Annotated in this window: 49 protein-coding genes, 1 pseudogene and 1 riboswitch (2 of these 51 cut by a window edge); of the genes and pseudogenes, 27 read left to right on the top strand and 23 right to left on the bottom strand. The window is 72.6% G+C overall.

Annotated features, from left to right (window positions below):
* The 3 genes from AMYTH_RS0137020 to AMYTH_RS0137010 form a co-directional block, all read right to left on the bottom strand.
* Positions 1-1,064 carry the 5' portion of a phage holin family protein gene (locus AMYTH_RS0137020; RefSeq protein ID WP_027934449.1) on the bottom strand. Its footprint begins 943 nt before the window's first position, so only the first 1,064 of its 2,007 coding nucleotides appear in the window; it begins with the start codon at positions 1,062-1,064; its stop codon lies off the left edge, out of view.
* Positions 1,061-1,645 carry a DedA family protein gene (locus AMYTH_RS0137015; protein WP_020421754.1) on the bottom strand — a complete coding sequence of 195 codons (585 nt, stop codon included), beginning with the start codon at positions 1,643-1,645 and terminating at the stop codon, positions 1,061-1,063. Before AMYTH_RS0137015 ends, AMYTH_RS0137020 begins: the two co-directional genes overlap by 4 nt.
* A 151-nt stretch (positions 1,646-1,796) precedes the next feature.
* Positions 1,797-2,582 (bottom strand): MBL fold metallo-hydrolase, encoded by a 786-nt coding sequence (locus AMYTH_RS0137010; RefSeq protein ID WP_027934448.1) that lies wholly within the window; start codon positions 2,580-2,582, stop codon positions 1,797-1,799.
* A 488-nt stretch (positions 2,583-3,070) separates the two neighbouring features.
* Between AMYTH_RS0137010 and gltB the strand changes: the two genes are divergently transcribed.
* The gene (gltB, locus tag AMYTH_RS0137005; RefSeq protein WP_027934447.1) at positions 3,071-7,600 is read left to right on the top strand and encodes a glutamate synthase large subunit; all 4,530 of its coding nucleotides are present in this window, start codon (positions 3,071-3,073) and stop codon (positions 7,598-7,600) included.
* A complete protein-coding gene (locus AMYTH_RS0137000) occupies positions 7,593-9,044 on the top strand; it encodes a glutamate synthase subunit beta (RefSeq protein ID WP_027934446.1) in 1,452 nt (483 codons plus the stop codon). The genes gltB and AMYTH_RS0137000 overlap by 8 nt, the downstream gene beginning before the upstream one ends.
* A 560-nt stretch (positions 9,045-9,604) precedes the next feature.
* Here the strand turns inward: AMYTH_RS0137000 and AMYTH_RS46385 are convergent.
* On the bottom strand, positions 9,605-9,952 hold the full coding sequence (locus AMYTH_RS46385) for a hypothetical protein (RefSeq protein ID WP_051362930.1): 348 nt from the start codon (positions 9,950-9,952) through the stop codon (positions 9,605-9,607).
* A gap of 56 nt (positions 9,953-10,008) precedes the next feature.
* On the opposite strand from AMYTH_RS46385, the gene AMYTH_RS47315 reads away from it, so the two are divergent.
* The 3 genes from AMYTH_RS47315 (at position 10,009) to AMYTH_RS0136980 (ending at position 13,163) form a co-directional block, all read left to right on the top strand.
* Positions 10,009-10,770, top strand: a complete 762-nt coding sequence (locus tag AMYTH_RS47315) for a TetR family transcriptional regulator (protein ID WP_051362929.1) — start codon at positions 10,009-10,011, stop codon at positions 10,768-10,770.
* Positions 10,771-10,892: 122 nt separating this feature from the next.
* Entirely contained in the window at positions 10,893-12,287 is a 1,395-nt protein-coding gene (locus AMYTH_RS0136985; RefSeq protein ID WP_027934445.1) for a Dyp-type peroxidase, read from the top strand.
* A gap of 90 nt (positions 12,288-12,377) precedes the next feature.
* Positions 12,378-13,163, top strand: a complete 786-nt coding sequence (locus AMYTH_RS0136980) for a DeoR/GlpR family DNA-binding transcription regulator (RefSeq protein ID WP_027934444.1) — start codon at positions 12,378-12,380, stop codon at positions 13,161-13,163.
* Between the two features lie 269 nt (positions 13,164-13,432).
* On the opposite strand, the gene AMYTH_RS0136975 is transcribed toward AMYTH_RS0136980, so the two are convergent.
* The gene (locus AMYTH_RS0136975) at positions 13,433-14,905 is read right to left on the bottom strand and encodes a cobyric acid synthase (protein ID WP_027934443.1); all 1,473 of its coding nucleotides are present in this window, start codon (positions 14,903-14,905) and stop codon (positions 13,433-13,435) included.
* Positions 14,902-15,831 carry a cobalamin biosynthesis protein gene (locus AMYTH_RS0136970; RefSeq protein WP_051362928.1) on the bottom strand — a complete coding sequence of 310 codons (930 nt, stop codon included), beginning with the start codon at positions 15,829-15,831 and terminating at the stop codon, positions 14,902-14,904. The genes AMYTH_RS0136975 and AMYTH_RS0136970 overlap by 4 nt, the downstream gene beginning before the upstream one ends.
* 36 nt (positions 15,832-15,867) lie before the next feature.
* On the opposite strand from AMYTH_RS0136970, the gene cobU reads away from it, so the two are divergent.
* From cobU to AMYTH_RS0136955, 3 genes are all read left to right on the top strand, one after another.
* On the top strand, positions 15,868-16,488 hold the full coding sequence (gene cobU / locus AMYTH_RS0136965) for a bifunctional adenosylcobinamide kinase/adenosylcobinamide-phosphate guanylyltransferase (RefSeq protein WP_027934441.1): 621 nt from the start codon (positions 15,868-15,870) through the stop codon (positions 16,486-16,488).
* Positions 16,485-17,510: a nicotinate-nucleotide--dimethylbenzimidazole phosphoribosyltransferase gene (gene cobT / locus AMYTH_RS0136960; protein WP_027934440.1), complete on the top strand. Its 1,026-nt coding sequence runs from the start codon at positions 16,485-16,487 to the stop codon at positions 17,508-17,510. The genes cobU and cobT overlap by 4 nt, the downstream gene beginning before the upstream one ends.
* 75 nt (positions 17,511-17,585) lie before the next feature.
* Positions 17,586-18,338 (top strand): adenosylcobinamide-GDP ribazoletransferase, encoded by a 753-nt coding sequence (locus AMYTH_RS0136955; RefSeq protein ID WP_027934439.1) that lies wholly within the window; start codon positions 17,586-17,588, stop codon positions 18,336-18,338.
* Here AMYTH_RS0136955 and AMYTH_RS0136950 read toward each other — a convergent pair.
* Positions 18,321-19,457 (bottom strand): MFS transporter, encoded by a 1,137-nt coding sequence (locus AMYTH_RS0136950; protein WP_228685119.1) that lies wholly within the window; start codon positions 19,455-19,457, stop codon positions 18,321-18,323. The genes AMYTH_RS0136955 and AMYTH_RS0136950 overlap by 18 nt on opposite strands.
* A gap of 112 nt (positions 19,458-19,569) precedes the next feature.
* Between AMYTH_RS0136950 and AMYTH_RS0136945 the strand changes: the two genes are divergently transcribed.
* Positions 19,570-20,457, top strand: a complete 888-nt coding sequence (locus AMYTH_RS0136945) for a LysR family transcriptional regulator (RefSeq protein WP_027934437.1) — start codon at positions 19,570-19,572, stop codon at positions 20,455-20,457.
* On the opposite strand, the gene cobC is transcribed toward AMYTH_RS0136945, so the two are convergent.
* The 4 genes from cobC to AMYTH_RS0136925 are packed head-to-tail and all read right to left on the bottom strand — an operon-like array spanning position 20,440 to position 25,331.
* Positions 20,440-21,453 carry an Rv2231c family pyridoxal phosphate-dependent protein CobC gene (cobC, locus tag AMYTH_RS0136940; RefSeq protein WP_027934436.1) on the bottom strand — a complete coding sequence of 338 codons (1,014 nt, stop codon included), beginning with the start codon at positions 21,451-21,453 and terminating at the stop codon, positions 20,440-20,442. The two genes, AMYTH_RS0136945 and cobC, sit on opposite strands and share 18 nt — an antisense overlap.
* A complete protein-coding gene (locus tag AMYTH_RS0136935) occupies positions 21,446-22,780 on the bottom strand; it encodes a cobyrinate a,c-diamide synthase (RefSeq protein WP_027934435.1) in 1,335 nt (444 codons plus the stop codon). Before AMYTH_RS0136935 ends, cobC begins: the two co-directional genes overlap by 8 nt.
* A complete protein-coding gene (cobO, locus tag AMYTH_RS0136930; protein WP_027934434.1) occupies positions 22,774-23,388 on the bottom strand; it encodes a cob(I)yrinic acid a,c-diamide adenosyltransferase in 615 nt (204 codons plus the stop codon). The genes AMYTH_RS0136935 and cobO overlap by 7 nt, the downstream gene beginning before the upstream one ends.
* Positions 23,388-25,331: a putative cobaltochelatase gene (locus AMYTH_RS0136925; RefSeq protein ID WP_027934433.1), complete on the bottom strand. Its 1,944-nt coding sequence runs from the start codon at positions 25,329-25,331 to the stop codon at positions 23,388-23,390. Before AMYTH_RS0136925 ends, cobO begins: the two co-directional genes overlap by 1 nt.
* A gap of 59 nt (positions 25,332-25,390) precedes the next feature.
* Positions 25,391-25,528, bottom strand: a riboswitch (cobalamin riboswitch).
* Here AMYTH_RS0136925 and AMYTH_RS0136920 point away from each other — a divergent pair.
* The gene (locus AMYTH_RS0136920; RefSeq protein WP_027934432.1) at positions 25,529-26,689 is read left to right on the top strand and encodes a bifunctional cobalt-precorrin-7 (C(5))-methyltransferase/cobalt-precorrin-6B (C(15))-methyltransferase; all 1,161 of its coding nucleotides are present in this window, start codon (positions 25,529-25,531) and stop codon (positions 26,687-26,689) included. It begins immediately after the preceding riboswitch.
* Positions 26,686-27,447, top strand: a complete 762-nt coding sequence (gene cobM / locus AMYTH_RS0136915; RefSeq protein ID WP_027934431.1) for a precorrin-4 C(11)-methyltransferase — start codon at positions 26,686-26,688, stop codon at positions 27,445-27,447. Before AMYTH_RS0136920 ends, cobM begins: the two co-directional genes overlap by 4 nt.
* On the opposite strand, the gene AMYTH_RS0136910 is transcribed toward cobM, so the two are convergent.
* Complete coding sequence (locus tag AMYTH_RS0136910; protein ID WP_027934430.1) at positions 27,434-28,483, bottom strand: cobalt-precorrin-5B (C(1))-methyltransferase; 1,050 nt, start codon at positions 28,481-28,483, stop codon at positions 27,434-27,436. The genes cobM and AMYTH_RS0136910 overlap by 14 nt on opposite strands.
* Positions 28,484-28,494: 11 nt before the next feature.
* On the opposite strand from AMYTH_RS0136910, the gene AMYTH_RS0136905 reads away from it, so the two are divergent.
* From AMYTH_RS0136905 to AMYTH_RS0136895, 3 genes are read left to right on the top strand one after another with little or no spacing between them, the layout of a single operon-like run.
* Positions 28,495-29,244, top strand: coding sequence for a cobalt-precorrin-6A reductase (locus AMYTH_RS0136905; RefSeq protein ID WP_027934429.1), 750 nt, complete (start codon positions 28,495-28,497; stop codon positions 29,242-29,244).
* Positions 29,241-29,903, top strand: coding sequence for a 5,6-dimethylbenzimidazole synthase (gene bluB / locus AMYTH_RS0136900; RefSeq protein WP_027934428.1), 663 nt, complete (start codon positions 29,241-29,243; stop codon positions 29,901-29,903). Before AMYTH_RS0136905 ends, bluB begins: the two co-directional genes overlap by 4 nt.
* A gap of 52 nt (positions 29,904-29,955) precedes the next feature.
* Entirely contained in the window at positions 29,956-33,126 is a 3,171-nt protein-coding gene (locus AMYTH_RS0136895) for an arabinosyltransferase domain-containing protein (RefSeq protein WP_037322962.1), read from the top strand.
* 279 nt (positions 33,127-33,405) lie between these two features.
* Here AMYTH_RS0136895 and AMYTH_RS0136890 read toward each other — a convergent pair whose 3' ends face one another.
* Genes AMYTH_RS0136890 through AMYTH_RS0136880 form a run of 3 tightly spaced genes read right to left on the bottom strand, consistent with a single transcriptional unit; the run spans position 33,406 to position 36,559 of the window.
* Positions 33,406-34,896, bottom strand: a complete 1,491-nt coding sequence (locus AMYTH_RS0136890) for a precorrin-2 C(20)-methyltransferase (RefSeq protein WP_027934426.1) — start codon at positions 34,894-34,896, stop codon at positions 33,406-33,408.
* Positions 34,893-35,516, bottom strand: a complete 624-nt coding sequence (locus AMYTH_RS0136885; protein ID WP_020421898.1) for a precorrin-8X methylmutase — start codon at positions 35,514-35,516, stop codon at positions 34,893-34,895. The genes AMYTH_RS0136890 and AMYTH_RS0136885 overlap by 4 nt, the downstream gene beginning before the upstream one ends.
* Positions 35,513-36,559: a nitrite/sulfite reductase gene (locus tag AMYTH_RS0136880; RefSeq protein WP_027934425.1), complete on the bottom strand. Its 1,047-nt coding sequence runs from the start codon at positions 36,557-36,559 to the stop codon at positions 35,513-35,515. The genes AMYTH_RS0136885 and AMYTH_RS0136880 overlap by 4 nt, the downstream gene beginning before the upstream one ends.
* Positions 36,560-36,671: 112 nt before the next feature.
* Here AMYTH_RS0136880 and AMYTH_RS0136875 point away from each other — a divergent pair, with 112 nt between their 5' ends.
* Genes AMYTH_RS0136875 through AMYTH_RS0136855 form a run of 5 tightly spaced genes read left to right on the top strand, consistent with a single transcriptional unit; the run spans position 36,672 to position 43,042 of the window.
* Complete coding sequence (locus AMYTH_RS0136875; RefSeq protein WP_027934424.1) at positions 36,672-37,577, top strand: ABC transporter ATP-binding protein; 906 nt, start codon at positions 36,672-36,674, stop codon at positions 37,575-37,577.
* Positions 37,574-38,419, top strand: coding sequence for an ABC transporter permease (locus AMYTH_RS0136870; RefSeq protein WP_027934423.1), 846 nt, complete (start codon positions 37,574-37,576; stop codon positions 38,417-38,419). Before AMYTH_RS0136875 ends, AMYTH_RS0136870 begins: the two co-directional genes overlap by 4 nt.
* Complete coding sequence (locus AMYTH_RS0136865; protein WP_027934422.1) at positions 38,416-38,655, top strand: helix-turn-helix transcriptional regulator; 240 nt, start codon at positions 38,416-38,418, stop codon at positions 38,653-38,655. The genes AMYTH_RS0136870 and AMYTH_RS0136865 overlap by 4 nt, the downstream gene beginning before the upstream one ends.
* A 50-nt stretch (positions 38,656-38,705) precedes the next feature.
* Positions 38,706-42,287 carry a cobaltochelatase subunit CobN gene (gene cobN, locus AMYTH_RS0136860; protein ID WP_027934421.1) on the top strand — a complete coding sequence of 1,194 codons (3,582 nt, stop codon included), beginning with the start codon at positions 38,706-38,708 and terminating at the stop codon, positions 42,285-42,287.
* Positions 42,284-43,042 (top strand): LamB/YcsF family protein, encoded by a 759-nt coding sequence (locus AMYTH_RS0136855; RefSeq protein ID WP_027934420.1) that lies wholly within the window; start codon positions 42,284-42,286, stop codon positions 43,040-43,042. The genes cobN and AMYTH_RS0136855 overlap by 4 nt, the downstream gene beginning before the upstream one ends.
* 221 nt (positions 43,043-43,263) lie before the next feature.
* On the opposite strand, the gene AMYTH_RS0136850 is transcribed toward AMYTH_RS0136855, so the two are convergent.
* Together AMYTH_RS0136850 and AMYTH_RS0136845 are read right to left on the bottom strand one after the other, a co-directional pair.
* Positions 43,264-44,499, bottom strand: a complete 1,236-nt coding sequence (locus AMYTH_RS0136850; RefSeq protein WP_027934419.1) for a cytochrome P450 — start codon at positions 44,497-44,499, stop codon at positions 43,264-43,266.
* Positions 44,499-45,245 (bottom strand): alpha/beta fold hydrolase, encoded by a 747-nt coding sequence (locus AMYTH_RS0136845; RefSeq protein ID WP_027934418.1) that lies wholly within the window; start codon positions 45,243-45,245, stop codon positions 44,499-44,501. The genes AMYTH_RS0136850 and AMYTH_RS0136845 overlap by 1 nt, the downstream gene beginning before the upstream one ends.
* An 86-nt stretch (positions 45,246-45,331) precedes the next feature.
* Here AMYTH_RS0136845 and AMYTH_RS0136840 point away from each other — a divergent pair, with 86 nt between their 5' ends.
* Positions 45,332-45,757: a hypothetical protein gene (locus AMYTH_RS0136840; RefSeq protein ID WP_027934417.1), complete on the top strand. Its 426-nt coding sequence runs from the start codon at positions 45,332-45,334 to the stop codon at positions 45,755-45,757.
* Positions 45,758-45,850: 93 nt separating this feature from the next.
* Positions 45,851-45,949, top strand: a pseudogene (locus AMYTH_RS50635) (IS5/IS1182 family transposase); the annotation flags it as partial.
* A gap of 91 nt (positions 45,950-46,040) precedes the next feature.
* Here the strand turns inward: AMYTH_RS50635 and AMYTH_RS0136835 are convergent.
* The 4 genes from AMYTH_RS0136835 to AMYTH_RS0136820 are packed head-to-tail and all read right to left on the bottom strand — an operon-like array spanning position 46,041 to position 48,498.
* Positions 46,041-46,265, bottom strand: a complete 225-nt coding sequence (locus tag AMYTH_RS0136835) for a hypothetical protein (protein ID WP_017984429.1) — start codon at positions 46,263-46,265, stop codon at positions 46,041-46,043.
* Entirely contained in the window at positions 46,265-46,489 is a 225-nt protein-coding gene (locus tag AMYTH_RS0136830) for a non-oxidative hydroxyarylic acid decarboxylases subunit D (protein WP_026153429.1), read from the bottom strand. The genes AMYTH_RS0136835 and AMYTH_RS0136830 overlap by 1 nt, the downstream gene beginning before the upstream one ends.
* 10 nt (positions 46,490-46,499) lie before the next feature.
* A complete protein-coding gene (locus AMYTH_RS0136825; protein ID WP_027934416.1) occupies positions 46,500-47,921 on the bottom strand; it encodes a non-oxidative hydroxyarylic acid decarboxylases subunit C in 1,422 nt (473 codons plus the stop codon).
* A gap of 10 nt (positions 47,922-47,931) precedes the next feature.
* Positions 47,932-48,498, bottom strand: coding sequence for a non-oxidative hydroxyarylic acid decarboxylases subunit B (locus tag AMYTH_RS0136820; protein WP_027934415.1), 567 nt, complete (start codon positions 48,496-48,498; stop codon positions 47,932-47,934).
* 57 nt (positions 48,499-48,555) lie between these two features.
* Here AMYTH_RS0136820 and AMYTH_RS0136815 point away from each other — a divergent pair, with 57 nt between their 5' ends.
* Positions 48,556-48,969: a MarR family winged helix-turn-helix transcriptional regulator gene (locus AMYTH_RS0136815; RefSeq protein WP_027934414.1), complete on the top strand. Its 414-nt coding sequence runs from the start codon at positions 48,556-48,558 to the stop codon at positions 48,967-48,969.
* A 15-nt stretch (positions 48,970-48,984) separates the two neighbouring features.
* Positions 48,985-49,971, top strand: coding sequence for a hypothetical protein (locus AMYTH_RS0136810; RefSeq protein ID WP_027934413.1), 987 nt, complete (start codon positions 48,985-48,987; stop codon positions 49,969-49,971).
* Positions 49,972-49,999: 28 nt separating this feature from the next.
* Here AMYTH_RS0136810 and AMYTH_RS0136805 read toward each other — a convergent pair whose 3' ends face one another.
* A complete protein-coding gene (locus AMYTH_RS0136805; RefSeq protein WP_027934412.1) occupies positions 50,000-50,251 on the bottom strand; it encodes a hypothetical protein in 252 nt (83 codons plus the stop codon).
* A 157-nt stretch (positions 50,252-50,408) separates the two neighbouring features.
* On the opposite strand from AMYTH_RS0136805, the gene AMYTH_RS0136800 reads away from it, so the two are divergent.
* The 4 genes from AMYTH_RS0136800 to AMYTH_RS46375 all read left to right on the top strand — a co-directional run bounded on the left by AMYTH_RS0136800 (position 50,409) and on the right by AMYTH_RS46375 (position 56,763).
* On the top strand, positions 50,409-52,760 hold the full coding sequence (locus AMYTH_RS0136800; protein WP_027934411.1) for a Tex family protein: 2,352 nt from the start codon (positions 50,409-50,411) through the stop codon (positions 52,758-52,760).
* Between the two features lie 28 nt (positions 52,761-52,788).
* Positions 52,789-53,232: a DUF6401 family natural product biosynthesis protein gene (locus AMYTH_RS0136795; RefSeq protein ID WP_027934410.1), complete on the top strand. Its 444-nt coding sequence runs from the start codon at positions 52,789-52,791 to the stop codon at positions 53,230-53,232.
* 85 nt (positions 53,233-53,317) lie between these two features.
* Positions 53,318-56,152: an AfsR/SARP family transcriptional regulator gene (locus AMYTH_RS0136790; RefSeq protein WP_027934409.1), complete on the top strand. Its 2,835-nt coding sequence runs from the start codon at positions 53,318-53,320 to the stop codon at positions 56,150-56,152.
* Positions 56,149-56,763 (top strand): SDR family oxidoreductase, encoded by a 615-nt coding sequence (locus AMYTH_RS46375; protein WP_051362927.1) that lies wholly within the window; start codon positions 56,149-56,151, stop codon positions 56,761-56,763. The genes AMYTH_RS0136790 and AMYTH_RS46375 overlap by 4 nt, the downstream gene beginning before the upstream one ends.
* Here the strand turns inward: AMYTH_RS46375 and AMYTH_RS0136780 are convergent.
* Positions 56,757-57,060 carry the 3' portion of an Lrp/AsnC family transcriptional regulator gene (locus AMYTH_RS0136780; RefSeq protein WP_027934408.1) on the bottom strand. 158 nt of this gene lie beyond the right edge of the window, so only the last 304 of its 462 coding nucleotides appear in the window; its start codon lies beyond the right edge, outside the window; its stop codon occupies positions 56,757-56,759. The genes AMYTH_RS46375 and AMYTH_RS0136780 overlap by 7 nt on opposite strands.

Raw genomic sequence — 57,060 nt, 5'->3', positions numbered from 1 at the left:
ATGACCGTGGTGCCGGTCCGGGCGACCGGGTAGATCCCGCCGCGCGGCACCCGCGGCACCACGCCCGCCCGCCGCTGCCGCGCCGACGCCGAGACCTCGCGGACGATGTCGACCAGCGCCGAACCCAACGTGCGCAACGCGTTCACCGGGTTGGCGAAGTAGGCGTAGTAGCCCGCGCCGACGCGGTCCGCACGGCGTCGGCGCAGGCCTCTGGGCAGCAGCACGGACACGGCGCTCATGGTGAGGCTGACGTGGGGCGCGTCGCCGGTGAAGAGGTTGCCGTGGCTGGCGCCGTCGACGGCGAGCAGGCCGCGGCCGTTCGAGTGCCGCCGCTCGATCTCGGCCGCGTCGCGCGGGTGGGCGCACGCCATCACGTGGTCGCGGTCCTTTTCGTACCAGCGGAAGCCGAGGATGTCGTGGTTGGAGCCGTGCAGGATGCCGCACACGCTCGCGCCGGTCTGCGAGCTCCAGTCGGTCTGCCAGCGCACCAGCGCGTGGCTGTCCTCGGCGAGCCAGCGCGCCAGGGTCGGCATGTCGCCGTCCCGCACCGCGCGGCGCACGACGTCGTACCCGAGGCCGTCGACCTGCAGGAAGATCAGCCCGGGCGGCAGGTCCGGTCCGGGGTCCGGGCAGCGGCGCGACCGACGGCGGGCGCGACGGAAGAACACCTCGTCCTCGTCGATGGCCAGCACGCTCGACACCACGCCGCTGACCGCGGACACCCCGACCACGACGAGGAACCCGGTGCGCAGCCCGTTGACCTCGACCCCCGGCACAACCGCGAACGCCGCCACCGCGCCCGCGCCGAGCACCAGGAAGCTGCCGATACCGAGCGTGAACAACGCCAGCGGCAACGCGACCCGCAGGACTTGCGGCCACACCACGGCGGTCAGCAGGCTCAGCAGCAGGCCGCACACCAGTGGCTGCCACCAGTCCGGCATCGCGAAGCCGTCGAGCAGGTCGTCCATGCCGACGAGCGCCAGCGACGTGGTCAGCCACACCAGGGCGAACCGCGCGAGCGACCGTCCACGCCGGAACAGCCGGCCCCTCTCCGCCGTTGTCATCCCCGGTTCCCCACCCTTTCCCTGCGGCGCTTCGCCACCAGGTTGATCACCCCGGTGACCAGCAAGACCAGCACGGCGGCCAGCAACGTCGCGACGAGCGGCGAGTCGAACAGGCCGCCGCTGAGCACGCCGAGCAACGCGTACGCGACCGCCCACAGCACGCACGCCACGGCCGTCGCGGGCAACAGCCGTCGCCACGGGTAGGCGATCGCGCCCGCGGCCAGCAGCACGGGGATGCGCCCGGCCGGCAGCAACCGCCCGACGACCACGAGCTGCCACCCCTGCCGCGCGAACCGCCGCCGGGCCGCGACGAGACGTTCCGGCTTCTGCCCGCGGGCCAGCCAGCGGACCGCCGCGTCACTGCCCAGCCGCGCGACGGCGAAGGTCACGACGTCACCCACCATCGCGCCCGCAGCGGCCAGCAGCAGCACCAAGGGCAACGACAGGTGCCCGGTCGTCATGGCGATCGCGGCCGCCGCACCGACGACGGCGCCGGTCGGGACGATCGGCACGATCGAGCCGACGAGGACGCCCAGGAAGAGGGTCGGGTAGCCGACGCTGGAGAGGTCGGTCCAGTTCACCCAGCCACCCCATCACGCACCCGCCCCGGCCCGGTGACCGCCGCGCCGACGATCGCCGATCTCACACCGACGAGCGCGGAACTCGCGCACCACCCCGCGAGTCCCACGCTCAGGCGGGCGAAGTCCGCGGTTGCGGGCTCTGCGGGTGGCCTCATCGGGGGGACCTGTGCAGCTGCACCGGCTCGCCGGGCTCCGTGAGGGCCACCGTGGTCGGCAGGCCGCGGTCCGCCACCTCCGCCGCGAACGTTCGTGGCGGTGCGACCAGCAACCGCCGCATGCGGGGGGTTCGCGCCAGGCCGGGGACGGCCAGCGTCCCCCAGTGCACGGGCACCGCCACGCGCGGCTGCACCAGTGCGACCGCCTCCGCGGCCCGCGTCGGGTCCAGGTGCCCGGGGCCGAGGTTCGGCCCCCATCCCCACACCGGCAGCAACGCCACGTCCACCGGGCCGAGCTCGGCCATCCCCGGGTACAGGTCCGTGTCCCCGGCGACGTACACCCGCACCCCCGGCGCCTCCACGACATGACCGTTCGCGCGGGCCTGCGGGCCGTGCGTGAAACGCGGCCCCCAGCGGTGCCCCGAGTGGTCCGCCGGCACCGCGGTCACCCGCAGGTCGCCGAACGGCAACTGCTCCCCGATGTCCAGTTCCGCCACTGCCGAAAACCCCCGCCGTCGCATCCACGCGCCGGCCCCGCGCGGCACCACGATCGGCACGTCCCGCCCCAGCAGCCGCAGCGACGGCGCGTGCAGGTGGTCGCCGTGCAGGTGGGAGATCAGCACCAGATCGACGTCGGCGTAGGCGGCGGGGTCCAGCGGCGGCGCGACTCGCACCAGCCCACCCACCGTGCGCGTCAGCACGGGGTCGGTCAGCACGACCCGGCCGGCGATCTCCAGTCGGACCGTCGAGTGGCCGAGGAAACGCATCGCCAGGCCGTCCATGACCCCGAGTATCCCGGCCGGAAGGCGCTCCGCGTCCGTAACACCTTGATTACTTAATCGGACACTCACTCGAACCGGTGAATCGATCACGGCACCCCACCGGCACATCTTTGCGCAGGTCAACGCTGGTGCAACGGTACTTCCACACCGGAGGCTGTCGCGTCAACGTCCGTATGGCATATGCCACGAGGTCCGCTCGACGTATGTCGATAACGGCGAGTTCACACTACTGTCATAAGACCCGGCGAACCCGGGGGTAACTGGCGCGCCGCGGGAACCCGCCCACCACAACCCGGGGAACTCGCTGATGCGCGCCAGCGGCCCGAAGACGTGCCGACCGGCGGCCACCCAACGACGTGTGGCCGGTGTGCCGAGTCCTGCCCTCGTTCAGGCGACTCGGACTTCTGCTCTCGACTGACCATCGCGCAGGAGGGCTGTTGCGTTAACAACAGCCCGTGCCGCGCCCACGTGTGAGGAGACGGCCAGCCGTGACCCGCCACAGTGTTCGCAAGCCGGAAGGCTTGTACGACGCGCAATACGAGCACGATGCCTGCGGTGTCGCGTTCGTCGCCGATATGTCCGGCCGACGCAGTCACGACATCGTCACCAAGGCCCTGACGGCCCTGCGCAACCTCGAACACCGTGGCGCCAGAGGAGCGGAACCGGAGACCGGCGACGGCGCGGGCATCCTGATCCAGGTCCCGGACGCGTTCTTCCGCGAGGTCGTCGACTTCGAGCTGCCCGAAGCGGGCCATTACGCCGTGGGCACCGCGTTCCTGCCGGTCGACGAGACCGCTCGTGGCCGCGCGATGAGCGCGATCGAGGGCCTCGTCGCGGAGGAGGGCCTGCGTGTCCTGGGCTGGCGCGAGGTCCCGGTGGACACCGAGCACGTCGGGCCGACGGCGGCCTCGACCATGCCGCACTTCGCGCAGCTGTTCCTGGCCTCGCGCGAAGGCCTGCGCACCGGGCTGGACCTGGAGCGCGCCGCGTTCTGCGTGCGCAAGCGCGCCGAGCACCTGCTGGCCGACGAGGACGTGTACTTCCCGAGCCTGTCCGCCCGGACGATCGTCTACAAGGGAATGCTCACCGAGCCGCAGGTACCGCGGTTCTTCCCGGACCTGACCGACGAGCGCGTGACGAGCGCGATCGGGCTGGTGCACTCCCGCTTCTCCACCAACACGTTCCCGTCGTGGCCGCTGGCCCACCCGTACCGGTACGTGGCGCACAACGGCGAGATCAACACGCTGCGCGGTAACCGGAACTGGATGGACGCGCGCGAGTCGATGCTGTCCACCGACCTGATCCCGGGTGACCTCAAGCGGATCTACCCGATCATCACCCGCGGCGCGAGCGACTCGGCGAGCTTCGACGAGGTCCTCGAACTGCTGCACCTGGGCGGCCGCAGCCTGCCGCACGCGGTGCTGATGATGATCCCCGAAGCCTGGGAGAACCACGAGGAGATGGACGAGGCGCGCCGCGCCTTCTACGAGTTCCACTCCACGCTGATGGAGCCGTGGGACGGCCCGGCGCTGGTGTCGTTCACCGACGGCACCCAGATCGGCGCGGTGCTGGACCGCAACGGCCTGCGCCCGGCGCGGTACTGGGTCACCGAGGACGGCCTGGTCGTGCTCGCCAGCGAGGTCGGCGTGCTGGAGCTGGACCAGTCGACGATCGTGAAGAAGGGCCGGCTGGAGCCGGGCCGCATGTTCCTCGTCGACACGGCCGAGGGCCGCATCATCGACGACGAGGAGATCAAGGGGCAGCTGGCCGCCGAGCACCCGTACGGCGACTGGGTCGACCAGGGCCTGGTGCGCCTGGAAGAGCTGCCCGAGCGCGAGCGCGAGGTGCCCACGCATGCGTCGCTGGTGCGCCGCCAGCAGGCCTTCGGCTACACCGAGGAAGAGCTGGACACGCTGCTGTCGCCGATGGCGAAATCCGGCGCCGAGCCGATCGGCTCGATGGGCAACGACTCGCCGCTCGCGCCGCTGTCGTCCGGCCCGCGGCCGATCTTCGACTACTTCATCCAGCTGTTCGCCCAGGTCACCAACCCCCCGCTGGACGCGATCCGTGAGGAGCTGGTGACGTCGCTGGGCACCCAGCTCGGCGCGCAGCCGAACCTGCTGGAGGCCACCGGCGAGTCGTGCCGCCGCGTCGTCCTGCCGTTCCCGGTGCTGGACAACGACGAGCTGGCCAAGCTGGTGCACATCAACGACGACGGCGACCTGCCGGAGTTCACCGCCGTCACCATCCACGGTCTCTACGACGTGCACGGCGGCGGGGACGCGCTGCTGGCGCGCCTGGAGGAGATCCGCACCGAGGTGTCCAACGCGATCTCCGAGGGCGCGCGGCTGATCGTGCTGTCCGACCGCGGGGTCGACGCCGACCACGCGGCCATCCCGTCGCTGCTGCTCACCGGCGCGGTGCACCACCACCTGGTGCGGCAGAAGACCCGCACGCAGGTCGGCATCATCGCCGAGACCGCCGACGCCCGCGAGGTGCACCACATCGCGCTGCTGCTGGGTTACGGCGCCGCCGCGGTCAACCCGTACCTGGCGATGGCCACGGTCGAGGAGCTGGCCCGCGACGGCAAGATCCCGGGCGTCACCGCGCAGCAGGCGACCCGCAACCTGATCAAGGCGCTGGGCAAGGGCGTCCGCAAGACCATGTCGAAGATGGGAGTGTCCACTGTGGCCTCCTACACCGGCGCGCAGATCTTCGAGGCGCTCGGCCTGTCGCAGGAGGTCATCGACACCTGCTTCACCGGCACTACCTCGCGGCTGGGCGGCGTCGGCTTCGACGTGCTGCACGAGGAGGTCCGGCAGCGGCACGCCCGCGCGTTCCCGCGCGACGGGTTCCGGCCGAACCACCGCGAGCTGGAGATCGGCTCGGACTACCAGTGGCGGCGCGAGGGCGAGCCGCACCTGTTCAACCCGCACACGGTCTTCAAGCTGCAGCACTCCACGCGCACCGGCCGCTACGAGGTGTTCAAGGAGTACACGAACGCCGTCGACGAGCAGTCGAAGAAGCTGTTCACGCTGCGCGGCCTGTTCGAGCTGAAGGAGGGCGTGCGCCCGCCGGTGCCGATCGAGGAGGTCGAGCCGGTCTCCGAGATCGTCAAGCGGTTCGCCACCGGCGCCATCTCCTACGGCTCGATCTCGCAGGAGATGCACGAGACGCTGGCGATCGCGATGAACCGGCTGGGCGGCAAGTCCAACACCGGTGAGGGCGGCGAGGACCCGGAGCGGCTGTACGACCCGGAGCGGCGCAGCGCCGTGAAGCAGGTCGCCAGCGGCCGGTTCGGCGTCACCAGCGAGTATCTGGTCAACGCCGACGACATCCAGATCAAGATGGCGCAGGGCGCGAAGCCCGGCGAGGGCGGCCAGCTGCCCGGCGCGAAGGTGTACCCGTGGATCGCCAAGACGCGGCACTCCACGCCGGGTGTGGGCCTGATTTCCCCGCCGCCGCACCACGACATCTACTCGATCGAGGACCTGGCGCAGCTGATCCACGACCTGAAGAACGCCAACCCGGCGGCCCGCATCCACGTGAAGCTGGTGTCCGAGGTCGGCGTCGGCACGGTCGCGGCGGGTGTGTCGAAGGCGCACGCGGACGTCGTGCTGATCTCCGGTCACGACGGCGGCACCGGCGCCTCGCCGCTGTCCTCGATCAAGCACGCGGGCGGCCCGTGGGAGCTGGGCCTGGCCGAGACGCAGCAGACGCTGCTGGCCAACCGGCTGCGCGACCGGATCGTGGTGCAGACCGACGGCCAGCTCAAGACCGGCCGCGATGTGGTGATCGCCGCGCTGCTCGGCGCCGAGGAGTTCGGTTTCGCGACCGCGCCGCTGGTGGTGTCCGGCTGCATCATGATGCGCGTCTGCCACCTGGACACCTGCCCGGTCGGCGTCGCGACGCAGAACCCGAAGCTGCGCGAGAAGTTCAGCGGCAAGGCCGAGTACGTGGTGAACTTCTTCGAGTTCATCGCGCAGGAGGTGCGCGAGTACCTGGCGCGGCTGGGCTTCCGGTCGATCGAGGAGGCCGTCGGGCACGCCGAGGTGCTCGACACCCGTCCCGCGGTCGACCACTGGAAGGCGCGCGGGCTGGACCTGTCGCCGATCTTCCACGTGCCCGAGCTGGAGCCGCGCGCCGCGCGGCACCAGGTGGTCAAGCAGGACCACGGCCTGGAGAAGGCGCTGGACAATACGCTGATCCAGCTCGCCGAGGGCGCGCTGAACTCCGGCGACAAGGTGCGGCTGGAACTGCCGGTGCGCAACGTGAACCGGACCGTCGGCACCATGCTCGGGTCGGAGCTGACCAAGCGCTGGGGCGGCGAGGGCCTGCCGGACGACACGATCGACGTGACCTTCACCGGCACCGCCGGCCAGTCGTTCGGCGCGTTCATCCCGAAGGGCATCACGCTGCGGCTGTTCGGCGACGGCAACGACTACGTGGGCAAGGGCCTCTCCGGTGGCCGCATCATCGTGCGGCCGCCCAAGGAGGCGAAGTTCGACACGTCGGCGAACATCATCGCGGGCAACGTGATCGGCTACGGCGCGACCGGCGGGCAGATCTTCCTGCGCGGCAAGGTCGGCGAGCGGTTCTGCGTGCGCAACTCGGGCGCGCTGGCCGTCGTGGAGGGCGTCGGCGACCACGGCTGCGAGTACATGACCGGCGGTCGCGTGGTCGTGCTCGGGCCGACCGGCCGCAACTTCGCCGCGGGCATGTCCGGCGGGATCGCCTACGTGCTCGACCTGTCGCCGTTGCGGGTGAACCCGGAGATGGTCGACGTGGACCCGCTGGACGACGAGGACGTCGAGTTCCTGCGGGACGCGGTCGAGGCGCACTTCGTGGAGACCGAGTCGCCGGTGGCGCGGGAGCTGCTGGCCGACTGGGAGACCACGATCGCCCGGTTCGCCAAGGTCATGCCCAAGGACTACAAGCGGGTCCTGGCCGCGCAGGCGGAAGCCGAGCGCGACGGCCGGGACGTGAACGAAGCCATCATGGAGGCCGCACATGGCTGACCCCAAGGGTTTTCTGACGACGCCGCGCGAGACGCCGAAGACCCGGCCGGTGCCGTTGCGGCTGCTCGACTGGCGCGAGGTGTACGAGGACTTCGCGTCCAGCAAGCTGGAGAAGCAGGCCGGCCGCTGCATGGACTGCGGCATCCCGTTCTGCCACCAGGGCTGCCCGCTGGGCAACCTGATCCCGGAGTGGAACACGCTGGTCTGGAGCGACGACTGGCGCGACGCGATCGAGCGGCTGCACGCCACGAACAACTTCCCGGAGTTCACCGGGACGCTGTGCCCGGCGCCGTGCGAGACCGCGTGCGTGCTCGGGATCAACGACGACCCGGTGACGATCAAGCGGGTCGAGATCTCCATCGTGGACCGCGCGTGGGAGGAGGGCTGGATCACGCCGCAGCCCCCGAAGACGCGCACCGGCAAGAAGGTCGCGGTGGTCGGGTCCGGTCCGTCGGGTCTGGCGGCGGCGCAGCAGCTGACCCGCGCCGGGCACGACGTGGTCGTGTTCGAGCGGGCCGACGCGATCGGCGGGCTGCTGCGGTACGGCATCCCCGAGTTCAAGATGGAGAAGCGCAGGCTGGACCGGCGGCTGGACCAGATGCGGGCCGAGGGTACGGAGTTCCGCACCGGCGTGAACGTCGGCGTCGACATCACGGCGGAAGAGCTGCGGACTGAGTATGACGCGGTGGTGCTGGCCGGTGGCGCGACCGCGTGGCGCGACCTGCCGGTCCAGGGCCGCGAGATCCCGGGCATCTACCAGGCGATGGAGTTCCTGCCGCTGGCGAACCGGGTGGCGTCGGGCGAGCTGGAGTCGTCACCGATTTCGGCCGAGGGCAAGCACGTCGTGGTGATCGGCGGCGGTGACACCGGCGCGGACTGCGTCGGCACGTCGCACCGGCAGGGCGCGCTTTCGGTGACGCAGCTGGAGATCATGCCCCGCCCGCCGGAGACCCGGTCGGAGGCCCACCCGTGGCCGACGTACCCGATGATCTTCCGGGTGTCCTCGGCGCACGAGGAGGGCGGCGAGCGGCTGTACTCGGTGAGCACGCAGGAGTTCCTCGCCGACGAGGACGGGAACCTGCGGGCGCTGCGGCTGGTCGAGGTCCGCAACGAGGGCGGGAAGTTCGTCGAGGTCGAGGGCACCGAGCGGGAGCTGCCCGCGCAGCTGGTGCTGCTGGCGATGGGCTTCGTCGGCCCGCAGCGCGAAGGCCTGCTCGAGCAGCTCGGCGTGGAGCTGGACGCGCGCGGCAACGTCGCGCGGGACGCGGATTTCCGCACCAGCGTGGAGAACGTGTTCGTGGCCGGTGACATGGGCCGCGGGCAGTCGCTGATCGTGTGGGCGATCGCCGAGGGCCGCTCCGCCGCGGCCGGTGTGGACGCCTACCTGACCGGCCGGAACGTCCTGCCGGCGCCGATCGCGCCGACGGACCGGCCGATCGCCTAGAGCCCCGGGGCGGGCCGCCGCGGCAACGAAGCCACGACGGCCCGCCCCGAGCCCAGCTCTTCGCGCCACCGCCCTTCGCGCCACACCGAAGCGGCGCGGATTCCAGGTGACGCAGGCGAACCCTCTGCTCGCGCACGAGCAGAGGGCTCAGTACGCCGGTCCCGTAGGCCGCGCAGGTTCCGCGAGGCGCGCCGCGAGGGGCGCCGCGCCACGCGCGCCGCTATTCCCGCCCGTCCCGTCGCGCGCGGTGGGGCAGCACCACCGCCGCAATGGCGGGAGGCCCTCAGACTGGACCTCTGCTTTCGCTCGCGAGTTTCAATTGCAGCACCCCGAGTGCCGGAGCGCCCCGAGGCCCGCCGCGCCACGCGCGCCGCTACGTTCCGCCACCGAGCTAGGCGTCGCGCGCGATGGACCAGCGCCACCGCCGCAATGGCGCGAGGCCCCCAGGCGAACCCTCTGCTCGCGCACGCGAGTTTCGCGTGCAGCCCCCGAGCCCGGCGTGCCGCTACCTCCGCCCGTTCCGCCTCGCAGCTAGGCGTCGCGCTCACGGCGGAGCAGTATCACCGCCACCAGCCCCGCGATCGACGGCGCCAGTCCCACCACGCCGAGCCACGTCGGCACCAACTGTGCGCCGTACTGATCGTCAGGTTCGTGACCGTCAGCGCCGTGCCGAGCACCAGCAGCGTCACGGCCAGCGGCCACGTCCAGCGGCGGCCGCGGCGGTGCGCCCACTCCGTCCCGAGCCAGCCGAGCGCGCCCAGCACCCCCACCGTCACCAGGTATGCGGTGACCGGCGTCGCAGCTTGGCCTGCCCCGTCCGGCCGGTAGGCCGCATACACCCCGCGCAGGTGCGCCGCCAGCGAATCCGCCGAGGCGACCGCCGCCGCGATCGTGCCCAGTTGCAGCACCAGCCCGGCCCACAGCGTCGCGGCTGCCCGGTTCCGACCAGGAGACGCAGCGACGCATGCTGGCCACCGCGGCCGAGGTCGTGGCCCGCACCGGGCTCACGGTCGACCTGGACCACCTCCCGTTCGAGGGGCTGATCCGCCAGGCCGGCGTCGCGCGCAGCGCGGTGTACCGGAAGTGGCCGAACAAGGAGGCCTTCCTCGGCGACCTCCTCCTCGAACTCGCCCGCGGCCAGGCCCCGCTCGGCGCGACGGGCGGGGAGGCGGCAGGCGCCCTGGTCCGGCGGATCCTCCTCGCGCGGCTGGACACGCTCACCATCCCGGACGGCCGCCGCGCCGCCGCCGCGGAGCTGGTCCGCGAGAGCGCACTCCAGGACTTCCGGCACCTGCTCGGCTCGCCGGTGTGGCAGACCTACCCGGCCCTGACCGCGACCGCAGCCGGCCTTCCCGACGGGGACCTCCGCGACCAGGTCGTCGCGGCGCTGGCCGACTCGGAGCGCACGTTCACCGCCCGGATCGCGCAGCCACCGCGGGGTGGCGGACCTGCTCGGGCTGCGGCCGGCAGGCGTGTCGTTCGAGACCATCGCCCACCTCGGCAACGCGCTGGTGCGTGGCCTGATCACGAAGGCGACCACCACGCCGGAACTGGCGGAGCAGCGCACCGCGGCCACGATCGCCGGGGCCCGCGCTCGGCCTGGTCGCGATCACGCAGACCTACCTCGAACCCGGCCCGGACACGTGGACGCGCGCCGAGCTGGACCGGCTGCGCGCACGCCTGGAGAGTGACGCCGACCCGTTCGACCCCTGAGCCGATCGGGTGAAAACCCGCCCGATCCGTACTTGGCCGCCACTCAGCGCGACTTAGGAGCAGGTGACGGCGCCGCACGACAGGGGCCTCGCGGCGCCGCCACCGTAACTGGGGAGAAGCCAAGAGGGGGCGTACATGCCTGTCGACCTGTCCACCACGCTGTCCTGGAAGTCCGCCACCGGTGAAGCGGCCGCCATGCTGGACGAGCTGCAGCCGAACATCCTGAAGGCGCACGTCCGGGACCGCCTCACCGTGTTGTTCCTCGGCTTCGGCGACCCCGCCGAAGCCCGCGCCTTCCTGAAGGGGCTGAGCGGGCTGATGAAGTCCGCACGGATCCACCTGCAGGAGGTCGAGGCGCACAAGCTCACGAAGACAGGCGGCACGCCCTACCTGGGCGTCGGCCTGACCGCGCACGGCTACGCCACGCTCGGCGTCACCGCGCCGGCCGACCCGTCGTTCACCGCGGGCGCGAAGGCGGCGGTCGAGAAGCTCGCCGACCCGGCCGTCGCCGAGTGGGAGGGCCACTACCAGCAGACGATCGACGCCGTGCTCCTCCTCGGCGACGCGACCGCCGGACCGGTCCGCACCCTGCGCCGCCAGGTCGAGGCGCTGCGCCCGGCGTCGGTGACCGTGCTGGGCGAGGAGTCCGGGCTCGGGCTCGCCAACGCGAACGGTGACGGCATCGAGCACTTCGGCTACGTCGACGGGCGCAGCCAGCCGCTGTTCCTCACCGAGGACGTCGACGCCGAGCGGGACACCACCGACGGCGTCAACGACTGGGACCCCTCGGCGCCGCTGGAGCAGGTCCTCGTGCCCGACCCGGCCGCGCCGGACCCGACCGTCCACTTCGGAAGCTACTTCGTGTTCCGCAAGCTGGAGCAGAACGTCCGGCTGTTCAAGGAGGCCGAGCACGATCTCGCGCACGACCTCGGGCTGCGCGGCGAGGACCGGGAGCGGGCAGGCGCGATGCTGGTCGGCCGGTTCGAGGACGGCACCCCGCTGACCGTGCAGAGCGCGCCCGGCTCGCACCACCCGGTCGGCAACGACTTCAGCTACGACAGCGACAAACTGGGCCAGAAGTGCCCGTTCCACGCGCACATCCGCAAGACCAACCCGCGTGGTTCGGGTGGCGCGGAGGCGCCGGAGGAGGAGCGCAAGCACCTGATGGCCCGGCGCGGCCAGACCTACGGCCGCCGCCACGACGACCCGAACGCGGACCTGCCGCCGCGGCTGCGCCCTGCGAAGGACGTCGGCCTGCTGTTCATGGCCTTCAACTCGAACCTGGGCAACCAGTTCGAGTTCACGCAGCAGATCTGGGCGGACAACCCCGCGTTCCCGTTCCCGCCGGACGGTTCGCGGCCGGGTCTCGACCCGGTCATCGGGCAGGGCGCGCGGGCACCGCAGAAATACGCCCCGGAATGGGGCCACAACAACGTGGTCGAGGCGACCGATCCCATTCCGCAGGCGGTCACGATGAAGGGCGGCGAGTATTTCTTCATGCCGTCACTTGCCTTCCTGCGGAGTCTGTGAGTGAAATTCCGACAGCCCGCCGGATTTCCTCGCGGCGGCTGTTGCGGTGATCGGGTTTCCAAGGCGCGCGCGAGGCGGTATTACTTATGCGTGGACAGGCATGAGCGGCTGAACACGCTGCTCGAAATGATCGGGCAGCAGGGGCGGATCGAGGTAGACCAAGCGGCGGCGAAACTGAACGTTTCCCCCGCCACGATCCGGCGCGATCTCGATCATTTGGCAGGCCGCCAATTGCTCACCAGAGCCCGGGGCGGCGCCGTGCCCGGCAACGTCGCCTACAACCTCCCCGGGCGCAACCACGCCGACCGGCACTCGGTGGAAAAGCGCCGCATCGCCGAGGCCGCGGCCCGGCTGGTGAATCGGGGAATGGTGATCGGGTTCAACGGCGGCACCACCACGACCGAGGTCAGCAGGGCGATCGCCAGCCGCCCGGATTTCAACGACCGCGGCAGTTCGCCGGTGCTGACGGTGGTGACGAACGCGGTGAACATCGCGCACGAGCTGACCGTGCGGCAGAGCATCCGGCTGGTCAGCACCGGCGGGGTGGCGCGGCCGCAGTCGTTCGAGCTGACCGGGCACCTGGCGGGGATGGTGCTGGAGGAGGTCAGCCTGGACCTCGCGTTCATCGGGGTGGACGCCGTCGACCCGCTGCGGGGCGCCTACGCGCACCACGAATCCGAGGCGGCGATCAACAAGCTGCTGGCGCACCGCGCGAAGAAGGTCGTGGTGGTGACCGACAGCTCGAAACTGGGCGCCTACGCGTTCGCCCGCATCTGCCCGACGCTCGACATCGACCTGCTGATCACCGATTCGGCCGCCGAGCCGAGTCTGGTGTCGGCCTTCGAACTCGAGGGCGTGCGGGTGACGCTCGTCTGAGCTGAAACGCGCTGGCCGCGTTCAGCCCGCACTGGCATCACCCGGCAGGCCGCGCCCGAACCGCCGCAGCCGTCGCTCGACCACATCCGCCCAGCCGAACCCCGGTGCCAGCACCGCGGGCAAGCCACGCTCACACGAAGCGCACCGGCGCCGGCCCCGCAGGCGAGCGCCACTCACCCCACCCAGCACGCCGCGCCCCGGACAGCCGCAACCGCACCACCACATCCCCGGCCCATCCCAGCGGCAGCGACCACAGGCGAGCACCACGCTCAGCGCACGCCGGGCAGCCCCTCCGGCGCCCCACGCTCGATCAACCGCAGCAAGGCATCCGTGTCCAGGCGCTCCTCGACGGCGTCCGCGAGCCGGTCCAGCATCGACTCGCGCAGGGTGGCGAACCCGGGCGCGTCCCCGGCCGGCGACCAACTCACCCCGGCCTGCGCCGCCGCCTCGGCGAGCCACGCCCGGCGGAAACCGTCGTTGTCCAGGGTGCCGTGCCAGGTCGTGCCCCATACCGCGCCGCGGCGCCAGCCGTCCAGGAACGGCTCGGCCGCACCAGTCGGCGTCGAGCTGCCGTGGTGGATCTCGTAGGCCGCGACCTCGTGCCCGCGCCACCGCGCGACCGGCCTGCCGAGCACCTTGTCCGCGCTGAACGACACCCGCGTCGGCAGCAGGCCGAGCCCCGGCACCGTGCCCGCGCCCGACTCGACATCGTCCACAATGGTCTCCGCCAGCATCTGGTAACCGCCGCAGATGCCGAGCACCGGGCGCCCCGCGGCGGCCCGCGCGGCCAGCGCCGGCTCCAAGCCACGCTCCCGCAACCACCGCAAATCGCCCACTGTGGCACGCGTTCCGGGCAGCACCACCAGGTCCGCGGCCCGCACGGTGTCCGGGTCCACGGTCAGCGTGACCGTCACGCCCGGCTCGGCGGCGAGCGCGTCCACGTCGGTCGCGTTCGACGCGCGCGGGAACCGCACCACGGCAACCCGCAGACCACCGGTGGCCTGCTGCTCGTGCCGCCAGCCCGCCGCGGCGAGCGCGTCCTCCGAGTCGATCCACACCCCGTCCAGCCAGGGCAGCACCCCCAGCACCGGCCGGTGCGTCAGCTCCGCGATCCGGTCCAGGCCGGGCCGGAGCAACGCCTCGTCACCGCGGAACTTGTTCACCACCCAGCCGGCGAGCAGCGCCTGGTCCGCGGGCTCCAGCAACGCGACCGTGCCGTACATCGCGGCCAGCACGCCGCCGCGGTCGATGTCGCCGACCACCACGACCGGCAGCCCGAACCGCCGCGCCAGCCCCATGTTCACGTAGTCGCCCTGCCGCAGGTTGATCTCGGCGGGGCTGCCCGCGCCCTCGCACACGACGACGTCGAACCGCGTGCGCAGCTCGTCGAAGGCCTCGAAGGCGATGCGCGCCAGTTCACGGCGGCCGGTGGCGAACTCGCCCGCTTCCAGCGTCCCGAACGGCTTGCCGAGCGCGATCACGTGGCTGCGCCGATCGCTGCCCGGTTTCAGCAGCACCGGGTTCATCGCGGCCTCCGGCTCCACCCCGGCCGCGACCGCCTGCAGCCACTGCGCGCGCCCGATCTCCGCGCCGTCGGCGCAGACCATCGAGTTGTTCGACATGTTCTGCGCCTTGAACGGCGCCACCCGCAGCCCGCGGCGCGCGAGCCACCGGCAGATGCCCGCGGTGACGAGGCTCTTCCCGGCGTCCGAAGTGGTCCCGGCGACCAGCAGGCCCCTCATCGCGCCACCGCCGCGGCCAGCGCGAGCGCAGCCAGCCCGACCGCGCGGGACAACCGGACGGCGCGCCGCAGGTCGCCCGCGTCCGGCGCCGGGCCGTCGCCGAGCGCGCCCCGGTCCTCGACCCGGCCGGCGTAGGTGTTGACGCCGCCCAGCCGCACGCCGAGCGCGCCCGCGAAGGCGGCCTCGATCTGCCCGGCGTTCGGGCTCGGGTGCCGCGCGGCATCGCGCCGCCACACCGCGAGCGACCGGCCGGGGCGGCCGCCCACCACGCGTGCGCACGCGGCGGTGGCGAGCGCGCCCAGGCGGGCGGGCAGCAGGTTGGCGAGGTCGTCACCGCGCGCGGCGGCCCAGCCGAACCGCTCGAAGCGCGGCGTGCGGTGCCCGACCATCGCGTCGAGTGTGTTGAGCGCCCGGTACCCGAGCAGCCCCGGCACCCCGGCCACCGCGCCCCACACCAGCGGCGCGACGACGGCGTCGCTGGTGTTCTCGGCGATCGACTCCGTCGCGGCCCTGGCCAGGCCCTTCTCGTCCAGTTCGGCGGCGTCGCGGCCGCACAGGTGCCCCAGCCGCTGCCGCGCGGCGGGCACGTCGCCCGATTCGAGCCGGACCGCCATCGCCTCCCCCTCCGCCGCCAGGCCCCGGCCGCCGAGCACGGTCCACGTGGCGAGCGCCGTCACCGCCACGCGGGCTAACGGCCGCCGGGCGGCGGCCTGGGCGAGCACGCCGAGCCCCGCCGCGGCACCGACGCAGGTCGCGGCGTATGCGGTGCCGCGGGCCCGCGAATCGGCCCAGACACGCTGCTCCAGCGCCTTCGCCGCGCGCCCGAACAGGGCGACCGGATGCCCGCGGCGCGGATCACCGAAGGCCGCGTCCAGCGCATAACCGGCCACAAGGCCGACCGCGGTCAACGATCTTGCATACACCACACACGGGACGGTAGCCCGTGCACGACAATGCCGGGTATGACCAAGCTGACCCAGCGGCTGGCCGCCTCATTGGAGGCCGCCGCCCGGCTGCTCCGCCGGTACGGGGACGACGAGGCGAAGGTGCTGGTCCTGGGCGGGGTCCGCTCGGGCAAGTCGCGCCACGCCGAGCGTCTGATGGCCCGCCATCCCGAAGTCGTCTACGTCGCGCCCGGCCCGGTGCCTGCCGGCGACGACCCCGAATGGGCGGCGCGGATCGCGCTGCACCAGGCCCGCAGACCGGCGAACTGGCGCACGGTCGAAACCGGCGACCTCGCCACGACGGTCCGGAAGGCGTCGCGGCCGCTGCTGATCGACTGTCTCGGCACCTGGGTCACGCGGGTGCTCGGCGACGTCGGCGCGTGGGACGCGAAGAACGGCTGGGAACTGCGGCTGGACGAGCGGATGGAGGAGTTCCTCGAGGCGTGGCGGATCGCGCACGTGCCGATCGTGGCGGTGACCAACGAGGTCGGCATGGGTGTGGTGCCCGCGACAGCCTCCGGACGGCTGTTCCGTGATGTGCTGGGTGCGCTCAACGACCGCGTCGCGGCCCAGGCGGACAGCGTCCAGCTGGTGGTGGCGGGGCGCGTCCTGCACCTCGACGAAAGGGCTCGGCTGTGACCAGCTTCGACATTCCCGCACCGGACGCGGCCGCGCACGCCGCCGCACTGGAACGGCTGGACGCGCTGGTCAAACCCGTCGGCGCGCTGGGGCGGCTGGAGGAGCTCGCCGCGTGGCTGTGCGCCGCGTCCGGGCAGGTCCCGCCGCCGCCGATCGAGCGGCCGCGGGTGGTCGTGTTCGCCGGGGACCACGGGGTGAGCCGGCTGTCGGCGTACCCGCGTGAGGTGACCGCGGCGATGGTGCGGGTGTTCCTGGCGGGCAAGAGCGGGGTCAACGTGCTGGCCCGCGAGGTCGGCGCGGGGGTCCGGGTGCTGGACATCGCCGTCGACGACGACCTGTCCGACGTGCCCGCGGAAGTGCGGGCGTGGAAGGTCCGGCGTGGTTCCGGGTCGATCGAGGCCGAGGACGCGCTGGAAACAGGCGAGGCGGCGCGGGCCTTCGAGGTCGGCCGCCGGGTCGCCGACGCCGAGGTGGACGACGGCGCGGACCTGCTCATCCCCGGTGACATGGGGATCGGCAACACCGCGGTGGCGGCGGCCCTGGTCGCCGCGGCGCTCGGGGTACCCGCCGAAGAGGTCGTCGGCACCGGGACGGGTGTCGACGAGGCTGGGCGCGCGCGGAAGGTCGCGGTGGTGCGGGCCGCGGTGGAGCGGGCCGGGGAGCGGGTGTCGGACCCGTTCGAGCTGCTCACGGCGCTGGGCAGCGCGTGCGCCGCCGCGACGGCCGGTTTCCTGGTGCAGGGCGCCGTCCGCGGGGTGCCGGTGCTGCTGGACGGGGTGTTCTCCGCCGCCGCGGCCGTAGTGGCCGCGGAGATCGCGCCGGAGGCGGTGCGGTGGTGGCTGGCCGGGCACCGGTCGACGGAGCCGTCGCAGGCGGTCGCGCTGAAGGCGCTCGGGCTGACGCCCATCGTCGACCTGGGCCTGCGTCTCGGCGAGGGCAGCGGAGCGGTCCAGGCGATCCCCACCCTGCGCGCCGCTCGGGCGATCATCGCGGACATGGGTCTGCTGGCCGACCTTGCCTGAGCTTCGCGACCGTGCCGGATGCAGGCGCGCCCGGCACCGCCGGATCACGCGCCGGCGGCTCGCGGGAGGCCGGCCGTGATCGGCGATGCGCTGCGGATGGCGCTCGGCACCCTGACCGCCCTCCCCGTCCCCGCGCCGCGCACCATCGACCGGCGCGTCGCGGGCGGGGCGATGCTGCTGGCGCCGCTCGCCGCGGTGCCGCTCGCCGTTTTGGCCGGGCTCGTCGTCCTCGCGGGGGACGCGCTCGGGCTGCCCGCGATCGCCGTGGCGGGGCTCACGGTCGGCGCGGTGGGCCTGGCCAGCCGGGGGTTGCACCTGGACGGCCTCGCCGACACCGCGGACGGCCTCGGCGCGTCCTTCGACCGCGAGCGCGCCCTGGAGATCATGCGCCGCGGCGATTCGGGTCCCACCGGGGTCGCCACGCTCGTCCTCGTGCTGATCGTCCAGTGTGGAGCGCTCAGCGGCGCGATTTCCGCCGGGCACGGGGTCACCGCCGCCACCGCCGGCACGCTGATGAGCCGCTGGGTGCTGGCGCTGTGCTGCACCCGCGGGGTGCCGTCCGCCCGGCCCGACGGCCTCGGCGCCACCGTCGCGGGCAGCATCCGTCTGCCGTGGACGGTGGCGACCCTGTGTGCCGCCGCCGGTTTCGCCACCCTGGCGCCCGGGCTGGAGTGGTGGCGCGGCCCCGTCGCGGTGGCGGCCGCCGTCGCCGCGGCCGGGCTCGTGTTGTGGCGCTGCACCACCCGGCTGGGCGGCATCACCGGGGACGTGCTCGGCGCGTGCGTGGAGATCGCGGCCGCCGCAGCCTGGCTAGCGCTGGCGCCGTAGCGTGAGGAGCAGCGAGGCCGCCGTCAGCGCCACGCCGAACCAGACGACGCTCGTGACGCCCAGGTGGTCGGCGAACAGCCCGCCGAACAGCGCGCCGAGCGCGATGGACGTGTTGTAGGCCATGGTGTTCAGCGACATCGCGGCCTCGAACGTCTCCGGCGCGGCCGCGAGCGTCATGTTCACCTGGCACAGCTGCACGGCGCCGAACGACAGTCCCCAGAGGACCATCGCGACCACCGCGCCCGCCGGCCCGCTGCCGATCGTGAGCAGCAGCAACATGGACACCACCAGTCCCGCGCAGCCGACGAGGAAACTGCCCCGCAGGCTCCGGTTCACCGTGTACCCGGCGGCGAAGTTCCCGACCGCCCCCGCCGCGCCGAAGACCATCAGCACGACGGTGATGAACACCGGCGGCGCGGAGGCGTTCTCCTCCAGGTAGGGCCGGACGAACGTGTACGCCCCGAAGTGGCCGAGCACGAACAGGACGACGGTGCACAACACCCGGCGCAGCGGGAGGTTCCGGACCGGGAGCGCGAACACCTCCCGGACGGGCACCGCGTTGGCCGACGGCAGCGACGGCACGACGATGGCGACCGCGAGGAACACCAGCACGCTCAGCCCGGCCCAGATGAGGAACGTCGTGCGCCAGTCGGTGAGGCTCTCCACGACGGTCCCCAGCGGGATCCCGGCGACCGTGGCGATCGAGATGCCGGACATCACGACCGCGGCCGCCCGGCTCGCGTGGCGTTCCGGCACGATGCGCATCGCCATGCTCACCCCGATGGCCCAGAACACGCCGCTGGCGAACCCCATCACCAGGCGCGTCGCCAGGATCAGCGGGTAGCTCGGCGACACCGACGTCACCAGGTTCCCCAGCGCCAGCACAGCCAGCAGCGCGGACAGCAGGATGCGCCGGTCGACCCGCCGGGTCCACGCGACGATGAACGGCACGCCGAGACCGGCCGAAACACCTTGCAGGGTGACCATCAGCCCGGCGACGCCCACGGTGACGCCGAGGCTCGTGCTGAGCGGGGTGAGCAGACCGACCGGCATCAACTCGGTGGTGAGGAAGACGAACAGGCTCGCGGTGATCGCCGCGACCCCCGACCACGCTCTCACGGGCGAGAGCGGGCGCACTTCTTGGATGACCATGCCACAAAGCCTCCCGCCCCGCGATCGATGAGTCCAACGCATCTTTGTCATTCCATCGATCACTCGTCATGATTGATCCATGGAGCTCCAGCAGATGCGTTACGTCGTCGCCGTGGCGGAGACCAACAGCTTCACCCGGGCCGCGCAGCGCTGCCTGGTCGTCCAGTCCGCATTGAGCCAGCAGATCGCGCGCCTGGAACGGGAACTGGGCGCCCGGCTCTTCGAGCGCACCAGCCGGCGGGTCCGGCTGACCCCGGCGGGCGCCGCGTTCCTGCCCGCCGCCCGGGAGTGCCTGCACGCGGCCGAGCGTGCGGCCGCCGAGGTCGCCGCGGCGGTCGGCGAGGTCCGCGGGCGCCTCGCCGTCGGGTCGATCTCCACCGTCGCCGCGGTCGACATCCCGGCCGCACTGCGGGAGTTCCACCAGCGCCACCCCAACGTGCGGGTCAGCCTGCGGGTGAGCCCGAGCGAGGAACTCACCGAGCGGGTCGTGCGGGGCGCGGTCGACGTGGCGTTCCTGGGGCTGCCCACGACCACGCGACCCGAGGGCGTGCACGCGCGCGAACTCGCCAGGGACACCCACGTCGCGATCGTCGCGCCGGACCACCCCCTCGCCGGCGAACCGGCGGTCGACCTGAAGCGGCTCGCCGGCGAGACGTTCGTGGACCTGCCCGCGGCGACGGCCGGCCGGGTGCAGAGCGACCAGGCGTTCGCCGCGGCGGGCCTGGACCGGGACGTCGCCTTCGAGGTGACCAACGCCGCGCTGCTGGCGCGGATGGTCCGGCAGGGTCTCGGCGTGGCGATGCTCCCGTCCGCCTACGTGCCCCAGCTGACGGGGGTGGTCACCATCGAGGTCACGGACGCGCCGGCCCGCGTCGAGTACGTCGCGTGGAGCCGCTCCGGCCCGACGCCCGCGGCGGCCGCTTTCCTCGCGCTGCTGGGCATCCCGGAGTCAGCGCAGGCGTCGTAGCGCGTCCAGGAAGGAGTCGGTCACCGCGGGCTCCCGGACCGCGATCCGCAGCCAGTCGCCGTCCAGGCCGGGGAACGTGTCGCCGCGGCGGACGGCGTATCCCGCCGCCCGCAGGCGCAGCCGCAGGTCCGCCGCGCCGGGGATCCGCACCAGCACGAACGGACCGCGCGGCTCACCGGCCACCTCGACGCCCAGCGAGCGCAGCCCGGCGATCAGGTGCTCCCGGTCCTGCTCCGCCCGCACGGCCAGCTTGTCCGCCTCGTCCAGCGCCGACGGCCGCATGCAGGCGACCACCGCCCGCGCGGCGAGCGTCGACACCGACCACGGCGGCTGCACGGCCCGCAGCATGTCCACAAGCGACGGTTCGGCCAGCAGATAGCCCGCGCGCAGGCCCGCGATGCCCCACGTCTTCGTCAGGCTGCGGATCACCACCACACCCGGAATCCGTTCCCCCGCCAGGCTTTCCGGCTCGCCGGGCACCGCGTCCAAAAAGGCCTCGTCCACCACCAGCACCCGGCCAGGTCGCACGAGCGCACGCAACGCGGACGCCGGGTGCAACACGGAAGTCGGGTTCGTGGGATTGCCGACGAACACCAGGTCCGCGTCCGCGGGCACCGGTCCCAGCCTGAAACCGTCCGAAGCGGACAACACGACCCGGTCGACCTCGTGGCCCGCCGCGCGCAGCGCCGCCTCCGGCTCGGTGAACTGCGGGTGCACCACCACCGCATGCCGCGGCCGCAAGGCGTTGGCCAGCAACGTGAACGCCTCCGCCGCGCCCGCCGTCACCAGCACGTCCGACACCTCACGGCCGTGCCGCGCGGCGACCGCCTCGGCAGCCGCGCCCGGATCGGGATAAGCGGCCAGGTCTTCCAGCGCCGCGGCCAGCTCCGCGCGCAGCCACGGCGGCGGCGACGGCAGCCGGACGTTCACCGCCAGGTCCACCAGGCCGTCCCCGACCTCGCGATCCCCGTGGTGGTGCAGGTCGTAGTCAGCCACGCGCGTGCACCGCCGCCGCGAACCGGTGCGCCAGCGCGGGGTGCCCGGCCCAGTGGACGTGCAGGTAGGACGCATGCAGCGTGGGCGAGGCGAAACCCTCGGCGACGCCATCCCACTCCCACGCCGGCACCGCGCCCGCCCGCGGCGTCACCACGGTCCGGTGGAACTCGTGCCCGGTCACCCGCTCCCCGGCGCGAGCCAGCAGGTGGTCCTGCGCGGCGGAAGCCGTCCGGTACCCGAGCGCGCCCCGCTTGGTCATCTCCGCCGACGCGTCCAGCGCTCCCACCATCGGCAGCCCGTCCAGCTCCCCGCACAGGTACAGCAACCCAGCGCACTCCGCCACCACCGGCATCCCACTCCGGATCGCCGCGGCCAGCTCCTCGCGCAACGGCGCGTTCGCCGACAGGTCCTCGACGTGCACCTCCGGGAACCCGCCCCCGAAGTACAACCCGGCACACCCCTCGGGAAGCGCCTTGTCGTGCAACGGATCCAGGTCCACCACGTCCACACCGGACGCCGCGAGCAACTCCACCGTCTCGGTGTAGCGGAACGTGAACGCCGGCCCCGCGGCCGCCGCGACCACCCGGCGCGGTCCCGAATACGACCCGGTCGGCTCCCACGCCGGCGCGCTGAGCGGACCGGCCGTCCGCGCCACCCGCACGATCGCTTCCAGGTCGACGCCATCGGCCACCCACGCGGCCAGCTTCGGCAGCAGTTCCCGGGACTCGGCGTCCCGTTCGGCGGCGGGCACCAGCCCGAGGTGACGGCTCGGCGCGTGGATGTCGTCGCTGCGCCGCAACGCGCCCAGCACGGGGATCCCGGTGCGCACCAGCGCCGCGCGGATCTCCTCCTCGTGCCGGGGCGACCCCAGCTTGTTGAGGATGACGCCCGCGATCTCGACGCCCGGCTCGTAGCGCGCGAACCCGAGCACCATCGCCGCGACGCTGCGGCTCGCCGCCGACGCGTCCACCACGAGCACCACCGGCGCGCCCAGCAGCCGCGCGACGTGCGCGGTCGACGCGTAGCCCTCGGTGCCGAGCTGCCCGTCGAACAGGCCCATCACGCCTTCGATCACCGCGATGTCCGCGCCCGCGGAACCGTGCCGAAGCAACGGCGCCAACAGATCTTCGCCCTGCAGGAACGGATCCAGGTTGCGCGGCGGTCGTCCGGTCGCCAGCGAGTGGTAGCCGGGGTCGATGAAATCCGGCCCGACCTTGTGCCCGGACACCGCCAGCCCGCGCGCCCGCAACGCGGCCATCAGCCCGGTCGCGATCGTCGTCTTGCCGTGCCCGGACGCGGGCGCGGCGATGACGACGCGATTCACCATTCGATGCCCCGCTGGCCCTTTTGCCCGGCGTCCATCGGGTGCTTGACCTTCGTCATGTGCGTCACCAGGTCGGCGGCCTCGATCAGCTCCTCGGGCGCGTTGCGGCCGGTGATCACCACGTGCTGCCGGCCCGGCCGGTCGCGCAGAGCGGCGACCACCTCGGCGGTGTCGATCCAGCCCCAGTGCAGCGGGTAGGTGAACTCGTCGAGCACGTAGAAGTCGTGGCGCTCCTCGGCGAGGCGGCGCTTGATCTCCGCCCAGCCCTCCCGCGCGTTGGCGGCGTGGTCCTCGTCCGACCCCTGCTTGCGCGACCAGCTCCAGCCCTCGCCCATCTTGTGCCATTCGACCGGCCCGCCCTGGCCGCCGCTTTCGTGCAGGGCGCCCAGCGCGCGGAAGGCGTTCTCCTCGCCCACCTTCCACTTCGCCGACTTGACGAACTGGAACACGCCGATCGACCAGCCTTGGTTCCACGCCCGCAGCGCCATCCCGAACGCGGCGGTGGACTTGCCCTTCATCTCACCGGTGTGCACGGCGAGCAGCGGCCGGTTGCGGCGCTGGCGCGTGGTGAGGCCGTCGTCCGGCACGACCAGCGGTTTCCCCTGCGGCATCAGGCAGCCCTCCTGCGTACCTCGGTGGCCAGCGTGTCGGCGGCGACCTCGCCCAGCGGCACGTGCTCGCCGCCCAGCCGCGCGGCCAGTTCCGCCGCGAGCCCCAGCCGCATGCGCCCGGTCTCGCAGTCCATCACCACGGACGCGACGCCCGCACCGGCCAGCATGTCCGCGGCCTGCTGCGAGCGCGCGACCGCGTCCGCGCCGCTGGTGGCCCGGCCGTCGGTGACCACGACCAGCAGCGGACGACGGCGCGGGTCCCGCACCGCCTCGACCCGCAGCACGCGCGCGGCCTCCAGCAGTCCTTCCGCGAGCGGCGTCCGCCCGCCGGTCGGCAAGCCCTCCAGGCGCGCGGCGGCGGCCTCGACACTGATCGTCGGCGGCAGCGCCAGCTCGGCGGCGCCCGCCCGGAACGTCACCAGCCCGACCTTGTCCCGCCGCTGGTAGGCGTCCAGCAGCAGCGACAGGACGGCGGCCTTGACCTCCCGCATCCGGGACCGGGCCCCCATCGAGCCGGACGCGTCGACGCAGAACAGCACGAGGTTGCCCTCGCGGCCCTCACGCAGTGCGAACCGCAGGTCGCTCGGCCGGAGCACCAGGCCGGCGCCCTCGCGACCGCGGGAGCGCTGGTGCGGCGCGGCTGCCCGCACGGTCGCGACCAGGTGCGGCCGCCCCGCGCGCGTGCCGGGCGGCCGGACGCCGATGGTCCGCCCGGCGTCGGTCACCGCGCGGGACCGCTTGCCGTGCGCCCCCTCCCCGAGACCGGCGACGCTGAACATCCTGGCCCGGTACGGCTTTCCGGCGCCGACGGACTGCTGCTCGCTCCCACCGCCGCCGGGTTCCCCGCCGCTGTCGTTCTGCTGCCCCTGCGGGGTTTCGGCCGGGGCGTCGGAACCCGAGCCGGGGCCGTCGTCGTCCGGCGGACCGGGGTCCTCCGGCGGCTCGGCGTCGCGCAGCGCCTGTTCCAGCTGCTCCTCGTCGATCCCGGGCGCGTCGAACGGGTTGCGGCGGCGCCGGTGCGGCAACGCGAGCCGCGCCGCGACGCGGATGTCCTCTGTGGACACATCGGTGCGCCCGCTCCACGCCGCGTGGGCGACCGCGGTGCGGGCGGTGACGATGTCCGCGCGCATCCCGTCGACCTCGAACGCCGCGCACACCTCGGCGATCTGCCGCAACGCCTCGTCGCTCAGCTCGACCGACGGCAGGAGCTTCTGCGCCGCCGCGATCTCGGCCGCGAGCTGGGCGTCGGTGTCCTCGAACCGCGCGGCGAACGCGTCCGGGTCCGCCTCGTAAGCCAGCCGACGGCGGATCACCTCGGCGCGCTGCTCCGGATCGCGGCTCGCGGCCACCTCGACGGTCAGCCCGAACCGGTCGAGGAGCTGCGGCCGCAGCTCGCCTTCCTCCGGGTTCATGGTGCCGATCAACACGAACCGCGCCGCGTGCGACACCGACACGCCCTCGCGCTCGACGGTCGCGCGGCCCATCGCCGCCGCGTCGAGCAGCGTGTCGACCAGGTGGTCGTGCAGCAGGTTGACCTCGTCGACGTAGAGCAGGCCGCGGTGCGCGGCGGCGAGCAGGCCGGGCTGGAAGTCGGTGACGCCTTCGGTCAGCGCGCGTTCCAGGTTGAGCGACCCGATCACGCGGTCCTCGGCCGCGCCGACCGGCAGCTCGACCAGCCGCGCCGGGCGGCGGACCGCGCGCGTGCCGTGGGGCGCGTCGGGGCAGTTCGGGTCGGGCGCGGCGGGGTCGCAGGAGAACCGGCAGCCCTCGACGACGTCGACCTCGGGCAGCAGGCCGGCCAGCGCGCGCACCATCGTGGACTTCGCGGTGCCCTTCTCGCCGCGCACCAGCACGCCGCCGATGGCCGGGGAGATCGCCGAGAGCACCAGTCCGAGCCGGAGGTCCGGCATCCCGACGACGGCGGTGAACGGATACGGCCTCAAGCGAACTCCTTCGCCACGCGCGGGTGTCCTCGCCCGCCTGAACAGGGCACGTGCCGGGCACGTAACGGCCGCCGAAGCTCTGGCTCCCGGCCCGCGGGCCGGTCACAGTGGCGGGACCGCCCCGGAATCGCACCGGGTTCCTGCGGCGACCGTCCCCAGGATCATCGCATACGGTCAGCCCCGTGAGGATCGTCGTTGTGGGTGTCCCGGCCGACGGGTGGGCCGGGCTGACCGAGCCCGCGCGCGCCGAGATCGCGGCGGCCGAGGTGCTGTTCGGCGGCCGCCGCCAGCTCGACCTGGTGCCGCTCGACGTGCCGAAAGTGGCGTGGCCGAGCCCGCTGCTGCCCGCGCTGGACGGCCTGTTCGCCGAGCACGCCGGACGCCGGATCGGCGTGCTGGCCAGCGGGGATCCGCTGCTGTCCGGCATCGGGACGACGCTGGTCAGGCGGTTCGGCGCGGAGCACGTGCGGATCGTGCCCGCGGTGTCGTCGGTCGCGCTCGCGCGGGCCAGGATGGGCTGGTCCGCGGAGGAGACCGAGGTGGTCAGCGTCGTCGGCCGCAGCGTGCACCGGGTGAGCCGCGCGCTCGCACCGGGGGCGCGGCTGGTGGTGCTCAGCTCCGACGGCGGCACGCCCGCGGAACTCGCCGAGGTGCTGGTGGCAAGGGGTTTCGGCGAGAGCAAACTCACGGTGCTGGAGCAGCTCGGCGGTCCGGCCGAGCGCCGCGTCGAAGGTTTCGCGCGAGACTGGTCACACCCGGCGGGCGACCCGTTGAACGTCGTCGCTGTCGAGTGCTCAGGCCCGGCGTTGCCGGCCCTGCCCGGGCTGCCGGACGACGCCTTCGAACACGACGGGCAGATCACCAAGCGGGACCTGCGGGCGAGCGCGCTGGCCCGGCTCGCGCCGGTGCCCGGCGAGCTGCTGTGGGACGTCGGCGCGGGCGCCGGCAGCGTCGGGATCGAGTGGTCGCGGGCACATCCGGCGAACCGCGCGATCGCCGTCGAGCGCAGTGCGGAACGGGCCGCGCGGATCCAGCGCAACGCGGACCGGCTGGGGGTGCCAGAGCTGCGGGTCGTGACGGGTGCGGCGCCCGAGGTCCTGGCCGACCTGCCCACGCCCGACGCGGTGTTCGTCGGCGGCGGTCTGGCGTCGCTGGACGTCTGCCTGGACGCGCTGCGGCCCGGCGGACGGCTCGTCGCCCACGCGGTGACGCTCGACTCGGAACAGGCGCTGGCGACGGCATACCAGCGACACGGCGGCGAGCTGACCCGGATCGCCGTCGAGCACGCCGCGCCGCTCGGCGGATTCGCCGGCTGGACCCCGGCCCGGACCGTGACGCAATGGAGTTTCGTGAAATGACCGTGTTCTTCATCGGCGCCGGCCCTGGCGCGGCGGACCTGATCACCGTGCGCGGCCGCGACCTGCTGGCGCGCTGCGGGGTCTGCCTGTACCCGGGCAGCCTGACGCCGCCCGACCTGCTCGCCCACTGCCCCGCGGACGCGCGCCGGATCGACACGGCGGACCTGTCGCTGGACCAGATCGTCGGCGAGCTGGTCGCGGCGGACCGCGCGGGCCACGACGTGGCGCGGCTGTGCTCGGGCGACCCGTCGATCTACAGCGCGGTGGCCGAGCAGATGCGCCGCCTCGACGCGGCCGGCGTGCCGTACCAGGTGGTGCCCGGCGTGCCCGCGTTCGCCGCGGCGGCCGCGGAGCTGGGGCGCGAACTGACGGTGCCGACGATCGGGCAGAGCCTGGTCATCACGCGCGTCCAGGCCCGCTCGACGGCCATGCCGGAGGGCGAGACGCTGGCGAACTTCGCCGCGACCGGCACGACGCTGGCCGTGCACCTGGCGATCAACCGGATCGAGCAGGTGGTCGAGGAGCTGCTGCCGCACTACGGCGCGGACTGCCCGGTGGCCGTGGTGCACTGCGCGAGCCAGCCGGGGCAGCGGATCCTGCGCGGGATTTTGTCGCGGATCGCGCAGGAGGTGCGCGCCGCGGGAATCGACCGCGCGGCGGTGATCTTCGTGGGCCGCGTCCTGGGGGCGGAGAAGTTCCCGGACAGCTACCTGTACTCGGCGGCGCGGGACCGGTCGGAAAAGCTCAGGCCCCGCTGACCCCGACCACGTTCCCCGCCCGGTCGATCACCAGCACGTCCACCGCGACCGGCGCCGGGGCCAGCACCGACGCCGCGAACGCCCGCGCCCGGTCCGCGACCGCCTCGCCGATCGGGAAGCCCGCCTCCTGCGACAGCTGCAGCGCGTGCAGCGCCGTGTTCGCCTCGAGAATCCGCGCGGCCAGCGGCTTGGGCGCCAGCGAGGCCAGCAGCGCGAGGTCCACTTGCGACCGCTTCGAGTGCAGGTCCAGGTGCCCGGCCGCGAGCTTCGACATCTTCGCGAACCCGCCCGCGATCGTCAGCCGCGGCACGGGATGGCGCTTCACGTACTTGAGCACCGCGCCCGCGAAGTCCCCCATGTCGAGCAACGCCGTCTCCGGCAGCCCGTACCGCGCGGCGACCGCCCGCTCCGACGTGCTGCCCGTCGCGCCGGCGACGTGTTCGTGCCCCAGCGCCCGCGCGACGTCGACCCCGCGCCGGATGCTGTCGATCCACGCCGAGCACGAGTACGGCACCACCACGCCGGTCGTGCCGAGGATCGACAGCCCGCCGAGGATGCCGAGCCGCGGGTTCCACGTCTGCCGCGCCAGCTCCTCGCCCTCGGGCACGGAGATCTCGACCACGACATCCCCGGCATCGCCGAACGCGGCCGCGACCCGCCGCACCGCCTCGGTCATCAGCCGCCGCGGCACCGGGTTGATCGCCGGCTCGCCGACCGGCAACGGCAGCCCGGGCAGGGTCACCGTCCCCACCCCGATGCCCGCGCGGAACGTCACGCCGCTGCCCGGCTCGCCGCGCCGGACGGTGGACAGGATCAGCGCGCCGTGCGTCACGTCCGGGTCGTCACCGGCGTCCTTGATCACCCCGGCGGTGGCCGAGTCCGCGTCCAACCGCTCGGTGGCCAGCGCGAACGCCGGGCGCCGCCCCTGCGGCAGCTCCACCTCGACCGGGTCGGGGAACTCGCCGGTGAGCAGCGCGGTGTACGCGGCCGTGGTGGCCGCGGTCGCACACGCTCCGGTGGTCCACCCGTACCTCATCACCAGGCAGTATGGCTGGCGTGACGGAAGTACTCGTGCTCGGAGGCACCGGTGAGGCCCGCGCGCTGGCCGCCGGGCTCGTGCGACGCGGCGTCGCGGTCACGTCGTCGCTGGCCGGGCGGGTCGCCAACCCGCGTCTGCCGGTCGGCGAGGTGCGCGTCGGCGGCTTCGGCGGGCCGGACGGCCTCGCGCGCTGGCTGACCGAGCACGGCACCGCCGCCGTGGTGGACGCCACACATCCGTTCGCCGAACGCATCGGCGCCTCCGCCGTCGAGGCCGCGCATCGGGCGGACGTCCCTCTGCTGCGCCTGCAGCGCCCCGGCTGGCAGCAGGGCCCCGGCGACGACTGGCACTGGGTGGACACCCTCGGCGAGGCCGCCGACCTGGTGGAACGCCTCGGCGACCGGATCTTCCTCACCAGCGGCCGCCAGGGACTGTCCGCCTTCGCGCGCTGCACGCGACCGCACTTCCTGGCCCGCTGCGTCGACCCGCCGGAGCCGCCGCTGCCGCCGCGCCTGGAGATCCTCCTCGACCGCGGCCCGTACACCGTCGAAGGCGAGACCGCGCTGCTGCGTGAGCACCGCATCGACGTGCTGGTCACCAAGGACAGCGGCGGCGACATGACCACCGCGAAGCTCGTCGCGGCCCGTCAGGAGGGCGTGCCGGTGGTCGTCGTGCGGCGCCCGCCGCGCCCGCCCGCGCACACCGTCGCGGACGTGGACGCCGCCCTGCGCTGGGTGTCGGCGATCCTGGACGCATGATCGAGGAGTTCTACGAGGTCCTGCGGCGACGGCGGGACGTGCGCGCGGAGTTCACCGGCGAGCCCATCGACGACGAGGTGCTGACCCGCGTGCTCGAGGCCGCGCACTCCGCGCCCAGCGTCGGACTCACCCAGCCGTGGGATTTCGTGCTCGTCGAGAGCACCCGGACGCGCACCGCGTTCCGCGACCACGTGCTCGCCGAGCGCGAGGTGTTCGCCGCGTCGCTGCCGCCGGAGCGCCGGGAGACCTTCGCGCCGATCAAGATCGAGGGCATCCTGTCGTCCTCGCTCGGTATCGTCGTGACCTACGACGAGAGCCGCGGCGCGCCGGACGTGCTCGGCCGCCACGCGATCGCCGACGCCGGCCTGTATTCGGTGTGCCTGGCCATCCAGAACCTCTGGCTGGCGGCCACCGCGGAGGGCCTCGGCGTCGGCTGGGTGAGCTTCTACCGCGAGGATTTCCTGCGCGACCTGCTCGGGATCCCGGCCGGGGTGCGGCCGGTGGCGTGGCTCTGCCTCGGCCCGGTGACCCGGCTCCAGGACATTCCGGACCTGGAGCGCCACGGGTGGCGCGAGCGGCGGCCGTTGTCGGCCGCGACGCACCGTGAGCGGTTCGGCACACCCCCATCCCGAAGCGAGCGCGAGGAAGCATCGCGATAGCGTTCTGCCAATGTGGATGGCCAGCAGGACACCTACTGTCGCACCGGATGAGGTGACCGACCCGGACCAGCCGGGCACTTCGGCACGCACCTCCCCGGAGCGACCTCGCACGTTCTTGTGGCGGCTCCTCGCCGTCGTACTGGGCCTGTTCGCCGCGGGTTGCGCGGTCGCCTTCCCGTTGCTGCCGGTCGTCCAGGACACGGCGAAGATCGTGTGGCCGGCCGGCAGCGACACGCGCCCGGTGAACGCCCCGCTCGTCGGCTACTGGGCGCAGGACCTGCAGGTCGGTGTGCCGTGCGCGACGATCCAGTCGCTCGACGCGCGCACCGCGGGCGCGGGGCTGCTGTTCTCGACCGTGCCGCCCGCCCGCGCGGGCAACGGCGCCGGCCTGCAGCTCAACGTCCAGGACGGCGTGCTCACCGCGACCAGCCGCGGCCAGCAGGTCGCGCGCCAGCCGCTGCCGGCCGCGGGGTGCGACGTGCGGGTCAGCTCGACCGCGACGCACACCACCCTGTCGGTGGCGGGCACCCCGGTCTACGACTCGACGGGCGACGTCCGGCCACGCGTGCTGGGCATCTACACCGACATCTCGTCGGCGCGGGACCCGATCGCCGGCCTGTCGGTCGGCATCACCCCGGACACCCGCTACCAGTCGTCCCCCACCGGGTTGAAGGTCGGCATCGGCGTGTTCGGCGTGCTGTCGCTGATCGGCTGCCTGATCGCGGTCAACCGGCTGGACTCGGGCACCGCGCGGCGCGCGCCGCGGTGGGCGCCGATCGGCTGGTGGAAGCTCACCAAGCGGGACGTGACCGTCTTCGGCGTGCTCGGCGCGTGGGTGTTCATCGGGCCGGTGACCTCGGACGACGGCTACATCCTGACCATGGCCAGAGTCGCCGACCAGGTGGGTTACCTGACCAACTACCACCGGTGGTTCGGCGTCGCGGAGGCGCCGTTCGGGTGGAACGACCACATCTACGAGCTGATGGCGACGGTGTCCACGGTGCCGCCGTGGATCCGGTTGCCGTCGTTCCTGCTCGGCGTGCTGAGCTGGCTGCTGATCAGCCGTGAGGTGCTGCCGCGGCTGGGCAAGGAGGTCCGGATCAGCCCGGCGGCGGGCTGGGCCGCGGCCGTGGTGTTCCTGGTGTGGTGGCTGCCGTTCAACAACGGTGTGCGTCCCGAGCCGTGGGCGGCGCTGGGCTCGCTGATCGCGCTGTGCGCCGTGGAGCGCTCGCTGGTCACGCGGCGTCTGCTGCCGCTGTGCCTCGGCCTGATCGGGGCCGCGTTCGCGCTGGCCGCGACGCCGACCGCGTTGATCGCGGTGGCGCCGTTCCTGGTGGCCGCGAAGCCGTTGTTCCACCTGCTGCGCAGCCGGGCCCGCGATTCGGGCTGGGCCGCGGTGCTGGCGCCGATCGCGGCGGCCGGGTTCATCGTGCTGATCGTGGTCTTCGCCGACCAGACGTTCTCGACGGTGATGGAGGCGACCCGCCTGCGTGGCTCGGTCGGCCCGAACAAGTCGTGGTACGAGGAGCTGTCGCGGTACGAGCTGCTGTTCGAGAGCAGCGCGGACGGCGCGCTGACCCGCCGGTTCCCGGTGCTGCTGCTGATCCTGTGCACCGGCACCTGCCTTGTGGTGCTGCTGCGCCGCGGCCGCATCCAGGGTGCGGCGCTGGGTCCGGCCCGCCGCCTGATCGGCACCGTGGCGCTGTTCTTCCTGCTGCTGGCGCTGACCCCGACCAAGTGGACGCACCACTTCGGCGCGTTCGCCGGTGTGGGGGCTGCGATGGCGGCGCTGACCGCGCTGGCGACGAGTTCGACGGTGCTGCGGTCGCGGCGCAACCGGGCGGCGTTCACCGCCGGGTTGCTGGTGGTGTCCGCGCTGGCCGCGACGGGCCCGAACGCGTACTGGTTCGTGTCCAGCCTCGGTGTGCCGTGGTGGGACAAGGCGCCGTCGATCAAGGGCTACCACCTGTCCACGGCGCTGCTGCTGGCCGCGGCGGTGGCGGCGGTGTTCGCGTTCGTGGAGAACGTGCGCATGCAGCGGCCGGGTGCGCCGCCGCCGGTGCAGGAGCGGCGTGGCCGGGCGCTGCGGCTGGGCGCGACGTCGCTGGTCGTGGTGTGCGGCGCGGTCGTGGTGTTCGAGGTCGCCAGCATGGCGAAGGGCATCCAGAAGCAGATGTCGACGGGCAGTTACAGCCTGGCCGCGGCGAACGTGGACCACTTGTTCGGCAAGAGCTGCAACCTGTCCGATCACGTGATGGTCGAGCAGGACCCGGTGTCGAGCATGCTCAAACCGGTGTCGGCGGTGACCGTGCCGGAGACCACGGCGCAGGAGAACTCGACGCTGCCGCGGCCCGAGGACGAGGGCAACGAGAAGTCGTCGGCGGGTTTCCACACCGACGGCAACGGCGACGAGGACCCGCTGAACTCGCCGCCGCACGGTTTCACCACGGCGACCGTGCCGATGTGGAGCAGCTACCACGAGGGCTCCGCGACGGGCCGGCTGCGCACCGACTGGTACGCGCTGCCGGACCAGCACGCGGGCGCGCAGGTGACGATCGCCGCCGCGGCGCCCCCGGGCAAGGCGACGAGCGTGGCGCTGGAGTTCGGCCGGGAGACGCCGGCGGGCGTCGAGGTGGTCCGGTCGACGACCGTGCTGGCGGAGAACGTCGGCACCGGGGCGTCGGCGGACGAGACGAAGTGGGCCGACGAGCGGCTCGACATCGGTGATCTGCCCGCGGACGTCAACCGGGTGCGCGTGGTGGCCAAGGACGACGACATCACGGGCGACGGCTGGGTCGCGGTGAGCGCCCCGCGCGTGCCGACGTTCACCACTCTCACGCAGCGGGTGGGCAGCGCGCCGGTCTACATGGACTGGCCCGCGGCGTTCGTGTACCCGTGCATGAACCCGGTCGCCTCGCACGACGGCATCTCGCAGATCCCGGCGTACCGCATCACCGCGGGTGATCTGGCCGCGGAGGCCGGGGTGGCGGACAACATCGGCGGCGGGCCGAACGGGTGGATCGAGGAGCTGGCCGACCAGCCCGAGGTGCCGAGCTACCTGGAGGGCGACCAGTCCGGCCGCTCGTGGGGACGCCTGCTGCAGATCGAGCCGTACACCGACGGCGTGGCACCCCAGGTGGAACACGGAACCGAAACGATGTGGGGCTGGCAAAGCCCAGGGCCCGGCCCCCAACAACCAAACGGCTCAACCCCAACCCGCTAAAGAGAAGCCCCCGCCAGACACAAGGCGGGGGCTTTCTCTATCACCACCAACACAACCGCCACCCGGCAACAAAACCGACCACACACACCGCCCACCCCTCCCCCGCACCCCGATCCACAGCCCAGTTCTGCGCCCGACCAGGGGTTGTCAAGGTACTCTTTCCAGCCTTGACAACCCCTGCTCGGGCGTAGAAACAATGAAAAACGGGGCGGCGGGCCAAATCCGGGCGTAGCGAAGCGAAGCCGGCGCTTTTCAGATACGCGCGTAGCGGCTACGCAATCAATAAGACCGCGGCGTCCACACCTGCCCATGCGTCACGCGCGTCCGCGACGACCCGACAATCACCAAACACCGCATATCAACCACCGAAGGATCAAACTCCCCCAGCGAGGTAACAGTCACCGACTCCTCAGGACCCCCAACATCCCGCGCCACAACAACAGGCGTCTCCACAGCCCGATGCCGCAGCAACACATCCCGAGCCCGCACCAACTGCTCAGTCCGCGTCCGCGAAGCCGGGTTGTACAGAGCCACCACAAGATCCGCCGCCCCAGCCGCATCAAGCCGCCGCTCGATGACATCCCAAGGCTTCAACCGATCCGACAACGACAAAACGCAGTAGTCATGCCCCAACGGCGCCCCGACCCGGGCCGCCGCAGCGGAAGCAGCCGTCACGCCAGGAATCACCCGCACCCGCACCGGCTCTTCCAACGAAGCCGCCTGCTCCAGCACCGCGGAAGCCATCGCGAACACCCCAGGATCACCCGAGGACACCACCGCCACCCGAGCACCGGACGCGGCCAGCGAGAGCGCATGCCGGGCCCGGTCGGCCTCGACCCGGTTCCCGGACGCGTGCCGCACCTGCCCCGCCCGCTGCGGCACCTTCGCCACGTACGGCCCGTACCCGACGATGTGCTCGGCCTCGGCCAACGCCGACGAGGCCTCCGGCGTCAGCCACTCCGGCCCGGCCGGCCCCAGCCCGACCACCATGACCTCGCCGCCCTCAGCGGCAACCTCCGCAGCCTCAGCAGCCGGCTCCTTCCGCGACGCGTAAGCCGGGCTCGGCACCAGCGCCAGCGAGAAGTACGGCACCGTCGAGGGGTCCACGTCAGCGAACGGCTCGACCCGCTGGTTGGGCCACGTGGCCCGCTCGACGTAGTACGCCTCGTCCAGCCGTCCCGACTCGGCCAGCGCCTCCCGCACCGAGCCGAACGTGCGGCCCAGCTTCATCACCGCCGCGGCCTGCGTGTCGGCCAGCCGCCGCGCGAGTTCCGGCGCGGGCAGCGTCCCCGGCAGGATCGTGAGCACCTCGTCGCGCTGCACCAGCGGCTTGCCGAGCACCGCCGACGCCGCTGAAACGGACGTCACCCCGGGCACCGCCTCGGCCTCGTACCGGTCGCACAGCCGCTCGTGCATGTACATGTAGGAGCCGAAGAAGAACGGGTCGCCCTCGCACAGCACCACCACGTCGCGCCCGGCGTCCAGGTGCTCGGCCAGCCGCTTCGCGCTCAGCTCGTAGAACTCGGCGATCGCGCCCTCGTACCCGCCGGGGTGGTCGGTGCCCTCGGTCGTCACCGGGTACATCAGCCGTTCCTCGACCTGGCCCTCCCGCAGGTACGGCTCGGCCACCGACCGCGCGATGCTGCGGCCGTGCCGCGCGCAGTGGTAGGCGATCACGTCGGCCTCGCTGATCAGCCGCGCGGCCTTGACCGTCATCAGCTCCGGGTCGCCCGGGCCGAGTCCGACACCCCACAGCTTGCCCGTCTTCATTCGACCTCGCTCGCGAGCGCGTTGACCGCCGACACCGCCATGGCGCTGCCGCCGCGCCGCCCGTGCACCACCAGGTAGGGCGCGGGCGCGCGCTTGACCAGCTCTTCCTTCGACTCGGCGGCGCCGACGAACCCGACCGGCACCCCGATGATCGCGGCGGGCACCCCGGCGCCCTCCTCGATCATCTCCAGCAGGCGGAACAACGCTGTCGGCGCGTTGCCGATCGCCACCACCGAGCCCGCGAGCTTGTCCCGCCACAGCTCCAGCGCGGCCGCCGAACGGGTGGTGCCCATCCGCTCGGCCAGCGCGGGCACGCGCTCGTCGGACAGCGTGCAGAGGATCTCGTTGGCTGCGGGCAACCGCTTGCGGGTCACGCCGCTGGCGATCATCTGCGCGTCGCACAGCACCGGCGCGCCGGCGCGCAGCGCGGCACGGGCCGACTCGACGAGGTCGAGCGAGTAGGCCAGGTCGTCGACGAGGTCGACCATCCCGCACGAGTGGATCATGCGGACCGCGACCGGCTCCAGGTCCTCCGGCAGGATCGCGAGGTCGGCCTCCTCGCGGATCGTGGCGAACGAGTGGCGGTAGATCTCCGCCCCGTCGCGGATGTAGTCGATCACGCTGTTCCCTTCTGGTATTCCTCGCTGCCCGCGAGCATGTCGACGTGCGGCTCGTGCGGTCGCCCGCACCGCCGTTCGCATCCGGAGAAGTGCATCCGCACCCCGGCGGGGACGCGGGGCATCATGGCTCGCGCGTCCGCCCGCACGTCGGCGCGCGACTTCGCGCAGCCCGGCCGTCCGATGCACGCGCTGATCCCCAGCCCCGGCGCGGCCGGATCGGTCACCAGTCCCGGCGCGTCCAGACCGAGCGGCACGACGACCGAGCGCCACGGCGTCACCACGACCTCCCCCAGCGCCCGCAGATCCGCGGCGGCGAGCTGCCCCAGCACCGGCGCGCCGACGACACCGGTGCGCCCGTCGTCGCGGGTGAACGGCCCGATCGGCACTCCGGGTGACGTGGGCAGACGCTCGCCGAGACGCAGGTCCAGCTCCCGCACCCGCCACGCGCTGCCCCGGACCTCCAGGAACCACAACGCCTTCCGCACGAGCGCGTCGACCGCCCCGGCGAACGGCACCCGCTCGCCGGTGTCCCGCCCGGCGAGCAACACCGCGCCGGTCGCGGAGTCCAGCGCTCGCCAGCACACGTCCGCGTCCTCGCCCGACACGTCGCCGCGGCCGTCGTCGAGCGCGAACAGGAACCGGCCTGGCAGGGCGGCCAGCTCGGGCCGCGCGCACACCGCCCGGTCCAGCTCGAACACCGTGTCCCGCACGTCGACCAGCCCGCCGGTGAGCCCGCTCAGCGGCGAGGCCAGGTAGTTGCGCACCCGCTCGTGCGCGGGCGCGGGCAGCAGGCCGGCCGACGTCAGCCGGGCGGCCAGCTCGCCGGTGTCCCGCGACAGGCCACGCAGCTGGATGTTGCCGCGCGAGGTCAGGTGCACCGAACCGTCGCCGAGCTCCTCCGCGCACGAGGCCAGCACCTCGGCCTGGTCGGCGCGCACTCGTCCGCCGGGCAGCCGGATCCGGGCGAGCGCGCCGTCGGCGGCGTCGTGCGTGGCGAAGACACCCGGACAGGCGTCGGGGCGGACACGTCCGGGATGGGCCATGCGCTCACTGTAAACGGCGGGATCGGCGCGAAGTATTACCTGGATCATATGTAGTAGGTCTGCTACATTTCATCGCACAGGCGTGGCACTGGGGAGAACACCTATGACAGCGATGAGCCAGGTCGCGACGAGACCACCGGAGCCGCCGCGGGACCAGCCGGCGCTCGACGTCCGCGACCTCCGCATGCGGTACGGCGCCAACGACGTGCTCAAGGGCGTGACCTTCCAGGCCGCGCCGGGCGAGGTGCTGGCGCTGCTCGGGCCGAACGGCGCGGGCAAGACGACCACCATCGAGATCCTGGAAGGCTTCCGGATGCGCTCGGCCGGTGACGTGCGGGTGCTCGGCGTCGACCCGGCCCGGGGCACCGAGGCGTGGCGCGCGCGGCTGGGCATCGTGCTGCAGTCCTGGCGGGACCACGGCAAGTGGCGCGTGCGGGAACTGCTGGCCCACCTCGGCTCGTACTACGTCGACCACCGGCGGCCGTGGGACGTCGACGAGCTGGTCGAGACCGTCGGCCTCACCCAGCACGCGCACAAGCGGGTCAGCCGGCTCTCCGGCGGGCAGCGGCGGCGGCTGGACGTCGCGATCGGCATCGTCGGCCGCCCCGACCTGCTGTTCCTGGACGAGCCGACCGCCGGGTTCGACCCGGAGGCGCGCCGCGAGTTCCACGACCTGGTGCACCGCCTGGCCGACGAGTCGGACACCACGATCCTGCTCACCACCCACGACCTGGACGAGGCCGAGAAGCTCGCCGACCGGATCCTCATCCTGGCCGGCGGCACGATCATCGCGAACGGCTCGGCCGAGCAGCTCAGCCGCGAGATGTCCACCGACGCCGAGGTCCGCTGGTCCCGCGACGGGCAGCGGTACGTGCACTCGACCACCGACGCGACGAAGTACGTGCGCGAGCTGTTCGCCCAGTACGGCGAGGAGATCGAGGACCTGGAGGTGCGCCGGGCGAGCCTGGAGGACACCTACATGGCGCTGCTGCGCAAGTTCGAGGGAGGCGCCCGATGAACGCCACGGCAGTGCGCACCGGGGTCCAGCGCGGCCTGATCGAGCTGCGGCAGAGCTTCACCACAGTCCAGGACCTGTGGGGGTACTTCTTCCCGACCGTGGTGTTCCTGGTGGTGATGACCCTGATGAGAGGCTCGGTCATCCCGGGCACCACGTTCTCCCGCGGCTCGATGACCCTGCCCAGCCTGATCGGCGCGAGCGTGGGGTTCAACGCGATGATGAGCACGATGCAGCAGCTCACCGTCGAGCGCGAGGACGGCACCCTGCTGCGCGCGAAGGCCCTGCCCAACGGCATGAGCGGATACCTGATCGGCAAGATCGTGATGGTCTCGGGCATGACGCTCGTCGGCATCGCGCTGCTGATCGTGCCCGGACTGTTCATGTTCGACGGCCTGGAGATCGACGTCATGACCTGGGTGACCCTGGCCTGGGTGCTGGTGCTCGGCCTGGTCGCGACGCTGCCGATCGGCGCGGTGTTCGGGTCGCTGTTCGAGAACCCCCGCACGATGGGCGTGATCATGCTGCCGGTGATGGCGCTGGTCGGCACGTCGGGCATCTTCTACCCGATCGGCGAGCTGCCGTCCTGGATCCAGGGCATCGCGCAGGTGTTCCCGCTGTACTGGCTCGGCCTCGGCATGCGCTCGGCCTTCCTGCCGGACAGCATGGTGGCCGTGGAGATCGGGCAGTCGTGGCGGACCTGGGAGACGCTCGGCGTGCTCGGCGCGTGGGCGGTCGCGGGCCTGGTACTGGCGCCGATCGTGCTGCGTAGGATGGCGCGGCGCGAGTCCGGGTCGACCGTGGCCGCACGGCGGGAGAAGGCACTACAGCGGATGCCGGGATGAGTGAGTCGATCTACAACCGCATCGCGATGCTGCGCGCCGAGCGCGGCATCTCGCGACGGCAGCTGGCCGAGGCGGTCGGGGTGCACTACCAGACGATCGGGTACCTCGAACGCGGCGAATACAGCCCGAGCCTGTACCTCGCGCTGCGCATCGCCGAGTACTTCGAGGTGCCCGTCGAGGTGATCTTCTCCACGCAACCCTTCCCCCGCCTCGGCCGCGACGAACGGACGGCTTGACTCCGGGCCTGCCCAGCGGACAGTGTTGGGGGGACCTAGGAGGGAACCGCGTGATCCTGCTGCTGTCCACTTCGGACACCGACCTGCTCAGCGCCCGGACCAGTGAGGCCGGTTACACCCTGGCCAACCCGGCCCGGCTCGACCTGGCCGAGCTGCCCGGCCTGCTGGCGGACGCCGACGTCGTCGTGGTCCGCATCCTGGGATCCGCGCGGACGTGGCAGGAGGGCCTGGACACCGTCCGGGCGAGCGGGAAGCACGTGGTGGTCCTGGGCGGCGAGCAGACGCCGGACGCCGAGCTGATGGCGTTGTCCACCGTGCCGGCAGGCATCGCCACCGAGGCGCACGCCTACCTCGCGCAGGGCGGGCCGGACAACCTCACCCAGCTGCACCGGTTCCTCTCCGACACGCTGCTGCTCACCGGCGACGGCTTCGAACCGCCCGCCGAGCAGCCGGCGTGGGGTGTGCTGGAGCGCACGCCCCACCGCACCGACGGCCCGGTGGTGGCGATCCTCTACTACCGCGCGCACCACCTGTCCGGGAACACCCGGTTCGTCGAGGCGCTGGCCGAGGCGGTCGAGGACGCGGGCGGGCAGGCCCTGCCGATCTACTGCGCTTCGCTGCGCTCGCGCGAGCCGGAGATGATGGCCGAACTGCGCAAGGCCGACGCGCTGCTGGTCACGGTGCTCGCCGCGGGCGGCACCCGGCCGTCCGAGGTGGGCGCCGGTGGCGACGACGAGGCGTGGGACGTCGCCGAGCTGGCCGCGCTGGACGTGCCGACGTTGCAGGCGCTGTGTCTGACCAGCGACCGCGCGACCTGGGAGGACAACGACGACGGCCTGTCCCCGCTGGACGCGGGCAACCAGATGGCGGTGCCCGAGTTCGACGGCCGCCTGATCACGGTGCCGTTCTCGTTCAAGGAGATCGACGACGACGGGTTGCCGCACTACGTGCCGGACCCGGAGCGCGCCGCGCGGGTCGCGGGCATCGCGCTCGCGCACGCCCGCCTGCGGCACACCCCGCCGGAACAGCGCAAGATCGTGCTGATGCTGTCGGCGTACCCGACGAAGCACTCGCGGGTCGGCAACGCGGTGGGCCTGGACACCCCGGCCTCGGCGATCGAGCTGCTGCGCCGCATGCGCGCGCAGGGCTACGACCTGGGCGACGAGCCGTTCCCCGGTGTGGAGCCGACCGGCACCGACCAGCCGGACGGCGACGCGCTCATCCACGCCCTGATCGCCGCGGGCGGCCAGGACCCGGAGTGGCTGACCGAGGAGCAGCTGTCCGGCAACCCGATCCGCGTGCCGGCCGCGCGGTACCGCGAGTGGTTCGCCGCGCTGCCCGAGGACCTGCGTGCCGAGATCGAGGAGCACTGGGGCCCGCCGCCGGGCGACCTCTACGTCGACCGATCGTCCAATCCGGACGGTGACATCGTGCTGGCCTCGCTGCGGGCAGGCAACGTCGTGCTGATGATCCAGCCGCCGCGCGGGTTCGGCGAGAACCCGGTGGCGATCTACCACAACCCGGACCTGCCGCCGAGCCACCACTACCTCGCCTGTTACCGCTGGATCGAGGAGGAGTTCGGCGCGCACGCGGTGGTCCACCTGGGCAAGCACGGGTCGCTGGAGTGGCTGCCGGGCAAGAACGCCGGCCTGTCCGCGTCCTGCGGGCCGGACGCGGTGCTGGGAAACCTGCCGCTGATCTACCCGTTCCTGATCAACGACCCGGGCGAGGGCGCGCAGGCGAAGCGGCGCGCGCACGCCACGATCGTCGACCACCTGATCCCGCCGATGGCGCGTGCGGAGAGCTACGGCGACCTGGCCCGGCTGGAGCAGCTGCTCGACGAGCACGCGAACATCGCGGCGATGGACCCGGCGAAGCTGCCCGCGATCCGCCAGCAGATCTGGACGTTGATCCAGGCCGCCAAGCTGGACCACGACCTGGGCGTGGCGGAACGGCCGCACGACGCCGAGTTCGACGACTTCCTGCTGCACATCGACGGCTGGCTGTGCGAGGTGAAGGACGCGCAGATCCGCGACGGGCTGCACGTCCTCGGCGCGGCGCCGGCCGGCGAGGCGCGGGTGAACCTGGTGCTGGCGATGCTGCGGGCGCAGCAGATGTGGGGCGGTCAGGCCGGCGCGGTGCCCGGCCTGCGGTCCGTGCTGGGGCTCACCGACGGCGCGCCGACGTCCGAAGTGGACGCGATCGAGGCGTCGGCGCGTGCGCTGGTCGAGGCGATGGAGAAGCGGGACTGGGCTCCGTCGGCGGTCGCGGAGGTGGCTCCCGATCCCGAGGTCGCGCGGGTGCTGACGTTCGCGGCCACCGAGATCGTGCCGCGGCTGGCCGGGACGTCGGCGGAGATCGACTCGGTGCTGCACGCCCTGGACGGCGGGTACATCGCCGCCGGGCCGAGCGGTTCGCCGCTGCGCGGGCTGGTCAACGTGCTGCCGACCGGGCGCAACTTCTACACCGTGGACCCGAAGGCGATCCCGAGCCGCCTGGCGTGGGAGACCGGGCAGGCGCTCGCGGAGTCGCTGCTGCGCCGCTACCGCGAGGACACCGGCGAGTGGCCGAAGTCGGTCGGCCTGTCGGTGTGGGGCACCTCGGCGATGCGCACCTCCGGCGACGACGCGGCGGAGGTGCTGGCGTTGCTGGGGGTGCAGCCGGTGTGGGACGACGCGTCCCGCCGGGTGACCGGGCTGGAGCCGATCCCGCTCGCCGAACTCGGCCGCCCGCGCATCGACGTGACCGTGCGGATCAGCGGGTTCTTCCGGGACGCGTTCCCGCACGTGGTGGCACTGCTGGACGACGCGGTGCGGCTGGCGGCGTCGCTGGACGAGCCCGCATCGGACAACTTCGTGCGCGCGCACGTGCAGGCCGACCTGGCCGCGCACGGCGACGAGCGCCGGGCGACGACGCGGATCTTCGGCTCCAAGCCGGGCGCGTACGGCGCGGGAATCCTGCCGTTGCTGGACTCGGGCAACTGGCGGGACGACGCCGATCTGGCCGAGGTGTACGCGACGTGGGGCGGGTACGCCTACGGGCGGGGCCTGGACGGCGTCGAGGCGCGGCCGGACATGGAGAGCGCGTATCGGCGCATCGAGGTGGCGGCCAAGAACACCGACACGCGTGAGCACGACATCGCCGACTCGGACGACTACTTCCAGTACCACGGCGGCATGATCGCGTTCACCCGCGCGCTGACCGGCACGGCTCCCGCGTCCTACGTGGGCGATTCGACGAGTCCGGACGCGGTGCGGACGCGGTCGCTGTCCGAGGAGACGGCCCGCGTGTTCCGCGCCAGGGTGGTCAACCCGCGCTGGATCGCGGCGATGCGCAAGCACGGCTACAAGGGCGCGTTCGAGCTCGCGGCCACTGTGGACTACCTGTTCGGCTTCGACGCCACCGCCGGGGTCGTGCAGGACTGGATGTACGAGAAACTGTCCCAGTCGTATGTCCTCGACCAGCAGAACCAGGAGTTCCTCGCGAAGGCCAACCCGTGGGCGCTGCGCGGCATCATCGAGCGGCTCACCGAGGCCGCCGACCGCGGCCTGTGGGCGGAGCCGGACCCGGAGCTGCTGGGACAGTTGCGCGAGGTGTACCTGCGGACCGAAGGTGAGCTGGAGGGCGAGTGACCGGGGTGGACCTGAACGCGGATCTCGGTGAGGGGTTCGGGATCTGGCACCTCACCGAGGACGACGCGCTGCTGGAGATCGTCTCGAGCGCGAACGTGGCGTGTGGTTTCCACGCGGGAGACCCGAGCGTGCTGCGGCGCGTGACGGCTTCCGCGGCCGCGCGGGGGGTGACTGTCGGGGCGCAGGTGGCGTACCGGGACCTGGCCGGTTTCGGGCGGCGGTTCATGGACGTGCCGCCGGACGAACTGGCGAACGACGTGCTGTACCAGATCGGCGCGCTGAACGCGTTCGCGAAGGCGGCAGGCACCCGGGTGGGGTACGTGAAGCCGCACGGCGCGCTCTACAACGCGATCGTCTCGAACGCGGAGCAGGCCGCGGCGGTGGTCGAGGCGGTGCGGATGTTCGACCCGTCGCTGCCGGTGCTGGGGTTGCCGGGTTCGGAGTGGTTGCGGCAGGCGGAAAAGGCCGGGTTGCGCCCGGTGCGCGAAGCGTTCGCCGACCGGGCCTACACGCCCTCCGGAACGCTGGTCTCGCGCCGAGAGCCGGGCGCGGTGATCCACGACGCCGACGAGGTGGTGCGGCGGTGCGTGCGGATGGCTGTCGAGGGCGTGATCACGGCGATCGACGGCTCCGAGGTGAAGGTGGAGCCGCAGTCGATCTGCCTGCACGGGGACACCCCCGGCGCGGTGGAGATCGGCCGCCGCGTGCGGGCGGCGCTAGTGGAGGCCGGGGTTTCCGTTCGTTCGTTTGCGTAGCCGCAAGCCGGCAACGAAAAGCAACAACCCCACGAGCCACTCCTCTCCCGCAACCCGATCCCCAGCCAAATCGGTTGCCGAGCCACCGGGTCAAGGCACGCTTTCCCGCCTTGACGCGGTGTCTCGGCAACCGAACAATTCGAGATCGGGTTCGGAAGGGGCTTCTTTCATCCGGGCGTAGCGAAGCGAAGCCCGGCGCCTGAAAAACCCGCGTAGCGCCATCACCAAGCCAACGGCAAATGCGTCACCCCGTTGATGAAGTTCGACGTCAACCGCCGCACCTCGCCGTCCAGGCGCACCTCCGGCAGCATCGTCAGGAACTCCCGGAAGAACACCCGCATCTGCAACCGCCCGAAGTGCGCGCCCAGGCAGAGGTGCGGCCCCTGTCCGAACGCCAGGTGGTCGTTCGGCGTCCGCGACACGTCGAACCGGTGCGGGTCCGGGAACTGCCGCTCGTCGTAGTGCGCCGACGCGAAGTACACGACGACCTTGTCCCCGGCGGCGATCCGCTGCCCGCCCAGCTCGGTGTCGACAGCCGCCGTGCGGCGGAACGTCAGCACCGGCGGGTGCCACCGCAGCATCTCCTCCACCGCCGAGGGCAGCAGCGACGGATCGGCCCGCAACCGCCGGTACTCGCCCGGGTTCTGCACCAGCGCCAGCACCCCGCCGGGCAACGCGCTGCGCACCGTGTCGTTCCCGGCGATCACCATGAGGAAGAAGAACATCCGCAACTCGGCGTCGTCCAGCGACCTTCCGTCCACAGTGGCCTGGACGAGTGCCGTCATCAGGTCGTCCGCCGGGTCCCGCCGCTTCGCCTCGGCCAGTTCCTGCGCGTAGTCGAACATGTCGGCCAGCAGCGCGGGCGAGCGCGGGTTGAGCGGTTTGCCGTCCGGGCCGCGCACGACCTCGGCGTGCTCCGGGTCCTGGTAGCCGATGACGCGGTTGGTCCACTTCAGCAGCAACCCGCGGTCCCGTGGCGGCACCCCGATCAGGTCCGCCAGGTTCAGCAGTGGGAAGTCGTCGGTCACCTCGACCGGCAGATCGCACCGGCCGCGCGGCACCACCGCCCCGATGAGGGCGCGGGCCCGCTCGGCGATCTGCTCCGCCGAGCGTTCCAGCCGCCGCCGCGTGAACACCGCGGCCACGATGCGGCGCAACCGGTTGTGCTCCGGCGGGTCCATGTTGAGGATCATGCGCCGGATGAACGTGAGGTCGTCCGGCTCGGGGTCGCGGATCTGCGTCGCCCCGAGCCAGGACGAGAACACCTCCGGCGTGCGCAGCACGTGCTTCACGTCGGCGTACCGCGTCACCGCCCAGTAGCCGGGACCGGACGGCCAGTCCAGCACCTCGTGTTCCTCTTGCCACGCGACCGGTTCGGTGTCGCGCAGGCGGCGCAGCTCGTCGTGCGGCACGCCGCGGGCGAACACCCTCGGGTCGAAAACGTCCACATCGGACATCAGTGCTCGTCCAGGAAGACCTCGATCATGTTGGCCACGGTCACCGGCACCTCGTCTGCCGCGTAGTGCCCGGCGTCGGGCAGCACCTCCAGCTCCAGCTTCGGGTACCACTGCCCGAACGTCGCGAGCATGACGTCTTCGCTGAGAGCCGGGTCGTGCTCGCCGACGACGACCTTGATCGGCACCTCGTTGCCCGCGATCCGCTCCGAGAAGTCGGTCTTCGCCCAGGCCTCCAGGTAGGCGCCGAACGCGGCCCTGTCGGAGTTCTCCAGCGAGTGCAGGACCATGCCGTCGAGCCACGAGTCTGGGTGGCGGCCGCCGGTGGTGAAGTCGATGATCGCGCGGCGGCTCGACGGGTCCTCGGCGGCGCTGCTGAACAGGCCCCAGGTGTCCGCGTCCATCGGCACCCCGCTCGCGGGCACCGGGGAGATCCCGAACAGCGACCGGACGCGGCCGGGCGCCTCGGCGAGGATGTACTGCATGACGCTGCCGCCCATCGAGTGCCCGACGAGGGAGAACCGGTCGATGCCCAGTTCGTCGGCGAGCAGCAGCACGTCCCCGGCCGCCTCCGCGATGGTGTACGTGCCCGCCTCGTCCTTGCGCGTACCGTAGCCGCGGAAGTCGGGGAAGTAGTAGCTGAACCGGTCGGCGTCGAGGTGCGGGGTGAGCTCCTCCCACGCCTTCGACGACCCGAACCACCCGTGCAGCACGAGAACGACGTGCTCGCCGGTGCCGACCCGCTCCATGTGCGCCCTCCAAGTCCTCGCTGACCCCTGCTGAGGCGAGCTTGGCACAGTCGCGGCGGGTTGGCACGGACGAGCAGAATGATCTCGTGAACTCCCTGCTCACCCGGCTGCCCGAGTGGCTGACCACGGTCCCCTACGACGGCTCCCGGATCCCCGGCTCACCCGGCGACCCGGCGGCGGGCGCGAACTGCCAGGTCTACGCCTACGCGGTGCTCCGGCACTTCGGGCTCGCCGCGCCGGACCTGCGGTCACGGGAACTGTGGCACGACACGGCCTCGACCAGCCCGGTGGCCGAGCCGGCGCCGCTGGACCTGGCGCTGTTCAACCGGACCGCGGACCCGTTCGGCGCGCACCTGGGCGTCTGGACGGACGACGACCGCGTCCTGCACCTGTGCACGGAGATCGGCACGCCGGCAGTGTGGACGCTGACGCAGTTCGCGGCCCGCGAGCGCTACCGCACGCTGATCGGCTTCAAACGCTGCCACCCCGCCGCTGCCCGCGACCAGGCCTAGGCGATGGTGGAGGGCATCATCTACCGGTATCGGTGCGGGATCTCGGTGGACTCCGCCATCGCCCGTGCGAATCAGCACGCCACCAACATCCCCCGCCACACAGGGGCATCGTCGAACTACACGAAACCCGGGAGCGAGCCGCCTGACCACGCGCTGGGCAGCCCCCGTGGCGGACTGTCGACCAAGATTCATGAGCTCGTGGCGGGACGGGCTCCTCCGGGCGGGCCGGTCCGCCCTCGTCCGCGGTCGGCATAACGAGCCGGGCGGGCTCGCGCATCGCCAGCTACACCGACCGGTGAAACGTGAACGGCCACTGCGCCACCGGCCGCGCCACCAGGTCCGCCGGCGGCTCCGGCAGCCGCCCGGCGCCGCGCGCGATCACCACCACCCGGTCCTGCCCGCCGAGGTAGACGTCGGCCGGCCCGGGCACGTTCTCGACCACCCAGCGCGCCAGCGCGTCACGCCCGCCGGGCACCGCGCGCGCCTCCCACATCAGCGTGTCCGCCATCAGCGCACCCGCAGCGGCGGCACGGCGGGCACCTCGGGCGCGTTGTCGATGTCCGCCTGGGTCATCCGGAACTCCTCCGGGTAGTGCTCCCGGCTCGTGCGCCGCGGCGGCTCCGTCGTCCGCCAGGTGTAGAGGCACCGCCGGCACTGCAGCACCTCCCACACCCCGGCGACCGGCGAGTCCGCCAGCTTCTCCACGACCTCGAACTCACAACGTGGGCACATCGGATTCTCCTTACCGCGCCAGCATTCCCTGCAACTTGGTCAGCCAGGCGGCGGCCTCGGGCAGGTCGCGCACCGGCTGGCTGTAGTGACCGCGGTCGTCGGGCGCCACCGGGGTGGTCGCGTCGATGATCATCTTGTTCGTGATGCCGGCCGGCTGCGAGCCGGGATCCAGCTCCAGCACCGGCAGGTTCGGGATGTTCACCAGGTCGCCGGCCGGGTTGACCTTGGTGGACAGCGCCCACATCACCTGCGGCAGGTTGAACGGGTCGACGTCCTCGTCGACCATGATCACCGTCTTGACGTACCCGAGCCCGTGCGGCGTGGTCATCGCCCGCATCCCGACGGCCTTCGCGAACCCGCCGTAGCGCTTCTTCGTCGAGATGATCGCCAGCAGCCCGTGCGTGTACATGGCGTTGACCGCCTGCACCTCCGGGAACGCTTCCTTGAGCTGCTGGTAGATCGGCACGCAGGTGTTCGCCGCCATCAGGAAGTCGATCTCGGTCCACGGCATGCCGAGGTACAGCGACTCGAACACCGGGTTCGTCCGGTGGTGGATGCGGTCGACGCGCACCACGGTCATGTTCCGGCCGCCCGAGTAGTGGCCGGTGAACTCGCCGAACGGCCCCTCGATCTCGCGCTTGCGGCCCTCGATGACGCCTTCCAGGATCACCTCCGAGCCCCACGGCACGTCGAGCCCGGTCAGCGGCGCGGTCGCGATCGGGGCCGGGGCGCCGCGCAGGGCGCCGGCCATCTCGTACTCGCTCTGGTCGTAGGCCATCGGCGTGGCCGCGACGATCGAGATCACCGGCTCGTTGCCCAGCGCGATCGCGACCGGCAGGTCCTCGCCGTTCTCCTCGGCCTTGGCCAGGTGCAGCGCGATGTCGTGCATCGGCACCGGCTGCAGCCCCAGCTTGGCGCGGCCCTTGACCTGCATCCGGTACACCCCGACGTTCTGCTTGCCGAAGTGGTCCGGGTCCGCCGGGTCGCGGGACACGACCGCGGCCTTGTCCAGGTAGAACCCGCCGTCGCCGTCGTTGAGCCGGAACAGCGGCAGCACCCGGAACAGGTCGACGTCGTCACCTTCGAGCACGTTCTCCGCCCACGGCGGGTTCGCGCGCCGCTCGGGCGGCACCGGGAAGTCCTCCCAGCGCCGGATGAACTCGGCGACCTGGTCCTTGATCCCGGTCTGCGGCGGCAGTCCCATCGCGAGCGCGTGGTTGGCCCACGAGCCGTGCACGTTGAGCGCGATCCGGGCGTCGGTGAAGCCGGTGACGTTGTCGAAGTACAGCGCGGGCGCCTTGTCGCCGAGGCGCGGGGCGGCGTTGGCGGCGGCGCCGAGGTCGGGTTCGGGCGCGACCTCCTCGGTGATCCGCAGCAGCTGCCCGTGTTCGTCCAATGTGTCCAGGAACGAGCGGAAGTCGTCGTAGGGCACGGGTTTCCTCCTATCGGTGCAGGCCGGACCAGCGGCGGGCGCGGGGCGCGGGCAGGTCGAACTGGTCCAGCACGCGGGCGACGACGTGGTCGACGATGTCGTCCACGGAGTCCGGGTGGTTGTAGAAGGCGGGCATCGGCGGCACGACGCGCACGCCCATCCGCGCCAGCGCGAGCAGGTTCTCCAGGTGGATCTCGCTCAGCGGCGTCTCGCGCGGCACCAGGACGAGCTTGCGCCGTTCCTTGAGCACGACGTCGGCCGCGCGGCCGACCAGCCCGTCGGCGTACCCGGCGCGGATCCCGGCGACCGTCTTCATGCTGCACGGGACGACGACCATGCCGTCGGTGCGGAACGAGCCGGACGAGATCGGCGCGGCCTGATCCCCCGCGCCGTGCACGACGTCGGCGAGCTTGCCGACTTCCCGTGCGGTGTAAGGGGTTTCCAGCTCGATGGTGGTGCGGGCCCAGCGGGAGAGCACCAGGTGGGTCTCGACATCGGGCAGGTCGCGCAGCGCTTCGAGCAGGCGGACGCCGAAGGGTGCGCCTGTCGCCCCGGTCATGCCGACGATCAGCCGCATCGCACGCTCCCTGTTAGTTCGTATACGAACCTTTCGTACGCACACTAACATGCCCCCATGACCGCTGTCGACGAAGCCGTGTTCCACGTCATGCGCCGCGCCCTGCAGGAGCACGGCGCCCGCTGGCAGGCGGAGCTGCCCGCGCTGACGAAGCCGCAGTACGCGGTCCTGAAGGCGATCGCCGACGGCGACGACGTGGACCAGGCGAGCGCGGGCCAGCAGGCGGCGATCGACAAGGCGACGCTGGCGAACCTGATGCTGCGGCTGGAACAGCGCGGCCTGATCACCCGCACGATCGGCACCGACCGGCGCCGCCGCATCCTGCGCCTGACCAGCGCGGGCGAAGCCGCCCTGCGCGAGGCCGACCCGGTCGCGCGCGAGGTGGACGAGTCGATGCTGAGCCGGCTGAACGCCGCGGAGCGCGCCGAACTGCACCGGCTCCTGCTGAAGCTCAGCCCGCCGCCGGCGTGACCGTAAGGTGTGCGCGTGACCGTCGCCCGCCTCGTCGCCACCCTCGCCGCCCCGCTGCCCCCGTCCGGCGCCGACGCTCCTGAACTGGTGCACGGGCTGCTCGTGCAGCGCGGCGACACCGAACTGGTCGCGCTGGATCCCGGCGAGGGCCGCGAGGTGCGCTTCCCGGCTCCGTGGCCACGCGGTCTCGGCACCGCGACCCTGTCCCCGCACGGCGATTTCGCGGTGTTCGCCGGGCTGCACGCGGTACGCGCGGTCGATCCGGCCGGTGACATCCGCTGGGAGATGCGGCACGCGTGCTGGGGCGGCTGCGACGTGCCGCACGCGTCGGCTGCCGAGTACCTCGACGACGAGGACCACGAGTACCCGGACCACGGATCGGCCGCGGTGTCCGGCGACAGCAAGCTCGTCTGGGCCCACGTCCGCGAACCGGACGGCGAGGCGTGGCTCGTGCTGGACGCGGTCGACGGCCGGGTGCTCGGCCGCGCGGAGACCGGCACCGTGGCCTCCGGCTCGTTCCACACCGCGCACCCGGATCCCACCCGGATGCACCTGAGCATCGGCGAGGGCGAGGAGGGTTCACCCGTCCTGTCCGGCCGGTGGGACGGGCGGTTGTCGGTGACGAAGGTCGACGACGAGCTGGTCGCGCTCGCGGTGAGCCCGTCCGGCCTGCTGCTCACCGTCGACGTCACCCAGGAGACCCTGTCGCTGCACGACGAGGACGGCTCGGTGCTGCGCGAGCTGGACGCGACGGGCACCCTCCCGCCGGGAGCCGGCAGCCGCGTCTACTGGGACCTGGAGGCGGCGTTCGCCGACGAGAGCACGGTCATCGTCGCCGGCGCGGGCAACCGCCCGGCCCGTCACTGGCTCCTGCGCGACCTGACACCGCGCGGCGAGGTCACCTACCCGTTCCCCGTCGCGGGCCCGCCGCGCCCGGCGGGCGACGGCGCCTGGTACACGGTGGCCGAGGACGGCGCGTCGGTCCACCTCTGGGCGTTCTAGCCCAGGCTCGGCACCGCGCGGACGCCTCTCAGGGGCACTCCTCCTCCGCGTCGTTGTTCTGCCACCGCATCGCCGCGTGCAGGGCCGCGATCAGCCGTTCGTCGTCGGACACGCTCGGCTCGTTGCCCAGCGGGATCCAGCGCTGGCACACCTCGCGGCCGTCCTCGTACCCGGTCAGCAGCATCCCCGGGTACGACAACGTCACCGGCTCGCCGTCCGGCCCGTCCACGTCGACCCGCCGGCGGTGCATCGCCACCCGCACCTGCCGCTTCCCGCCCATCCGCACCTGCCCACCTCGACCCCGGTATCCCGAGGTCGCGGCCGGGCCCCCGTTGGTTACCGCGCCGATCCTCCCGATTCGGCAACGGCGGGCACCCCTTCCGTGCCGCGCCGGGGGCGGCGCAGGCAGAATTGGCCCCCGCAACCGCGAGCAGGGAGTGATCAGCATCGTGACAGTGGCCGTGCAGTCGATCGAGCAGAAGATCGCCGAGGAGCTCGGCGTCCGCGAAGGGCAGGTCAAGGCCGCCGTGGACCTGCTCGACGGCGGGGCGACCGTGCCGTTCATCGCGCGGTACCGCAAGGAGGTGACCGGCGCGCTGGACGACGCCCAGCTGCGCACGCTGGAGGACCGGCTGCGTTACCTGCGGGAGCTCGACGAGCGCCGGGCCGCGATCCTCGAGTCGATCGACAGCCAGGGCAAGCTCACCGAGGAGCTGGCGGAGGCGATCCGCGCCGCGGACACCAAGGCCCGACTGGAGGACATCTACCTCCCCTACAAGCCGAAGCGGCGCACGAAGGCGCAGATCGCCCGCGAGGCCGGCTTGGAGCCGCTGGCCGACGGCCTGTTGACCGACCCGAACACCGACCCGCAGGCCGCCGCGGCCGTGTTCGTCGACCGCGAGAAGGGCGTCGCGGACGCGCAGGCCGCCCTCGACGGGGCCCGCGCGATCCTGGTCGAGCGCTTCGGCGAGGACGCCGACCTGATCGGCGAGCTGCGCGAGAAGATGTGGTCGGAGGGCTACTTCTCGTCGAAGGTCCGCCAGGGCAAGGAGACCGAGGGCGCGAAGTTCGCCGACTACTTCGACTTCGCCGAGCCGTTCACGAAGATGCCCTCGCACCGGGTGCTGGCGATGCTGCGCGGCGAGAAGGAGGAGGTCCTCGACCTCACCGTCGAGCCGGAGGAACCCAGCGACGAGCCGAAGGTGGGCCCGTCGGACTACGAACGCCGCATCGCGCAGCGCTTCGGCATCACGAACGAGGGCCGCCCGGCCGACAAGTGGCTGCAGGACACCGTGCGGTGGGCCTGGCGCACCAAGATTCTCCTGCACCTCGGCATCGACCTGCGGATGCGGCTGCGGCAGAAGGCCGAGGAGGACGCGGTGAACGTGTTCGCCGCGAACCTGCGCGACCTGCTGCTGGCCGCGCCTGCCGGCACCCGCGCCACGATGGGCCTGGACCCGGGCTTCCGCACCGGCGTGAAGGTGGCGGTCGTCGACGGGACCGGCAAGGTCGTCAACACCCACACGATCTACCCGCACCAGCCGCAGAACCGCTGGGACCAGTCGATCGACGAGCTGGCCAAGCTCTGCGCCGCCCACTCGGTGGACCTGATCGCGATCGGCAACGGCACCGCGTCCCGGGAGACCGACAAGCTCGCCGTCGAGCTGATCAAGCGGCACCCCGAGCTGAAGCTGACCAAGGCGGTCGTCTCCGAGGCGGGTGCGTCGGTGTACTCGGCGTCCGCGTTCGCCTCGCAGGAGCTGCCCGAGCTGGACGTCTCGCTGCGCGGCGCGGTCTCGATCGCGCGGCGCCTGCAGGACCCGCTGGCCGAGCTGGTGAAAATCGACCCCAAGTCGATCGGCGTCGGGCAGTACCAGCACGACGTGTCCGAGGTGGCGCTGTCCCGTTCGCTGGACGCGGTGGTCGAGGACTGTGTGAACGCGGTCGGCGTGGACGTCAACACCGCGTCGACTCCGCTGCTGACCAGGGTCTCCGGCATTACCGCGGGCTTGGCCGAGAACATCGTCAACCACCGCGACACGCACGGCCCGTTCCGGTCGCGCTCGGCGCTGAAGGACGTCGCGCGGCTGGGCCCGAAGGCCTTCGAGCAGTGCGCCGGCTTCCTGCGGATCCGCGGCGGCGACGACCCGCTGGACTCCTCCAGCGTGCACCCCGAGGCCTACCCGGTCGTGCGGCGCATCCTGTCGAAGACCGGCATCGAACTGCGGGAGCTGATCGGCAACGAGCGGGTGCTGCGCAAGCTGCGCCCGGAGGACTTCGTCGACGAGACCTTCGGCCTGCCGACCGTCACCGACATCCTCGCCGAGCTGGAGAAACCCGGCCGCGACCCGCGCCCGGCGTTCAAGACCGCGACGTTCGCCGAGGGCGTGGAGAAGATCGGCGACCTCAAGCCGGGCATGCGGCTGGAGGGCGTCGTGACGAACGTGGCCGCGTTCGGCGCGTTCGTCGACATCGGGGTGCACCAGGACGGCCTGGTGCACGTGTCGGCGATGTCGAAGAACTTCGTCAAGGACCCGCGTGAGGTAGTCAAACCGGGTGACATCGTCAAGGTGAAGGTGCTCGAGGTGGACATCCCGCGCAAGCGGATCTCGCTGACCCTCCGCCTGGACGACGAGGTCGGCGGCGGCCGTGCCAAACCCGCTGGTGGCGGCGGTGGCGAGCGCCGTGGCGGGCAGCCGCGCAAGGGCGGTCAGCCGAAGCGGCGCGAGCCCGCCGGCGGCGGCGGTTCGATGGCCGACGCTCTCCGGAAGGCCGGATACGGTCGCTAAAACGCCGTTCAGGGTTCATCATCGAGGGGTGCAGTGGGCCGACTCCCTGGCAGATCGATCCGCGCGGCGGTGGCTGCGCGGGATCGCCGGGCGGCTCGACTCCGGCTGGCAGGCGCTGGCCGGAGACCCCTCGGTGTGGCGGGCGTTCGACAGGCACCTGACCGCGGTCGACGACGCGGTGCGGTGCGAGCAGGACATGGTCCCGCGCCAGGAGCCGGTGAGCAGGCTCGTCCTGCTGGCCGGTCACGCGCACGACGTGTGGACCGAGGCGGCGGAGCTGGACTGGCAGCCGCCCGCGGATCCCGGCGGCTGGACCGACCGGGAGTGGACGGGGCTGCGCCTGCTTGCCTGCCTCCGTCTCGCGGCTGACGAGCCGCGCGGCCCGAAGCTGCCCGCCGCCGCGGAATTCGCCCGGAGCCGCCCGGCCGGAACCGGTGAACAAGTGAACAATCGGCGCGAATACTTCCGCTGAAATTCGGAAAAAGCCGCCGAACGGCACTGGTGAATCGTTGACGGGCTTGCCTAGTATCGGATTTCCTTTTTTCCGGTCGGGGGCGATGCCGTTGGTGTTCTTCCGCATCCTGGGACCGCTCGAAGCGGAGGCCAGGGGCCGACGCGTGCCACTCGGCGGCCCGAAACCGCGCCTGCTGCTGGCCGCCCTGCTGCTCCAGCCCGGAGTCGTGGTGTCCGCCGACGCGCTGACCGACGTGCTGTGGCCGGGGCGCGCGCCGCGGTCGGCCGCCGCGAACCTGCGCACCTACGTGCACGGCCTGCGCCGCGTGCTCGGCGACCGCATCGAAAGCGGCCCAGGCGGGTACCAGCTGCACGCCGGACCGGACGAGCTGGACGCGACGCTCGCCGAACGACTCGTGGCACGGGCCCGCGCCGAAGAGGCACCGGCGCTGCTCGACCAGGCGGCCGCGCTGTGGCGCGGCGAGGTGCTGGAAGACCTGCCGCACCACCACACCTGGTCGCCGGCCGTCGCGCGGCTGAGCGAGCTGCGGTTGTCGGTGCAGGAGGAACGGTTGCGGCGCCACGTGTCGGCCGGGCGGCACGCCGAGGCGATCGTCGAACTGCGTGGCCTGCTGGCCGAACACCCGTTGCGGGAGGAGCTGTGGCGGCTGCTCGTCGTCGCGCTGGGCGCGAGCGGGCGGCAGGGCGAGGCGCTGGCCGCGTACGCCGAGGCCGAGCGCGTGTTGCGTGCGGAGCTGGACGCCGAGCCGGGCGTCCGCCTGCGGCAGGCGGTGGCCGAGCTGGACACGCCGGCGCCGGTGTGTCAGCTGCCCTTGGATCTACCCGACTTCACCGGCCGCGAGACCGGACTCGCGGAGCTGACCGGGTTGCTGGACGGCGAACACCCCGCCGTCGTGGTGCTGTCCGGTCCGCCCGGCGCGGGGAAGTCGGCGCTGGCCGTGCACGCCGCCCACGCCGTGCGCGACCGCTACCCCGACGGCCAGCTGTACGTGGACCTGCGCGGCACTTCGGACTCGCCGCGGCGGCCGCTGGACGTGCTGGCCGAACTGCTGCATGCGCTCGGCGTGCCGGACGCCGGGATCCCCCGTGGGCTCGGCGAACGGGCCGCGTTGCTGCGGTCGCGCCTGGCCGGGCGGCGGGTGTGCGTGGTCCTCGACGACGCGGGCAGCGCCGCGCAGGTGCGACCGTTGCTGCCCGGCGCGGGCGCGGCCGCGGTGCTGGTGACCAGCCGGGGCAGGCTGCCCGACCTCACCGTCGCCCGGCACGTCGACGTCGGCGTGCTGACCGCCGCGGAGGCCACGCGGCTGCTGGCCCGGATCGCCGGGGCGGGCCGGGTGGCGGCCGAACCCGAGGCGGCGGCCGGGATCGTCGAGGCGTGCGGACGGTTGCCGCTGGCGATCCGCATCGCCGGCGCACGGCTTTCGCAACGTCGCGAGTGGACACTCCGCACGCTAGCCGTCCGGTTGGCCGACGAGCGCCGTCGCCTGGACGAGCTGCGCGTCGGCGACCTCGCGGTGCGCGCGAGCCTCGCGTTGAGCCACGACCAGCTGCCCGGCAGCTGTGCGCGGGCGTTCCGCGCGCTGGGCGGGCTCGGGCCGCTGCCGTTCCCCGGCTGGGTGGTCGGGGCGCTGCTCGGGCGGGAGCACGCGGACGACGTGCTGGACGCGCTGGTCGACGCGCACCTGGTGGAGCTGGTCGGCGACCAGCCGCGGTACCGGCTGCACGACCTGGTGCGCTGCTACGCACGGGAACTCGGGGAGCCGGATCCGGACGGGGTCCGCCGCGTGGTCGAGGGGTACCTCTCGCTCGCCACCGAGGCGGCGGAGCGGATGCCGGTCCGCTTCTTCGGCGCCGCGCCGGAGCCGAGGTCGGCGGACCTGTGGTGCCCGGACCGGTTCGACGATCCGGTGGCGTGGTTCGCGGGCGAGCGACCGGTGCCGCTCGTCGAGCTGGCGGTGGACCACGGTCTCGACGGGCTGGCGTGGCGGCTTGCGGCGGCATTCACCCCGTACTTCGACCTGCGCGGGCACCACGAGGACTGGCGGCGCACGCACGAACTGGCGCTGGGCGCGGCCGAGCGGGCAGGCGATCCACGCGGGCAGGCGCTGGTGCTGCGCAACCTCGGGCAGCTCGAGGTCTACCAGGACGACTACACCGCCGCGCGCGAGGCGTTCGAGCGGTCGCTGGCGTTGTTCCGGAGCATCGGCGACGACCAGGGCGCGGCCGTCGCGCTGGCCGGGTTGAGCACGATCCGGCGTGTCGCGGGCGAGCACGAGATGGCACTTTCGCACTGCCACGACGCGCTGGAGCTGTTCGTCCGCAGCGGCGACCGGCATGGCGAAGCGGTGGTGCGGATCGCGATCGGGTCGGTGTGGCTGGCGCGCGGCTGCCACGCGACGGCCGAACGCTGGTTCACCGACGCGCGCGAGGCGTGCGTCGAGATCGGTGACCGGCACCGCGAGGCGCACGCCCGGCACCGGATGGCGTTGCTGCACCAGCAACGCGGCCAACTCGGACGGGCCCGCGAGGAGCTGGACCGGGCGATCGCGATCTTCGGCGAGCTCGGCGACGACCACTGCGTCGGGTACGCGCACCAGAGCCTCGGCGAGCTGTGCCTGCGCAGCGGCGACCTCGCGCACGCGAAGCTCCTCCTGGTGAACTCGCTGTCGGTGCACCGGCGCGACGGCGACCGGCGGTCCGAGGCCGAGGCTGGGCAGCTCCTCGGCGAGTTGCACGAACGTCTCGGGCAGGTCCGCGAGGCGCACGGCCTGTTCCGGCGCTCACTGGAGATCTGGTCGGAGCTCGGCGCCGAAGAAGCGGCGGCCGCGCTGCGGGAACGGTTGAGTCACCACCCGTTGACCATGATCGCCGGCGGGTCCATCCTGGTTCCCTCCGAGAGAGCCGGGAGAGAGCCATGAGCACCTTCGTCGTGGTCGGCGGCGCCGGGCGGACGGGCCGCCGGATCACCGAACGGCTCGCGAACGGCGGGCACCGGGTGGTGGTGGCCGGCCGGAGTACGAAGCCTCCGCTGGACCTCACGGCGAAACCGGACCCGACGCTCTTCGCGGGCGCCGAGGGCGTGGTGATCGTCGCGGAGCCGCCGAAGGAACCGGACGCGGCGCAGGCCGCGATGCACGGCGGTGTCTCGGCGATCGCGGAAATCGCGGCGCGCGAGGACATCCCGGTGGTGCTGGTGTCCCAGATCTACCTGACGCGGCCGGCGGAGCACCCGGAGATGAGCGCGCGCATCGAGGCTCGCGCGCGGGGCGAGCAGGCGCTGCGGGAGAGCGGCGCGCAGTACACGATCGTCCGGCCGAGCTGGCTGCACGACCTGCCCGCGGGCGGGGTGCGCGTCGAGCAGGGCGACACCGGCGAGGGCCGGGTCTCCCGCGACGCGGTGGCCGACGCCGTCGTGGCCGCGTTGTTCGACCCGTCGGCGTCCGGCAAGACGTTCGAGCTGTACGACGACGAGGACTCACCGCGGCCGGACTGGCCGTCGGTGTTCGCCGCACTGCACCCCGATCAGTGACCGGGTAGCGGGTCCAGCACCTGCTTGCTGTGGTGCTGGTAGATGATCGACGTCCGGAACGTGACCATCTCCCTGCGGCTGGTGAACCGTTCGAGCAGGAACGCGTGCAGGTGGTCGATGTCCTGAGCGGTGACGTGCACGAGGAAGTCGTCGCTGCCCGCGATCGTGAAGACCGAGATGACCTCGGGCAGCTGGGCGAGCGAGCGTTCGAACGCGTCCACCACGTCGCGCGTCAGCGGCCGGATCTGCGCCGCGACGATCGCCTGCACGCCGCGGTTGAGGGCGCCGAGGTCGATG

Origin of the sequence: Amycolatopsis thermoflava N1165 (genome assembly GCF_000473265.1) — a bacterium.
GTDB classification, from domain to species: domain Bacteria; phylum Actinomycetota; class Actinomycetes; order Mycobacteriales; family Pseudonocardiaceae; genus Amycolatopsis_E; species Amycolatopsis_E thermoflava.
Note: the sequence above shows the minus strand (reverse complement) of the source record. Positions and strands in the feature narration are given on the sequence as shown.

Excerpts from the sequence above, each read along its gene's own strand:
- cobO (WP_027934434.1), bottom strand. The coding sequence starts at position 23,388 with ATGCCGCAGGGGAAACCGCTGGTCGTGCCGGACGACGGCCTCACCACG.
- AMYTH_RS47315 (WP_051362929.1), top strand. The coding sequence starts at position 10,009 with ATGCTGGCCACCGCGGCCGAGGTCGTGGCCCGCACCGGGCTCACGGTC.
- AMYTH_RS0136905 (WP_027934429.1), top strand. The coding sequence starts at position 28,495 with ATGGCTGGCGTGACGGAAGTACTCGTGCTCGGAGGCACCGGTGAGGCC.
- AMYTH_RS0137010 (WP_027934448.1), bottom strand. The coding sequence starts at position 2,582 with ATGGACGGCCTGGCGATGCGTTTCCTCGGCCACTCGACGGTCCGACTG.
- AMYTH_RS0136870 (WP_027934423.1), top strand. The coding sequence starts at position 37,574 with ATGAACGCCACGGCAGTGCGCACCGGGGTCCAGCGCGGCCTGATCGAG.
- AMYTH_RS0136935 (WP_027934435.1), bottom strand. The coding sequence starts at position 22,780 with ATGGTGAATCGCGTCGTCATCGCCGCGCCCGCGTCCGGGCACGGCAAG.
- AMYTH_RS0136865 (WP_027934422.1), top strand. The coding sequence starts at position 38,416 with ATGAGTGAGTCGATCTACAACCGCATCGCGATGCTGCGCGCCGAGCGC.
- AMYTH_RS0136830 (WP_026153429.1), bottom strand. The coding sequence starts at position 46,489 with ATGTGCCCACGTTGTGAGTTCGAGGTCGTGGAGAAGCTGGCGGACTCG.
- AMYTH_RS0136985 (WP_027934445.1), top strand. The coding sequence starts at position 10,893 with ATGCCTGTCGACCTGTCCACCACGCTGTCCTGGAAGTCCGCCACCGGT.
- AMYTH_RS0137000 (WP_027934446.1), top strand. The coding sequence starts at position 7,593 with ATGGCTGACCCCAAGGGTTTTCTGACGACGCCGCGCGAGACGCCGAAG.
- AMYTH_RS0136945 (WP_027934437.1), top strand. The coding sequence starts at position 19,570 with ATGGAGCTCCAGCAGATGCGTTACGTCGTCGCCGTGGCGGAGACCAAC.
- AMYTH_RS0136875 (WP_027934424.1), top strand. The coding sequence starts at position 36,672 with ATGAGCCAGGTCGCGACGAGACCACCGGAGCCGCCGCGGGACCAGCCG.
- cobU (WP_027934441.1), top strand. The coding sequence starts at position 15,868 with ATGACCAAGCTGACCCAGCGGCTGGCCGCCTCATTGGAGGCCGCCGCC.
- AMYTH_RS0136975 (WP_027934443.1), bottom strand. The coding sequence starts at position 14,905 with ATGAGGGGCCTGCTGGTCGCCGGGACCACTTCGGACGCCGGGAAGAGC.
- AMYTH_RS0136790 (WP_027934409.1), top strand. The coding sequence starts at position 53,318 with ATGCCGTTGGTGTTCTTCCGCATCCTGGGACCGCTCGAAGCGGAGGCC.
- bluB (WP_027934428.1), top strand. The coding sequence starts at position 29,241 with ATGATCGAGGAGTTCTACGAGGTCCTGCGGCGACGGCGGGACGTGCGC.
- AMYTH_RS0136815 (WP_027934414.1), top strand. The coding sequence starts at position 48,556 with ATGACCGCTGTCGACGAAGCCGTGTTCCACGTCATGCGCCGCGCCCTG.
- AMYTH_RS0136805 (WP_027934412.1), bottom strand. The coding sequence starts at position 50,251 with ATGGGCGGGAAGCGGCAGGTGCGGGTGGCGATGCACCGCCGGCGGGTC.
- AMYTH_RS0136910 (WP_027934430.1), bottom strand. The coding sequence starts at position 28,483 with ATGAGGTACGGGTGGACCACCGGAGCGTGTGCGACCGCGGCCACCACG.
- AMYTH_RS46375 (WP_051362927.1), top strand. The coding sequence starts at position 56,149 with ATGAGCACCTTCGTCGTGGTCGGCGGCGCCGGGCGGACGGGCCGCCGG.
- AMYTH_RS0136880 (WP_027934425.1), bottom strand. The coding sequence starts at position 36,559 with ATGGCCCATCCCGGACGTGTCCGCCCCGACGCCTGTCCGGGTGTCTTC.
- AMYTH_RS0136845 (WP_027934418.1), bottom strand. The coding sequence starts at position 45,245 with ATGGAGCGGGTCGGCACCGGCGAGCACGTCGTTCTCGTGCTGCACGGG.
- AMYTH_RS0136890 (WP_027934426.1), bottom strand. The coding sequence starts at position 34,896 with ATGAAGACGGGCAAGCTGTGGGGTGTCGGACTCGGCCCGGGCGACCCG.
- AMYTH_RS0136820 (WP_027934415.1), bottom strand. The coding sequence starts at position 48,498 with ATGCGGCTGATCGTCGGCATGACCGGGGCGACAGGCGCACCCTTCGGC.
- AMYTH_RS0136835 (WP_017984429.1), bottom strand. The coding sequence starts at position 46,265 with ATGGCGGACACGCTGATGTGGGAGGCGCGCGCGGTGCCCGGCGGGCGT.
- AMYTH_RS0136850 (WP_027934419.1), bottom strand. The coding sequence starts at position 44,499 with ATGTCCGATGTGGACGTTTTCGACCCGAGGGTGTTCGCCCGCGGCGTG.
- cobM (WP_027934431.1), top strand. The coding sequence starts at position 26,686 with ATGACCGTGTTCTTCATCGGCGCCGGCCCTGGCGCGGCGGACCTGATC.